This window comes from Ktedonobacterales bacterium, from assembly GCA_036557285.1.
GTDB lineage: Bacteria > Chloroflexota > Ktedonobacteria > Ktedonobacterales > DATBGS01 > DATBHW01.
The window spans coordinates 1-43,445 of record DATBHW010000024.1 but is presented as its reverse complement, the minus strand read 5'-3'; the positions used below and the strand labels follow the sequence as shown (position 1 = coordinate 43,445).

Annotated in this window: 41 protein-coding genes, 2 tRNA genes and 2 rRNA genes; 15 read left to right on the top strand and 30 right to left on the bottom strand. The window is 60.6% G+C overall.

Features of this window, described 5'->3' with window-relative positions:
- From VH599_08210 to rrf, 4 genes are all read left to right on the top strand, one after another.
- Nucleotides 1-133, top strand: a 16S ribosomal RNA gene (locus tag VH599_08210); the annotation flags it as partial.
- Nucleotides 134-282: 149 nt separating this feature from the next.
- Nucleotides 283-356: transfer RNA gene (locus VH599_08205), tRNA-Ile, on the top strand.
- A 34-nt stretch (nucleotides 357-390) separates the two neighbouring features.
- Nucleotides 391-463, top strand: a tRNA-Ala gene (locus tag VH599_08200).
- Between the two features lie 98 nt (nucleotides 464-561).
- Nucleotides 562-678 (top strand): 5S ribosomal RNA (gene rrf / locus VH599_08195).
- A gap of 178 nt (nucleotides 679-856) precedes the next feature.
- Here the strand turns inward: rrf and VH599_08190 are convergent.
- From VH599_08190 to VH599_08180, 3 genes are all read right to left on the bottom strand, one after another.
- On the bottom strand, nucleotides 857-1,636 hold the full coding sequence (locus VH599_08190) for a type III pantothenate kinase (protein ID HEY7348289.1): 780 nt from the start codon (nucleotides 1,634-1,636) through the stop codon (nucleotides 857-859).
- Nucleotides 1,620-3,212 (bottom strand): nucleoside triphosphate pyrophosphohydrolase, encoded by a 1,593-nt coding sequence (gene mazG / locus VH599_08185; GenBank protein ID HEY7348288.1) that lies wholly within the window; start codon nucleotides 3,210-3,212, stop codon nucleotides 1,620-1,622. The genes VH599_08190 and mazG overlap by 17 nt, the downstream gene beginning before the upstream one ends.
- A 78-nt stretch (nucleotides 3,213-3,290) precedes the next feature.
- The gene (locus VH599_08180; protein HEY7348287.1) at nucleotides 3,291-4,289 is read right to left on the bottom strand and encodes a peptidylprolyl isomerase; all 999 of its coding nucleotides are present in this window, start codon (nucleotides 4,287-4,289) and stop codon (nucleotides 3,291-3,293) included.
- A gap of 95 nt (nucleotides 4,290-4,384) precedes the next feature.
- Between VH599_08180 and VH599_08175 the strand changes: the two genes are divergently transcribed.
- Nucleotides 4,385-5,680 (top strand): ISAs1 family transposase, encoded by a 1,296-nt coding sequence (locus tag VH599_08175; protein ID HEY7348286.1) that lies wholly within the window; start codon nucleotides 4,385-4,387, stop codon nucleotides 5,678-5,680.
- Between the two features lie 8 nt (nucleotides 5,681-5,688).
- Here the strand turns inward: VH599_08175 and VH599_08170 are convergent, their stop codons facing one another.
- The 9 genes from VH599_08170 to VH599_08130 form a co-directional block, all read right to left on the bottom strand.
- Nucleotides 5,689-6,171 carry a metal-sulfur cluster assembly factor gene (locus tag VH599_08170; protein ID HEY7348285.1) on the bottom strand — a complete coding sequence of 161 codons (483 nt, stop codon included), beginning with the start codon at nucleotides 6,169-6,171 and terminating at the stop codon, nucleotides 5,689-5,691.
- Between the two features lie 146 nt (nucleotides 6,172-6,317).
- Entirely contained in the window at nucleotides 6,318-6,851 is a 534-nt protein-coding gene (locus VH599_08165) for an RNHCP domain-containing protein (protein HEY7348284.1), read from the bottom strand.
- A gap of 280 nt (nucleotides 6,852-7,131) precedes the next feature.
- On the bottom strand, nucleotides 7,132-8,070 hold the full coding sequence (gene cysK, locus VH599_08160) for a cysteine synthase A (protein ID HEY7348283.1): 939 nt from the start codon (nucleotides 8,068-8,070) through the stop codon (nucleotides 7,132-7,134).
- Between the two features lie 42 nt (nucleotides 8,071-8,112).
- A complete protein-coding gene (gene epsC, locus VH599_08155) occupies nucleotides 8,113-8,838 on the bottom strand; it encodes a serine O-acetyltransferase EpsC (protein ID HEY7348282.1) in 726 nt (241 codons plus the stop codon).
- A 21-nt stretch (nucleotides 8,839-8,859) separates the two neighbouring features.
- Nucleotides 8,860-10,143 carry a histidine--tRNA ligase gene (hisS, locus tag VH599_08150; protein HEY7348281.1) on the bottom strand — a complete coding sequence of 428 codons (1,284 nt, stop codon included), beginning with the start codon at nucleotides 10,141-10,143 and terminating at the stop codon, nucleotides 8,860-8,862.
- A 283-nt stretch (nucleotides 10,144-10,426) separates the two neighbouring features.
- Nucleotides 10,427-11,245, bottom strand: coding sequence for a hypothetical protein (locus VH599_08145; GenBank protein ID HEY7348280.1), 819 nt, complete (start codon nucleotides 11,243-11,245; stop codon nucleotides 10,427-10,429).
- A complete protein-coding gene (locus VH599_08140) occupies nucleotides 11,242-12,348 on the bottom strand; it encodes a tRNA guanosine(34) transglycosylase Tgt (GenBank protein ID HEY7348279.1) in 1,107 nt (368 codons plus the stop codon). Before VH599_08140 ends, VH599_08145 begins: the two co-directional genes overlap by 4 nt.
- Before the next feature lie 5 nt (nucleotides 12,349-12,353).
- On the bottom strand, nucleotides 12,354-13,121 hold the full coding sequence (locus tag VH599_08135) for an HAD family hydrolase (GenBank protein ID HEY7348278.1): 768 nt from the start codon (nucleotides 13,119-13,121) through the stop codon (nucleotides 12,354-12,356).
- A gap of 104 nt (nucleotides 13,122-13,225) precedes the next feature.
- The gene (locus VH599_08130) at nucleotides 13,226-13,855 is read right to left on the bottom strand and encodes an SMI1/KNR4 family protein (GenBank protein HEY7348277.1); all 630 of its coding nucleotides are present in this window, start codon (nucleotides 13,853-13,855) and stop codon (nucleotides 13,226-13,228) included.
- Between the two features lie 164 nt (nucleotides 13,856-14,019).
- Here VH599_08130 and VH599_08125 point away from each other — a divergent pair, with 164 nt between their 5' ends.
- Entirely contained in the window at nucleotides 14,020-14,442 is a 423-nt protein-coding gene (locus VH599_08125) for a hypothetical protein (GenBank protein ID HEY7348276.1), read from the top strand.
- Nucleotides 14,443-14,469: 27 nt separating this feature from the next.
- Here VH599_08125 and VH599_08120 read toward each other — a convergent pair whose 3' ends face one another.
- The 6 genes from VH599_08120 to VH599_08095 all read right to left on the bottom strand — a co-directional run bounded on the left by VH599_08120 (nucleotide 14,470) and on the right by VH599_08095 (nucleotide 21,460).
- Nucleotides 14,470-16,047 (bottom strand): class I SAM-dependent methyltransferase, encoded by a 1,578-nt coding sequence (locus VH599_08120; protein ID HEY7348275.1) that lies wholly within the window; start codon nucleotides 16,045-16,047, stop codon nucleotides 14,470-14,472.
- Nucleotides 16,048-16,068: 21 nt separating this feature from the next.
- Nucleotides 16,069-18,111, bottom strand: a complete 2,043-nt coding sequence (locus VH599_08115; GenBank protein HEY7348274.1) for a S9 family peptidase — start codon at nucleotides 18,109-18,111, stop codon at nucleotides 16,069-16,071.
- Nucleotides 18,112-18,181: 70 nt separating this feature from the next.
- The gene (locus VH599_08110; protein HEY7348273.1) at nucleotides 18,182-19,060 is read right to left on the bottom strand and encodes an LLM class F420-dependent oxidoreductase; all 879 of its coding nucleotides are present in this window, start codon (nucleotides 19,058-19,060) and stop codon (nucleotides 18,182-18,184) included.
- Nucleotides 19,061-19,129: 69 nt separating this feature from the next.
- The gene (locus VH599_08105; GenBank protein HEY7348272.1) at nucleotides 19,130-19,546 is read right to left on the bottom strand and encodes a hypothetical protein; all 417 of its coding nucleotides are present in this window, start codon (nucleotides 19,544-19,546) and stop codon (nucleotides 19,130-19,132) included.
- 129 nt (nucleotides 19,547-19,675) lie between these two features.
- Nucleotides 19,676-20,227, bottom strand: a complete 552-nt coding sequence (locus VH599_08100) for a hypothetical protein (protein ID HEY7348271.1) — start codon at nucleotides 20,225-20,227, stop codon at nucleotides 19,676-19,678.
- A 387-nt stretch (nucleotides 20,228-20,614) separates the two neighbouring features.
- Complete coding sequence (locus VH599_08095) at nucleotides 20,615-21,460, bottom strand: hypothetical protein (GenBank protein HEY7348270.1); 846 nt, start codon at nucleotides 21,458-21,460, stop codon at nucleotides 20,615-20,617.
- 192 nt (nucleotides 21,461-21,652) lie between these two features.
- On the opposite strand from VH599_08095, the gene VH599_08090 reads away from it, so the two are divergent.
- The 4 genes from VH599_08090 (at nucleotide 21,653) to VH599_08075 (ending at nucleotide 27,111) form a co-directional block, all read left to right on the top strand.
- Entirely contained in the window at nucleotides 21,653-22,108 is a 456-nt protein-coding gene (locus VH599_08090) for a DUF4190 domain-containing protein (GenBank protein HEY7348269.1), read from the top strand.
- A 331-nt stretch (nucleotides 22,109-22,439) separates the two neighbouring features.
- The gene (locus VH599_08085) at nucleotides 22,440-24,458 is read left to right on the top strand and encodes a hypothetical protein (protein HEY7348268.1); all 2,019 of its coding nucleotides are present in this window, start codon (nucleotides 22,440-22,442) and stop codon (nucleotides 24,456-24,458) included.
- A 127-nt stretch (nucleotides 24,459-24,585) separates the two neighbouring features.
- Complete coding sequence (locus VH599_08080) at nucleotides 24,586-25,623, top strand: FHA domain-containing protein (GenBank protein HEY7348267.1); 1,038 nt, start codon at nucleotides 24,586-24,588, stop codon at nucleotides 25,621-25,623.
- A gap of 18 nt (nucleotides 25,624-25,641) precedes the next feature.
- Nucleotides 25,642-27,111 carry a methyltransferase domain-containing protein gene (locus VH599_08075; GenBank protein HEY7348266.1) on the top strand — a complete coding sequence of 490 codons (1,470 nt, stop codon included), beginning with the start codon at nucleotides 25,642-25,644 and terminating at the stop codon, nucleotides 27,109-27,111.
- Nucleotides 27,112-27,122: 11 nt separating this feature from the next.
- On the opposite strand, the gene VH599_08070 is transcribed toward VH599_08075, so the two are convergent.
- Both VH599_08070 and VH599_08065 read right to left on the bottom strand, forming a co-directional pair.
- Nucleotides 27,123-28,106, bottom strand: a complete 984-nt coding sequence (locus VH599_08070) for a response regulator (GenBank protein ID HEY7348265.1) — start codon at nucleotides 28,104-28,106, stop codon at nucleotides 27,123-27,125.
- Between the two features lie 87 nt (nucleotides 28,107-28,193).
- Nucleotides 28,194-28,670, bottom strand: coding sequence for an NUDIX domain-containing protein (locus tag VH599_08065; protein ID HEY7348264.1), 477 nt, complete (start codon nucleotides 28,668-28,670; stop codon nucleotides 28,194-28,196).
- A 128-nt stretch (nucleotides 28,671-28,798) separates the two neighbouring features.
- On the opposite strand from VH599_08065, the gene VH599_08060 reads away from it, so the two are divergent.
- Nucleotides 28,799-30,691, top strand: coding sequence for a cytochrome c biogenesis protein ResB (locus VH599_08060; protein ID HEY7348263.1), 1,893 nt, complete (start codon nucleotides 28,799-28,801; stop codon nucleotides 30,689-30,691).
- A gap of 74 nt (nucleotides 30,692-30,765) precedes the next feature.
- On the top strand, nucleotides 30,766-31,374 hold the full coding sequence (locus tag VH599_08055) for a GNAT family N-acetyltransferase (protein HEY7348262.1): 609 nt from the start codon (nucleotides 30,766-30,768) through the stop codon (nucleotides 31,372-31,374).
- A gap of 19 nt (nucleotides 31,375-31,393) precedes the next feature.
- Here the strand turns inward: VH599_08055 and VH599_08050 are convergent, their stop codons facing one another.
- The 8 genes from VH599_08050 to VH599_08015 form a co-directional block, all read right to left on the bottom strand.
- On the bottom strand, nucleotides 31,394-31,987 hold the full coding sequence (locus tag VH599_08050; GenBank protein ID HEY7348261.1) for a hypothetical protein: 594 nt from the start codon (nucleotides 31,985-31,987) through the stop codon (nucleotides 31,394-31,396).
- 103 nt (nucleotides 31,988-32,090) lie between these two features.
- On the bottom strand, nucleotides 32,091-33,737 hold the full coding sequence (locus tag VH599_08045; protein HEY7348260.1) for an acetolactate synthase: 1,647 nt from the start codon (nucleotides 33,735-33,737) through the stop codon (nucleotides 32,091-32,093).
- Between the two features lie 19 nt (nucleotides 33,738-33,756).
- Nucleotides 33,757-34,203, bottom strand: coding sequence for a GreA/GreB family elongation factor (locus VH599_08040; protein HEY7348259.1), 447 nt, complete (start codon nucleotides 34,201-34,203; stop codon nucleotides 33,757-33,759).
- Nucleotides 34,204-34,375: 172 nt separating this feature from the next.
- A complete protein-coding gene (locus VH599_08035; protein HEY7348258.1) occupies nucleotides 34,376-34,654 on the bottom strand; it encodes an Lrp/AsnC ligand binding domain-containing protein in 279 nt (92 codons plus the stop codon).
- A gap of 21 nt (nucleotides 34,655-34,675) precedes the next feature.
- A complete protein-coding gene (locus tag VH599_08030) occupies nucleotides 34,676-35,611 on the bottom strand; it encodes a ribonucleotide-diphosphate reductase subunit beta (protein HEY7348257.1) in 936 nt (311 codons plus the stop codon).
- A 1-nt stretch (nucleotide 35,612) separates the two neighbouring features.
- Nucleotides 35,613-37,157, bottom strand: coding sequence for a long-chain fatty acid--CoA ligase (locus VH599_08025; protein ID HEY7348256.1), 1,545 nt, complete (start codon nucleotides 37,155-37,157; stop codon nucleotides 35,613-35,615).
- Between the two features lie 13 nt (nucleotides 37,158-37,170).
- On the bottom strand, nucleotides 37,171-37,938 hold the full coding sequence (gene fabG, locus VH599_08020) for a 3-oxoacyl-ACP reductase FabG (GenBank protein ID HEY7348255.1): 768 nt from the start codon (nucleotides 37,936-37,938) through the stop codon (nucleotides 37,171-37,173).
- A gap of 147 nt (nucleotides 37,939-38,085) precedes the next feature.
- Nucleotides 38,086-38,685, bottom strand: coding sequence for a DUF4291 domain-containing protein (locus tag VH599_08015; protein ID HEY7348254.1), 600 nt, complete (start codon nucleotides 38,683-38,685; stop codon nucleotides 38,086-38,088).
- A gap of 124 nt (nucleotides 38,686-38,809) precedes the next feature.
- Between VH599_08015 and VH599_08010 the strand changes: the two genes are divergently transcribed.
- Nucleotides 38,810-39,190, top strand: a complete 381-nt coding sequence (locus tag VH599_08010) for a VOC family protein (protein HEY7348253.1) — start codon at nucleotides 38,810-38,812, stop codon at nucleotides 39,188-39,190.
- Nucleotides 39,191-39,204: 14 nt separating this feature from the next.
- On the opposite strand, the gene VH599_08005 is transcribed toward VH599_08010, so the two are convergent.
- Complete coding sequence (locus VH599_08005; protein HEY7348252.1) at nucleotides 39,205-39,528, bottom strand: cupin domain-containing protein; 324 nt, start codon at nucleotides 39,526-39,528, stop codon at nucleotides 39,205-39,207.
- 188 nt (nucleotides 39,529-39,716) lie between these two features.
- Here VH599_08005 and VH599_08000 point away from each other — a divergent pair, with 188 nt between their 5' ends.
- Both VH599_08000 and VH599_07995 read left to right on the top strand, forming a co-directional pair.
- A complete protein-coding gene (locus VH599_08000) occupies nucleotides 39,717-41,285 on the top strand; it encodes a DHA2 family efflux MFS transporter permease subunit (protein ID HEY7348251.1) in 1,569 nt (522 codons plus the stop codon).
- A 551-nt stretch (nucleotides 41,286-41,836) separates the two neighbouring features.
- Nucleotides 41,837-42,370, top strand: a complete 534-nt coding sequence (locus VH599_07995) for a zinc ribbon domain-containing protein (GenBank protein HEY7348250.1) — start codon at nucleotides 41,837-41,839, stop codon at nucleotides 42,368-42,370.
- 147 nt (nucleotides 42,371-42,517) lie between these two features.
- On the opposite strand, the gene VH599_07990 is transcribed toward VH599_07995, so the two are convergent.
- Complete coding sequence (locus tag VH599_07990; protein ID HEY7348249.1) at nucleotides 42,518-43,096, bottom strand: DNA starvation/stationary phase protection protein; 579 nt, start codon at nucleotides 43,094-43,096, stop codon at nucleotides 42,518-42,520.
- Nucleotides 43,097-43,445 lie beyond the last annotated feature (349 nt).

The window sequence follows — 43,445 nt, the reverse complement described above, 5'->3', positions numbered from 1 at the left end:
AAGCCGGTGACACCTGAAGCCGCTCACGCCAACCGGGCTTGCTCGGAGGCAGGCGTCGAGGGTGGGATTGGTGACTGGGGTGAAGTCGTAACAAGGTAGCCGTACCGGAAGGTGCGGCTGGATCACCTCCTTTCTAGGGAGAGCATCCTCTTCTTCGGGAAGAGGGGAAGCTTCCAGGTCGATCAAGTTCCTTGTCTATCCTTTGGCAGTCCTGGCATTGACCCAAAGCCATCCTTACCACTCTTGAGTTGTCGCAGGTCTCGCACCTCGCCTCCCCTCTCTGGGCCTTTAGCTCAGGTGGTTAGAGCGCAGTCCTGATAAGACTGAGGCCCCTGGTTCGAGTCCAGGAAGGCCCACCGCGCTACATACCTCGGTATGTACATGCGAGCCGGGGGCGTAGCTCAGTTGGGAGAGCACCTGCTTTGCAAGCAGGGGGTCAGGGGTTCGAATCCCCTCGTCTCCACTGAGCGCGAAAGCCTCTTGACAACTGGGAAACAATCGAATAGACTATAAAAGCTTCGCATCGCGTATCATTCTCAATCCGAGTGCGCATGCGGAGGGGTCGGTGACTATAGCGAAGGGGGAACACCCGTTCCCATCCCGAACACGGTCGTTAAGCCCTTCAGCCCCCACGATACTGCAGGGGCAACCTTGTGGGACAATAGGACGCCGCCGATCCCTCCGCCTGCACAGTCGGATTTTTTCTGCCCATCATCGTTTACTAAAACGCTGAGCGGCTGGTACTGCCATGTACCAGCCGCTCAGCGTTTATGCTTCCCTTACTGGGGACCGTATCTCTTCTTCTACCAACCACTATCTCAGGGAACCATGAAATGGAAGGTCAGGGTAAAGCGACTCAGGTGCGCTGGCTCAGATGCTCGTAGGCCAGGCGCAGCCCTTCGAGGATCAGGAATTGATTCACCACCTCAATTACCGGCGTGGCCTGGGCGATAATCTCCGCCAGCCCGCCATGCGCGATGACCCTGGCGCGTTCGCCGCCAGGCAGCTCGACTCGCAGCCGCGCCACCATCCCTTCGACCAGCCCCACATGCCCAAAGACAATGCCCGATTGCATCGAATGAATCGTATTGCGCCCAATCGCGTGCGGCGGGGGCTTCAGTTCCACCTGATAAAGCTGCGAGGCCACGCGCGCCAGCGCCTCTGCCGAAATGCCCATGCCGGGCGCAATCGCCCCGCCTAGAAAATCACCTTCAGCCGAGACGACATCAAAGCTCGTCGCCGTCCCGCACTGAATGACGATGGCCGGGCCACCATAGAGCCGGTGGGCCGCCAGCGTACTCATAATGCGATCAGTGCCTGTCTCCCAGGGGTTATCGGTCAGCAGGCGCACACCCACATCCATCGTGTGGTCAATCACAATCGCCTCTTGTGCGCAATACTGGAGCGCCAGTTCCTGAAAGATCGGTGTCAGCGGCGGCACCACACAGGAGACCATCACGACATCAATATCCCCATAGCTATAGCCCGCGTGCCGCAGCAGTTCCCCCAGCAGCATCGCGTATTCGTCGGCAGTTTTCTCGCGCACCGTTGCAATGCGCCAGCGCGCCCGCATGTCCTTCCCCTGATACAACCCAAACTTGATGCCGGTATTGCTAATATCAATCGCCAGCAGCATCGCTCGCCCCTTTCACCTCGCGCCAGAGCGCGATCAATTCTGCCCGCGCGAGCGACTCAAACGCCCGGCCCTGCGCGCGAACGCGCGCTTCCATCGCCGCAAAGCGCCGCTCGAACTTCTTGTTCGCCGCGCGCAGCGTCTCTTCCGCATCAACATGCAGCCGCCGCGCCAATCCCACCAGCGAAAAGAACAGATCGCCCAGTTCCTCGGCCTGGTGATCGCTCTCGCCGCTTTCAATCGCCTCGCCAACTTCGCGGGCTTCTTCCGTCACCTTCGCCAGAATATCCTCCACCTGGGGCCATTCGAAGCCGGTTTTGACCGCCTTCTTCTGGAGTTCCTGGGCGTAGGCCAGCGCCGGGGTATGAATCGGGATTCCATGCAGCAGGCTTTCGGCCTGTGTATCCTCGCCGTTTTCGCGGCGCTCGCGGCGCTTAATCTCTTCCCAGTTGCGCAGCACATGCTCGGCTGTGGGCGCAGCGACATCGCCAAAGACATGCGGATGCCGCCGAATCAGCTTGGCGTTCACCTCTTCCAGCACATCCCCCAGCGTGAAAAGTCCCTCCTGGCGGCCCACCTCGGCGTGCAGATAGACCTGCAAGAGCAGATCGCCGAGTTCGTTCGCCAGCTTCAGCCCCAGTTCAGGCGCGACGGTCTCCGGCGTGAACTCATCGGGCAGCGGCGTCGGGCCGATCTCATCCAGCACATCGGCTACCTCATACGCCTCCTCCAGCACGTAACGCTTGAGCGAATGGTGCGTCTGCTTCTTATCCCAGGGGCAGCCATCCGGCCCACGCAGGCGTTGGGTGATGTAGCGCAGCGTCTCTGGCGCGCGCAGCGGGGTCAGCGGGTCGAGCGGAGGCAGATAGAGGCAGGTGAGATGATCGGCATGGTCCCCGCGATCCAGTTCATACAGCTTCAGCGACACAACCGCTTCGTCTCCTGGCATGCCAGCGGCGCGCACCAACTGCGCCTCCCAATCATCGGGATACAATTCGCCCAGCGCCAGCTTCACGCCGCTTGCCAGCCGTCGGTTATAGACCTGCGCCACCAGCGCGGGCCGCGTCGGAATGACCGCCGCCGTTACGCGCTCTGGCCCCATGCCCGCCAACTCTGTCGCGTCTAGCACTTGCAGGCCATCCATCGGGTCCACGCCCAGCGCCGCGCAGACCGGCTCCAGAAACGAGAGGCCCGCTACCAGCCGCGTCGCAATGCCCTGCTCTGCCGCCAGCCGTCGCACAATGGACGCCGAACGCTCCCCTACCAGCGGGTGCCCCGGAACCGCGTAGATCACCTGCCCATGATGCTGCTCGGCGGCTGTGGCAGCGGTGCAGACCTGCCGCGCCATCTCTGTATAGAGGCTGTCCCAGGTCTCACTCTGCTCGTAGAGCGCGTCAAATGATCGCGCTGCCAGCTTCGGATAGCGCGCCTGAATCGCCTCAACGGTGGGATGCCGCAGCGTCCGAAAATAGATGATCTGCCCAGCAGACGCCGCTGTTTCCAGCGCCGCTTGCGCCTCCAGGGTCAAATCTTCCCAGCGCCCTGGCCCCAACCCCAGAATCACGATCTCAGCCGCCATGAATATCGCTCCTATGCAAAATCAATTGACCTGTTCGGCGTTCGCTGATTTGAAGATATTGAAAAGAGGATATTGAAATTAAAAATCAATCAGCACCTGAATGTTCGCGCCCTGCCGCACCCAGCGCCTAAAGGCCGCATCCTGCGCCAGATTTGGCTGATTGGATACATTGAAGATGGGTGTCGTGTCCCGCGAGAGGACTTTCACGACATAGAACATGTTTGGCGCTTGCGGGGCGCTGATGGGCGGCTCCACGCCAGGCGACGAGGCAAAACACAGCCGATCCCTGGGCGTCGCAACCGCAACTGGTCCGATCACTTTATTGAGCGGCGCCCCAAAAATAACGCTCTCTAGCGCAGGCGGATTCTGCCCTGGCACGAAAGCGCCAGCGTCGCCGCCAGTGGAGCGCGTCGCATCCTGGGAATATTTCTGCGCCAGCGCCTCAAAGCTCGCGCCTTGCTGCAACTGCGCCAGTACCTGCTCCGCTGTCGCCTGAGACTTCACCGCAATCCAGGCTACATGCGCTTCAGCCGTCGTGGCGGTTGGCGTCAGTCGCAGAATCGCCTGCTGCTGCAATGCCTGGCGCGCCAGCACCCGCAGATCATCCCTGCTGCTGTGCAAGCTGGACAGAAGATTGCTCGGCAGCAGCGTTCCCTGCTGCTGCAATTCATTAATTAACTGGTCTATTGCCTGGGGGGTGATAGCAATATGACGCGCCGTCGCCTGCGCGTCGGTCAGGTCAGCGGTAATCAATTCATCCAGCGATTGCCGCCGCACCGCCGCCAGATCGTCGCGCCGCGCCGGGTTGGTCCAATCAATCGGCGCGCTGATGGTCCGGTTAATCTGATTCTGCAACTGGCACAGGCTCTTGTTGATTTGCACAAAACGCAGATATTGATCGAGCGAGATCGCCTGCCCGTTCACCTGCGCCGCGCCGACCAGATCGGTAGTTGGGTTGGCGCAGCCGCCCAACGCCAGCAGCGCCAGCAGCCAGAGGGCCAGCGCAAGACCCCAGCGGGTGGATGTATGTCTATATGAAGAGGAAACGTGGTGAAGGTGGAGACCCCTGCTGTTCATACCACTGATTATCGCACCGCGCCAGAAAGGGTGTCAATCGAGGCAGCATCAGGACAGGGCTATTTAAAAGTCCAGAAGCAGAGAAGAAGGGAGCCATGCCTTGCTACAATGAGCGAACACTCATCCTCATTGAAAGCGAGACCTGGCCCTCTATGCACTCTAACACGTTCCACCGAGCCTTGGCCCCCGTCGACCACGAGCAGGAGATAGCTGCCTTGTCCCTCTATCACGTCTTTGAACAGATAACTGATAGGCGGCGACCACGCGGGAAGCGGTATAGCCTAGTGTTGGTTCTGAGCCTGCTGACTTTAGGCAAATTGGCAGGGATGACCACGCTGGCCGCCATTGCCGAGTGGGTGCGGCTCCGCGCGGACTGGCTGCATCAAGTGTTGCCTGCTGCCCGTCAGCAGTTTCCTTGTGTGGCGACCTACAGCAACGTGTTACGCATGGTGGATGACCAGGAGGTCACACACCTGCTCGCTAGTTGGCTGACGCGGCTGGAAGCTGAGCGCCGCTGCGCAGGGGAGCCAAGCCGATTGCTGACTCAAGCAGATGCACACGAGCAGCACGACCAGGTGGTCTTAGATGGGAAAACGCTGCGGGGTACACTCGGCCATGCTGCTCCTGATGAGCCGAGTTGCCATCTGGTCGCGCTCTATGAGGCCCAGACGGGCGTGGTTCTGGCCCAACAGGCGGTGCCTGACAAAGGCAATGAGATCACGCTGGAAGCTACCCTGCTCACGCCCGCCCACGTCACCGGACGCATCGTGACAGCGGACGCCCTGCACACCCAACGCGGGTGCTGTGCCCAGATTATCCGCTGTGGAGGCGATTACGTCCTGTTCGCCAAGGCCAATCAGCCCACGCTGGAGGAAGACTTGCGCCTCTTCTTCAGCGAGCCACCGCCCGATTGTCGGGATTGGCGGCAAGCAGCAACCTGCACCAAGGGACATGGACGGCTGGAACGGCGCGAACTCATTGCCAGCACCGAACTGAACGAGTTCCTGGCCTCCACCTGGTCGGGTGTCGAACAGGTCTTTTGCCTGCGGCGCAGCGTTGAACAGCGGGGACAGAAGCGCAGCCAGACAATCTACGGCATCAGCAGCCTGTCTCCAAAACAGGCGGACGCCTCGCGTCTATTGGCGTTGGTCCGGGCGCATTGGCACATCGAAAACCGCTTGCATTGGAGGCGCGATGTGACCCTCCGTGAAGATCACTGCCAGGTCCGCAAAGGGGCAGCACCTCAAGTGGTAGCGGCTCTCAACAATCTGGTTCTGGCTCTGTTCGACTTCTTGGGGGTGCGCAATGCTCCCCAGTTGATGCGCCGCCTGGATGCGCACCCTACTTTGGCTGTCCGCCTTCTCCTTCGTTCTTTACTGACTATTAAATAGCCCTGGCATCAGGAGGAGGGCGCGGCGTCTTCGCGCTCCCCTGACAGCGCCTCGCGCAGCGGCAGCAATTGGGCCATTGGCAGCGTCAGGCGATGCCGCGCCTCATCGGACATGCGCGCAGGTGTCCAGACCGGATGCCAGACCACCTCTACATGGGCCTGCTCCACGCCTGGCAGCCGCCGGACCTCCGCCTCGACGATCTGCTCCAGATGCGCCGAAAACGGATACCAGCCGCTCGTCAGCAGCATCGTCACCGAGACCTGCCCACCCTCTACCTGCACCGCTTGAATCAGCCCCAGATCAACCACACTCACTCCGCGCTCCCGACAGCAAGGGTCATAACACGCGCGCAGCGCCTCAATCACTACTTCACGATCCAGACGGCCATCACTGGCCCCCCGCGTGTCTGGATGGGCCATGCCCTCCGCGAAATCAAGCGGGTGATCGGGAAGCGCAGAGGCATCGCCAGGAAAACTATCGGAAGGGAGCATTGGAACCCCTTTCAGCAGAGCCAGAGGTGGAAGCAGCATATCAATCCAGAGCAGAATAGATACTTGTTGCTTGCACGAAACGGGCCATGAACAACGGGCAGCGGAGAGTAATGACCTCTCCGCTGCCCGTTGTTCATGCTGAAAGGTTACGCCGTGTGTTCGCTATCCTCTGTCAGCCAGGCGCGTGTCAGATCGGGCAGCGCCAGGACCAGATCGAAATCATCATCGGCAGCGATGCGGTTATGGCGCCTGACGCCACACGAGAGACAGTGATGCACGAGTCCGTATTCGCCAGTGGGCCGGGCAAAATGACCGATAGGAGCCATCGTCCCGCCGCAAGGACTGAGGCGGTCTCCCGGCATCTTCTCATCCACATGGCGTGAATGCAAGCAGATCGGGCAGTGATTGCGATGCCGCCCACCGCTTGGGACCGGCCCGATCATCGTCCGGCAGTGACGGCACCTGAACTCTTCAGGCTGGTTGGGGCGCTGGCGGCGCTGCGCCGGGCGCGCCCGCGCAGCGTCGGAGCCATCACCACGCTCGCGCGAGGCACGCTGGCTGGCATACTGCTGCTGGCTGCGCAGACGGTTTTGCTTGCGCAGCGTATAGGCGGAGCCGCCAGCCTCAGCGTCGGCCTCCTCCCATGCGTCGTCCGGGGCCTGTGTAGTGTTGTGAGACAAGGGTTCTCCTCTTGATTGCCTTTCGGCGCCAGGTCGGCGAAGCCATACAGGCTTCACACCGACTAGCCGGTATTTCGGGGGTCGCGACCTTGCTTACAAGCGCACGCATCAAAGGCCCCTTCACTTCTAGCCCCCGGATGGGGGAGACTCATCGTATTAACAAGATGCCTCTCAAACAGGGTGAATTATCCCAAGCTTACTGCCGCTTGTCAAGGGCGTCGAACTGCATGCAGTGTTCTTCCTTGTGTTCCACGAAGAAGCCCTGCTGCGGCGATACACCCTATTCACGCACGTGGTCGAAGAGCGGCGTGCTGAGATAACGCTCGCCGAGGTCCGGCAGCACAACGACAATCACCTTATTGGCGCTCTCCGGGCGCTTAGCTATCTGCGCCGCCGCATATACCGCCGCGCCGGAACTGATGCCAACCAGCAAACCCTCCTCGCGGGCCATCCGCCGCGTCATGTTGATTGCGTCATCGTTATCTACGGTGACGATCTCATCCAGCAGCTCTGTGCGCAGGACATCGGGCGCAAAGCCAGCGCCAAGACCTTGAATCCGATTGGGTGGATTCGGCTGCCCGCCAGAGAGGAACGGCGAAGCCGTTGGCTCAACGGCAATCGCGCGGAACGACGGCTTGCGGGGCTTGATGACCTCCGATACGCCGGTAATCGTCCCGCCGGTGCCGATTCCGGCGACCAGCATATCAACCTGCCCTTCGGTATCGTTCCAGATTTCTTCGGCTGTTGTTTCCCGATGAATCTTGGGGTTTGCCGGATTCTGAAACTGCTGGGGCATCCAGGCATCGGGCGTCGTTGCTACAATCTCCTCGGCGCGCGCGATGGCGGCTTTCATACCCTGCGCGCCGGGGGTCAGTTCAAGCTGCGCGCCATAATGGGCCAGCACCATCCGCCGCTCCACGCTCATCGTATCGGGCATAATCAGAATGCAGCGATAGCCGCGCGCTGCCGCCACCCAGGCCAGCCCAATCCCGGTATTCCCGCTGGTCGGCTCGACGATCACACTCTTGCCTGGCGTCAGTATCCCTTCTTTCTCGGCCTCGCGGATCATGCTGACCGCAATGCGGTCCTTCACACTATAGCCGGGTTGAAACGCCTCGATTTTCGCCAGCACCGTCGCCTGCGCCCCATCGGTCACATGGTTCAGGCGCACCAGCGGCGTGCGCCCCATCAACTCGGTTGCATCGTTGGCCCATGCCATGTAGGTGTTGCTCCTTGTTCTCCGAGCTATCCAGCCCGGGTATTAAATCTGATAGTCTGGCTCCCAACCCTGCGTCAGTTCCCGGTGCTGCGGCAATGGCTTGCCACGCAGCACCAGGAGTTCAGCGGGCTTGGCGACCACGACTGAATCTGGCGGCACATCCTCCAGTACCAGCGCCATCGCGCCGATCTTACTGTTGCGCCCGATGGTCACTGGCCCCAGGATAAAGGCCCCGCTGCCAATCGTGACGTTATCCTCAATTGTCGGGTGGCGTTTCACCCGACGATTCGGCCCCATACTTTTCCACCAGCCTGTGGCTCCCAACGTCACCTGATGATAGAGCATGACGTTCTGCCCAATCTCCGCCGTCTCACCGATCACCACACCGGAGCCATGATCGATGAAGAACCGTTTGCCGATCTTCGCGCCCGGATGAATCTCTATGCCCCCTGTCAGCAAGCGGCCAATCTGCGAGATCAAGCGGGGCAGGATGGGAATATGCGCCCGGTAGAGCGTGTGGGCCACGCGATGCAGGGCTATCGCGTGCAGCCCCTGATACATCAGCGCCTCGAAGATGTTGAGCGCCGCCGGGTCTTTCTCAAAAATAACATCAATCGCATCCGGCCAGCGGAAGCGACGACGACGCTCACGCGGCTTCGGCGGGCTTCCGCTCTCCAGGCTGCGCATCAATCGAGGGGGCGCCTCAGATTCGCCGGGCCGCTCCGGGGCTGCTTGCGTCTCTTGCTCTCGGCTCTCGATAAGCGCCATAGTTATCGTTCCTTTCCTATGCTAGCCTCGCATGAACGCCAGCGCCTCATCGCGCCTGATACTGAAATCCTTCCTGTCTCTCTCCTCTTTTGGCGCAGCCAGATCACGCACCTTCACCATGCCGCTCTTGATTTCCTCTTCGCCAAGGATCAAGGCATACCGCGCGCCACTCGCATCCGCCTGCTTCATTTGGGCTGCTAAGCGGCGATCCCCAAAAGCGAGCGCAGCAGCCACACCTACCCGGCGCAATTCAGCCGTCAGCCGCATGGCCTCTGCCTTTGCCTCGGCGCCGACATAGGCCACATAGGCCAGCGGCTCCGGCTCGGCAGGCGGTTGAATCTGCTGCTCCTGCATAAACTCAATGATACGTTCCATCCCCGCGCCAAAGCCAATCCCTGGCGTCGAGCGTCCGCCCAACAGTTCGGCCAGCCCATCATAACGTCCGCCGCCGCCCACCACACCCTGCCTGCGGCTCGCGCCCGTCTGCGGCACCGCCTCAAACGCCGTGCGTGTATAGTAATCAAGTCCGCGCACCAGCAGCGGATCAATGACATAGGCGATGTCCTCGGCCTCCAACAGCCGCCGCACCTCAGCAAAATGCGTCGCGCACTCCTCGCACAGATATTCCAGCATCTTGGGCGCGCCCGCGATCTTCGGCTGGTCCTGCGGCTGCTTGCAATCCAACAGCCGCAGCGGGTTCTTGTCAAAACGCACCTTGCAATCCTGGCAAAGATCAGCGTAGAGAGGCCGGTAGTAATCCAGCAGCGCCTGCACATAGCGCGGGCGGCACACCCGATCCCCCACGCTGTTCAGGTGCAGATCGATCCCGCGCAGCCCCAGCGCGCTATACACCTGCATCAAGACGCCGATAATTTCGGCGTCAACGGCAGGGTCGGTCTCTCCCAGAGCCTCGCAGCCAAACTGATGATGCTCTCGATAGCGCCCGCGCTGCTGGCGTTCGTAACGAAACATCGGCAGGCGCAGATAATAGAGCTTTACCGGCTGCGGCTTCATAAACAGGCCATGCTCCAGATAGGCCCGCACGACGCCCGCCGTACCCTCCGGGCGCAGCGTCAGGTGATCGCCGCCGCGATCCTCGAACGAGTACATCTCCTTCTCGACAATATCCGTGCCTTCGCCGACGCTGCGCTGAAAGACCGGCGTCGCCTCGAAGGTCGGCGTCTCGATGCGCTGGTAGCCATACAGGCGCATCACCTCCGCCACGGTCTGCTCCACAAAGCGCCAGTATGGCTGCTCATCCGGCAAGATGTCTTGTGTTCCGGCCACCGCCTTATAGCTTGCCATGATCCCACTCCCTTATGTATACGGTCTCAAGTTATCGCAAAAAGTTACACCACATCCGCTTGAGGAGGGGTGTTTTCCTGGCGGCGCTGCGCATAGCCAGGTAATAGAGTATAGCAAGGAAAAGAGAGGAAAAGAAAGAAGCGGGTGAGCGCACAGCGCCATCAGCGCGCCGTACAGCGCCCTGTGGTGGCCTGAGCTTCACCCCAGGCGTGGAACATATGATAGTGATAGCGGAGAGATGGTGGAAATCGCATGTAATAATTATACCCGCTCCGTCAAGCAGCTACTTGCTGATAAGAAACGCTACTTCGGTTGCGAACTCCAGACGCTTGATGGACCAGGGCTTGCCCGCGACCAGTTGGCGAAAGTGCGCCTCGTAGTGCTGAACCATCCCCTTCTTCTTCCCGCCCAGGCTCTGCGCGGGAAACGAAACCAGCAGGTGATCGGCGTTGACCCCTTCCAGCAGCCGGATACCTGCCTGCGCGTCCAACTGCTCAAGGCAGGGCAGTGCTTTCAAGAGCAAGGCCAGATCAGCGTGTTGAGTGGGACAGCGGCTCAGCACATCGCGGGCTTCTGCGTGTCCCTGAACACGCGCCAGCGCCAGGAAGCCGTTTAGAAAATCAGCCATATCCTGATACAGATCATAGGCATGGTATTCAACGTCCGCCGCCAGCGGCATCCAGGCGACGGCAAGCGGATTCAGCCCACAGGCCAGATCAAGCACTACCCGCGCTGGAGGCAGATCGGCCAAGGCGCTGACATAGAACCGCTCAAGGATGGGCAGGCGCTCCCGCGTAGACGAGTGATAAGCCATCACCTGCCTGCACGCATCTTTGAGCGATGGCTCTCCTCCCGTCTGATACGCCTGCGTAAGCGCGTCAAGCCACTGCGCATACTGCCTGCCGGTAAGATAGGCTCCCCCAATTTGATGCAGTTTCGCTTTGGTGGCTTTGATCGCTTCGGGCAGATTCCGTCGTTTCGTCAGTTCGCACGCCCCAATGTCGCGGACCACCTCCGGGCAGATGCTGCGATACCTGGGGCTGGTAAGCACTGCCTGGGTAAGCGTGTCCAGATGGCTTAGAGAGTCGGGGAGTTTGTTCATGCGTTTGGAGCCGTTAGGGTTTGCAGCCGCCTCATGAGTTGAGCCATGAAGCTCAGGTTGTGGATGGTGGCAAGCCGGATAAAAAGGCTGTCGCCAACCTTAAACAGATGGCGCAGATAGCCCTGCGAATAGCGCCTACAGCAGAGGCCATCACACACCGACGAGATGGGCTGATCGCTTTTCATGTGCTGGTCGTCATTGATATAGATATAGGAAAACCACTTACCCGCCAACGGCTGAGCAGCAGAAAGCGCCTCGCCCTCAAAGCGATACAGCCGCCCATGCCGGGCGTCGCGCGTGGGCATCGCGCTGTCGAAGAGATCATAGCCCAGCCGGAAGCATTCGACTACATTGGCCGGATGCCCCACACCCAGCGCGTGCATGGGCAGTGCTGGCGGCACAAGCGATCTGGTATAGGCGATAATTTCAGTGAGCAGATTGCCTTTGTCGTCCAGCGGCCAGCCGCCAAAGCCAAAGCCATCGAAGCCAATCTCCAGCAGTTCGCTGGCGCAGCGTTTGCGCAGATCGAACGAGCCGCCGCCCTGAATCACGCCAAACAGCAGCGGGCGCTGCGCTGGCGGCATCTCTTTTTGCGCGACGCGGCGCTCAAACTCGCGCTTGCAGCGTCTGGCCCAGGCAATCGTTCGCTGCACCGAGACCTCTTGTTCCGCCAGGGTGTCATCTACATGCGTGCAGTCATCGAGGCAGATCACCACGTCAGCCCCATAGCTGAGTTGCAGTTGGATGGTCTTTTCCGGCGAAAAATGGAACTTGCGCGCCGCCCCATCGGGCTGAAAGGTGATGCCCCTGTCGTTCAGCGAACCATATTTGGGATTTTGCCGAATCAAGGAATACGCCTGGAAGCCGCCCGAATCGGTCACAATCGGGCGCTGCCACCCAGCCATCTGGTGCAGGCCGCCCAGCGCCTGCACCGTCGAGGAGCCGGGACGCTGCATCAGGTGAAAGCTGTTCATCACCAGCGCCTCGATGCCGCAGTTCTCCAGGTCCATGCTGTCAACGCCGCGCACCACGCCGAGCGTGGCGTCCGGCAAAAAAGCCGGAAGTCGCACGTCACCATGCGGCAATCGTAGACAGGTGTTCACACAATTCATGAGGCGTCCGAAGAGGATATATTCAAGGGATGATCTTCGATGTCCTGAATGATCGCTGGTAATTCAGCCAGGCTAGCGATGTGGTGGGCCACACCATCCTGCCCGGCAGATGCCTGCCCAACCAGAATGGCGTGCGCGCCAGCCCGCCTGGCCCACGCAGCAGCCTGCGGGCTATCATCAAGCACCAGCGTTTCGCCAGGATCAACGCCAGCATCCGCAAAGAGGCGCTCATAATAGTCTGGACCATTCTTGAAGGTGTTAATAAGGTCCGGCCCATAGAGGCGCTGGAAGCAATCGCGCACGCCCATCGCTTCCAGGTAGCCCGCTAAATCGGTAGAGGGTTCGCCAGAAGCGGTATGTAACGGATAGCCACGCTGGTGCAGCGCGCGAATCGCTTCTATCACCCCTGGGAACGCCGAACGAACCTGCCGGGTGATGAGGGCTGCCGCCTGGAGAGCCAATTCATAGCACTCATCATCAGTCGGAGCCTCTACGCCGACCAGCGCGCACATGCCCTTCAACCAATCAAGCTGATACGCCCTATCAAAATGTTGATAGTCACGAGCCGACTGGAGACGCTCGCGCCAGGCATTCGGCTCAAGTAGAGCATCCATAAATGCGCTGTTGGCCTCTGCCCAGGCTTCGGGCGCCCCACCAAGCCGGGGCGCAAAGAACTCAGCCACCAGCCGACGCCACTGCGGGCCACGTAAACGACTATCGTTCATCACCCCACCATCATCCAGAAACACCGCCCAATGCGCCATAGTTTTTCCTCTTTCCTACCAGAGACAGAGCGCGTCATGGCGCGCTCTAACAAAGCGCCAGTAACTGGCAAGACAAGATGATACCACATTCACGGCTGAGACGGTTAGTAGCGGTCTACCCAGGTCCAGCGAGCCTGTTGGGTGAGATCATCCGTCGTCGCCAGGTCGTCCCACTCGTCTATGAAGTACTTTCCAGCCTCTAAATCATCGGCAAACGCTGACAAGTACGCCTGCCAGCTTGGGGCAACCAGATCGTTCATGCTGGCATCTTCATGCCAGAACGAAACGAGTTGTCCGCTGCGTCCTTTTGGGCCAGGGGCTAAGTCCACATAGAGTCCGTCCCCATTCCCAAACTCCAGCAGAGGAATCCACTTTGGACACCACCATACGGCCTTGACTGGGAGAGGTTCCAAGTCGCTTTGCTCTTCATCAACGCCAAAGATGTATTCATCCGTTGGATCCTGGTCATCTAGGATGCGTTTCATCCCCTGCCAAAGCTGAACCATCTCTTCTAACGAATTGAGGCTCAACCGTTCAATCAGCGGAAGATGGGCGCTTCCGTTGTGGAGGCGATATGACGCTTTGACGTCCTCTGGAAGCTCAACCCCCATGACGACTTCCGCCTGGCGAATCTCCTCATCAGTAGCCCCTGGTTGGAGATAGCCTAAGATGTGCGAGGCATGAGTGGCAAGCCAGACTTCGATGCGTTTCCAGACTTCTTCCATCGTTTGCATGCTCTTCCTCCTCGGTATAAAAATTTCAGGCAGGGGATCATGGTAATGACATCTTCTCCACAGAGGCCAGAAAAATGGCAAGAAGAAGCAAACCTTTGCACGTTTGCGCCGCCATGCGGTATCATCGAGAATGAGGACATGCAAAAACACAGGGGAAACGACCTATGACCGAAATACCAAAGCCCACACCAGCGGCCAGCTTCGATGACCAGCACCGCGCCCTGGTAAAAGACACCTTTCGGGAGTTAGTACAGAAATCCATCGAGGGGGGAGCCGACCCGGCAGACCTGGCGCAAGTCTACAGCGAGAAGGGCAAACCGGAGTTTGTGCTGGCCTATCTGCTCGTCATTGATCTGCCTGACCAGGAGAAGCGCGACCTCCTTGCCAGCGCCTACGAGGCGCGCGCCGCGCAATCCGAGCAGTGGGCCAGAGACAGCGAGGCGCGTTACAGCCGCCCCTTCCCGCTCGTTCACCTGGAAGCGCAGAAAGACCGCGCCAACGCTCGCAACCTGCGCGCCGGAAAAGCCGTTCGCCGCGAATCGAAAGCCGCCCGGCAGCTAAGCGTCAATATCAACAGCACCAACTGATGAGCGAGTGGCAGCTAAAAACGCCCGTTATACGCTGCTGCCCACCACTGCCAACCACTGCGGGCGATTCGTCGGCCTCCCCTCATCCAGCGTGCGCACCGTATAGCTTGCGCCGCTGGACGCCACCAGGCGCTGCATCTCGTCGGCGCTGAGCGCCCGCGCACAGGAAACCCGCGCATCATACGCGCCGCTGGCATGCAGCAAGCTGCGCTCGCTGCCCCTGCCGCGCGTGCGTCTGGCCCAGGCAGCAGATTGCGCCAGCGCCGCTGGCTCCTGCTCGCCAGCGCGCACCAGGCGCCGACAAAACGCCTCCATACGCTCTTCTTCCCCGTACAGCGGCTCCAACACCATCACCAGGCGGCCCACGCGCTGCGCCTCCGCCAGACAGCGCGCCTGGTCCGTCATACGCAGATGATGCAAGCCGCCTACCATCACGACCAGATCAAACGTCCCTGGCTCCCAGCCCGAAAGGTCGGCGGGCCGTGTCTCGGAAACCTCGAAAGACGATTCGGCAGCCAATTCACCGCGCGCCTGCGCCTGGCGAAACGCTACCCGCGCCCCTGCCAGAGAGCGCAGCGCCGTCAGCGAATCGGCGTCAGTCGCCTGGATATGCAGACGCCAATCCTTGCCGAGCCGACGGGCCAGTTCAAGCTCCATGCGGCCCCCGCCTGATGCGCCCGACAACAGCCCCAGGATACGAAGCTCTTTATTGCGCCCGCCAAACGCCTCGCGGACTAGTTCAACAATGGCGCGCACGCCACCCAGCAGTTCGATCAACTGCGCCTGATCCGGCTGCACCTCTGTCTCCAGCACTGCCCGTTGCAGCGTAAACCAGGGAACGGCATGCTCAAGCTCATCGGTAGCGTAGCGCGTCAGCGCCACCACATCTACCACCACCTCTTCGCTCTCCATCACCGGCTGCAACCACCTGGAAAAAGAGCGTTCACTCTTCAGCAAGAAGCGCCGGAACCAGCGCGGCGGGCCGTGTACATCCTCGGCCAGATTGATGATTTCATCAACATAGGGATGATCTGGCAGCCAACGCTCAAGCTGCTCAAACAGCCCTTCAAGCTGCTGCTCGGTGCGCTCCCAGGCGCGGCTGACCGGCGCTGACCAATCTTCCAGCCCGCCAAACGCGCGCCAGTGCGCCATGCGCACCTCATGCCGCCAGATAGCCAGCAGCGCCGGTGGCTGGGCCTGCGTCACTCGTTCGCCCAGCAGCCGCAGCACGGTATCGCGCGAGACCACCTGCGACAGTTCATCTTGCGCGCGATCTGGTGTTCCCAGGCGATTTCCTAAGACCTGGCGGAGCAGGCGAGCCTCTTCCTCCGCCTGCTCTCGCAGTTGGCGCATACGAGCATCCGGCAAGGTCTGGTCCAGATCGCCCTCTGCTGAGCGTTCCCCCACGGTTGGGAGGATTGGCTGAGTCGCCTGCCAGGTCACTTCATTCGCCTGATCTTCGGTCACTGCCTGAGTGGCGCTCAGGGCTTGTTCTGGCGCGCCGCGCTCTTCAGGCTCTGGCGCCACGCCCGCCGCAGCTTCAGGCGGCCCCTCGCGCTCATCAGCCCCATCCACCATGACGACCTCCAAGGACAAGATTTTCAAGCTGGCGGTTGCAACCGCCAGCTATTTCGCGGGCATATATCTCTCGAACCATTCAGCAATCAAATTCAAGCGTTCCACGCGCAGCTTCGGATGCCCGAAGCGCGACAACCCGTGACTCTGCCCCTCAAAACGCACAAACTCCACTTCGCGCTTGAGATACTTCAGCGCCGTCCAGAGTTGCTCTGCCTGCTCAATTGGGCAGCGCAGGTCTTGCTCGCTGTGCAGAATCAAGAGCGGCGTCTTGATATTTCCGACGTAGGTGAGCGGTGAATGGAACGCATAACGCTGCGGATCATCCCAGGGCGTCGTTTCGAAATGATCGTCGGCGAAGTCCCAGCCAATATCGGCGGAGCCAAAAAAAGACGCAAGATTGACGACGCTGCGCTGCGTCACCGCCGCCTTGAAGCGGTCTGTATGACCCACGATCCAGTTGGTCATGAAGCCGCCATAGCTGCCGCCCGTCACCCCCAGGCGTGTCTCGTCAATGTAGCCCTGTTGCAGCAGCGCCTCAACGCCGCTCATGACATCCTCATAATCTTCCTCGCCCCACCTGCCACGCACTGCCACGCTGAACTCGCGCCCATAGCCTGTGCTGCCGCGAGGATTCGTATACAGCACCACATAGCCCTTGCCACAGTGCATCTGAAACTCTTGGTGGAAGGTATAGCCATACGCCGTGTTTGGCCCGCCGTGAATCTCCAGAATCATCGGATATTTCTTCGACGGGTCAAAGCCCTGCGGCTTGAGTATCCAGCCTTCCACGCTCCACCCCGCTGCCCCCTTGAACTCCAGCCGCTCCGGCTTAGCAATGTAAATCTCGCTCAAGAAATCCGCGTTGACCTCGGTCAGCCGACGCGGCGCTGGCTCGGCAATCGTCAGCGTGAAAATATCGCCCGGATGATCGTATGCCGCAATCGCCAGGCCCAGCCGCTGGCGCGTCGGGTCCATCGTGAAATCGAGCAGGTGCTGCTCGCCCAGCGTGATCTGTATGGGCGCGCCGCCCGTTGCAGGCATCGAGAAGACATGGCTGCTGCCGCGTACCTCGGCCATAAAATAGAGCGTGCTGCCATCGGGCGACCACATGGGAGCCGGACGCCCGTGTCCCTCGCGCATATCGTCGCCAATCGAATCCTGGCAATTGCCGATAAAATCATCGCTCAGCGAGCGATACTGCGTCGGCGCGCCGTCGTCCCGATGGACCGGCACGCTGTAGACATCCATATGCCCGCCCGACTTCTTCTGAGGCTGCCCCAAAAACGCAATCGTTTTGCCATCCGGCGACCAGCCCGGCGCGCCAGCGACGATCTTGTCGTCATCGGTCAGGCTGCGCGGCTCCCCGCCTGTCACTGACATCACCCAGATGTCGCCCGCAGGCCACGCCCAGCGGTCCTCAGAGCGATCAGACGAAAAGGCGATCATCTGTCCATCGGGCGACCAGGCGACATCGCCATCATCCCAATCGCCGTCGGTCAACTGGCGCGGCTCGCCACCCTCCGGCGTGATCAGAAAGATATGCGTGCGCCGTTCATACGTCCAGCCGGTCCCATCCAGTTTATAGGCAAGGCGATCAATCTTGCGCGCCCTGGGCGTCTTCTTCCCATCTTTCTCCTCTGGCTCATCTTCGCCGCCCGTCTGTGCTGTGAAGGTCAGCGCGCGGCCATCCGGCGACCAGACAGGGCTATCCGCCCCGTGCTTCATAAACGTCACCTGGCGCGCCTCGCCACCATCCGCCGGAATCAGCCAGATTTGCGGCTTGCCTCTGCCCTTCTCTTTCTCTTCCTTGCTGTCTTTGCCGCTCGCGCCCTCGCGGTCCGAGACAAACGCCAGCCATTTGCCGTCTGGCGACCAGCCTGGAGAGCGGTCACTCTTGAGGCCAAACGTGAAGCGGCGCGCATCGCCAATCTTGCCATCTGTGGGTACCATCCAGATGGCGTGGCGATACTCCCCGGCTTCCTGGTCAACCGTCTTGAGCACATAGGCGATGCGCTTGCCATCCGGTGAGATTTGCGGATCGCTGACCCACTTCCAGCGATACAGGTCTTCTGCGGTGATTCCTCGGCTCATACTGCTCCTAATTCTGTGTTATCTTGATCCTACGAATCCAGCGATATTACCTCCGCCCACCCTGGCGGTTTTAAGCGTCAGCAAACTCCGCCTTCAGCGGCTCGGCCACTTCATGCGCCAGTCGGCTGGCAAAGCCTGCAAGGTATGGCGGGGTCAGATAGGGGATGATATGCGTCGCCCCTGCCTCGATATAGCTGCGCAGCGTACTGCGTACAGCGCCCAGATCAGCGTCAGGAGCTACCCGATACTGCACCGAACGCTCGATGCTGACCGGATCGCGCCCAACCGCCGCGCAATGTCCATCCAACACTTGACTTTTATGCACAAAATCCTCTACCGGCCCGCCGCCAAAGTTCCAGATGTCGGCGTACTGCGCCACCACGCGCAGCGTCTTTTGCTCGCCGCTGCCGCCGATCACAAACGGTGGATAGGGCTTCTGCACCGGCTTTGGCTCGCAGCGCGCCCCTTTGAGTTGATAATAGCGGCCCTCAAAATCGGGCGCTTCTTCGGTCCACATGAACCGGACGACCTCGCAGGCTTCCGCCAGCCGGGCAATCCGCTCGCCCGGCCTGTAAAGCGGGATGCCATAAGCGGTATGTTCTAGCTCGTTCCAGCCTGCCCCGATGCCAAAATCCATGCGTCCACCCGAAATAATATCAATGGTCGCGCCCATATTCGCCAGCACCGCCGGATGCCGGTAGGTATTGCCCGCAACCATCAGCCCCACGCGCAGCCGCTCCGTCTGCGCCGCATAGGCCGCCAGCAGCGTCCAGCCTTCCAGACAGGGGCCAGACGTATCACCCGCAATCGGGATGAAGTGATCGAACAGCCAGGCATGCTCAAAAATCGGCAGCGCATCCGCCTCGCGCCAGACAACCAGCATCTCCTCATAGGTGGAGTGCATAGGCGCGGTCTTGATGCCAAAACTCAACCGGCGCTTCGTCGCCATAAGTCTCCCTTTCCCTGGTATGAATTACGAGTCTGAATACGTGGCTGTGGATGAGCGAGTGGGTGGCGGTTAATCAGCAGATGGCTCTGCTACCGGCCTGGCGAAGTTTTTTGCCAGTTCCTCCTTGAGAACCTCCCGCTTCTGCCAATGCTCCCGCAGCAGCGTATGATATTCCCCGTCGCAGACGGGGACCGCCGCCTGGCATTTACGATGCGGCAGGAGCCGAAAACGAATGGCGTCCCCCTGGATGTCCACCCAGACATGCCGCCGGGTGGACCAGTTCCCCCACTTAAAAATAACGCCAGAATCATACTCATCGAAGAAGCCGCGCCCCTTCAACTGCTCTCGATTCAACGTGCGCAGCATAGCCGCGCAGCCGCTCTCTTGCAAGACACGCTTCGCGTTCTCGCGCCGCGCCTGCCGCTCGGCCTCGTCAATCTCCTGCCCGGCTTCCGACTCAAATACTTCTGGTTCGTGGTCTGTCATGGCTTCTGTAACCCTGGCTCAAAAGAGTATACACGCCTGGGAGACGACACAGACTCCCAGGCATCGGTTCATCTACGCGCAAGCCGCCTTCTCACGATAGCATTGCGCGCGCCAAAAGTCAACCGCCGCTCAGGCGGCCCGTTCCGTCTGCACAGCCTGCCGCCAGACCCGCGCCAGCGCCCCCTTGAATATCCCCTGCGCCGCCTCCACTCCCTCCCGCTGCTCCAGCGCGCCATACACCTGCCCGATGCGCACCAGGCTCACCGCCAGCGCCCAGTAGCGCACTTCCCACGCCAGCCAGCCGGGCCGCCGCATCGTCGCTTCTGGCGCTTCGGCCAGTTGCGCCAGCCGCCGCAGTTCCCCCACCAGCAGCCACCCCAGCCAGGCGTCGCTGCGCCACGCCTCCTGCCGCTCGAAGGGCCGCAGCCGCGTCTCTTCTGCGAACACCTCCGCCACTTCCTGCTCGTCCTCGGCGCTCAGCGCCGCCAGTCCGCGCCCCTGGCGCGCCGCCAGCAGCGCCGCCAGCCAGGGGCCAAGCGCCTGGGCCACCTGCCGCGCCAGCGGCAGCAGCGCCCACACCGGCCCCACCGTCCGCCGCACTTCCTCGGGCCGAATGCCCGACACGCCTGAACCGAGCCAGGCGACATACACATACCACCGCTCCCGAAAGGCTCCACGCATGGGTCGTTCTCCTTCTGCCTTTGCACTGTCACTACGAATCCACAGCGCCCCAGGCACAAGCGGCCACCCCCACACAGGCCCACGCCAGGCTAGCGCGCGCGGAGGGAAAGCGCCGCGTGGGAGCTTGCCCCCACACAGCGCCTGCTCTCGCACACCCGGCACCGTGGCGTCCCAACCCGCCAGAAGGTGGTCGCTCAGGAAGATTGACCCATCACGTCAGGATGGTACAATCCCACTCAGCCCCATCTCCTGGTCTTCCCAGGTCTGGGGTATGATGCGGCAGCGATATGACGCTGACCGCATCAGCCGTTCTCATGCTGGAAATGTGCTGCAACGCTCCCTGATGGGAGCGTCTGCTGCTATCCTACCGTACCGCGTTCGCGCCTGTCAAGCCTTTGGGACGTTTGGCTGTGGTTCATTCAGCGAAAAAGTGGGCGGATACGGCGGCGCGGGCAGAGGTGGCAGACGCCAATCGCGCAAATCATAGAGGGGCAAGCCGGTTCTCGCGGCAATCAGCGCCAGCAGGCTATCCATCTGCCGGGCATACTCTTGAATGGGGCTGGAGAGCCGGGTAAAGCGCGAGGATTCCAGTTTGCGCGACCAGCGCAAGATGGTTGTCGCGCTGGAGAGTTCGTAGCGGTCTGGTGTTTGGTCGGTTTTCACGGTGGCGTCAATGGCAAACAGGCGCGCCTCGTCCCAGTGGATGCTCCGACGCCGGAAGCGAGAGCGGATGGTCAGCCCCTCTTCGCGCGCCTCTATCCATTGATACTCAGCTAGATACCATATACTGCTCAACGGCAGAGTAATAATGAGGCTAAGCACGAGAGCATGAACTGGGGGGCCAGCGTACTGCCAAATCCAGACGAGCATCCAAAGAATGATTACAATCCAGATCACAATCAGCATGAGCGGATAGAATAGCCAGCCGGGTTTAGAGGAGATCATGCAAGGCAGCGGAAGCACTGCCGGGTCAGCAATTGGTTGGGGCTGGGCCAGCGGAACCCACTCGTAACGTTTCGCCGCCGCCTGCCTCCGTTGCTCGACACGCCACAATCCCCCGAAGTTACGCGCAGCCCGAATACCACCTCTCAGGAGCCAAGGCAAACAGGTTCCAGTGAACACCTGCCAGAGAGGAACGCCCTTGAACATCCACGTACCCAAAGCAAAAAAAAGAACAGGATAGACTATATCCTCCAGTGTTTCCTTCCAGAGCCGCGTATCAGCTTTGAGCATCTTCTCCCTCCCGGGTTATGGCGCTTCAGCGGTTGCTCAGGTCTATTATACCATAACCAATCGGGGAGTATCTTCAGCCTCCAGATCGCGTTGCGCGCTTGCTGCGATCCTGTTAGAATGAAGAGCAGAGCGAGCAAGGTATCCAGCTATTCTCGATGCAGCTTGCGCCTGCCAAGGCAGAGGAAGGTTCCTATGAGCAGCCAATATCCGGGCGACCCCTACCCCTCATATCAGGAGTTTCCGCAGCAGGAATCAGCATATCAACAGCCCTCGTATCAACCACCCCCCTATCAGCAGCCCTGGGCCGGTGGCTATATCATACAGCCCATCCTTGTTCAGCGCCCAACCAATGGAAAAGCCATCACCTCGATGGTCCTGGGGATATGCCTCGCTCTGACCGTGTGCAGCTTTTTCACCTTTTTCCCGCTCGCTGCCCTGCTTGGCCTTGGTACCGGCATTCCTGCCGTCATCCTTGGACACATGGCGCTGAAGGAGATCAACGCCAGCAGCGGCATGCAGGGCGGAAAAGAGATGGCAATAGCCGGTTTTGTCCTTGGCTACGTCTCTATTGCCGCTGGGCTTGCTATCTTCGCCTTTTCTATCCTACTGTTTAGCGTCTTCTTTCCTGGGTCCGTGTTCTATCCATAGAAGGCGCGCTGCTGATGTGGTCCCGATAAGCAACCGCCTGGCGACTTGTCCATCACCCTGAGAAACCTGACCAACTTTTCCTGTCAAGCGCCTTTGGGCTTGACAAAATAGAACTTTTGTTCTATACTAGAATTGTCCTTTTGCGCCTGCCTCCCTGGCGCGCCCCTTGCTGCCCTGCTGCCCCTATCGCGTGTACCGCCGCCGCCCCTGGCGGCGAGTTGCTGGCCTGCCGAGTCGTAGGACTTTAGAGGGCAACGTTCGTGCTGGCGCAGCGTTGCGCCGCCAGGGACGGCGGCGGTACACGCAATAACGATTCTAAAGGAGCTATGTCTTGCGCACCCTCACGCCCTCGATTCAGAACGCCCTGGCGGCTGCCACGCGCACCCCGGCTATCAGCGTCCAGTTGTACGACCCCATCCAGCATTACAGCGCCTATCAAACGCTGGCGATCAGCGAAGGCCGCAGCGCCGCATGTATCGCCGACGATGGCGCGATCATCCGCGCCTACACCGATAGCCCGCTGGGCGCTTTCGCCGCCACGCTCTCTGTCCAGCGCATCAGTGACCCCGACAATGCCTCCGAGTGGTCCACCTGGACAGTGCTTTCTAGCGCCAACCTGCTGCGCGACGCCGGATGCACGCTCAGCAATAATGGCGGCACGCTGCGCCTCTTCGCTCAATCCGGCGTCAGCCCCTTCGATCTGCTCGTCTGGGAAAGCCTCGATAACGGCGGCGCCTGGAGCGGTCCCACGACCATTGCCGCCGGAGCCATCGCCATTCGTGGCCTGGGCAGCAGCGGACAAAACGATCTCTTCTACGCCTTTGACAGCGAAGGCGGCGTGGCCCTGGCCGTCTCGCTCTGGAGCCTCGGCGCGTGGTCTGCGCCCGTCATCTGGGCATTCGGTGTCCTACCTGCCTGCGTCGGCATTGACGCCGCCTGGGATGACGCCAATAGCCGCGCTCTGCTGGCCGTCTCCGATGGCCGCGAGATTACCGGCTACCGCTATACCCCCTCAACCGACACCTGGGGGTTTGTCGGCTCCATTGCGCCGCTCGACAGCGCCACCAGCCTGGGGCTGGCGCGCCTCTACCCGCGCCTGGCATCCTTCGATGGCCTCTACAGCCTGAGCTATCTCGAAGTGGACAACGGCGCGTTTACCGGCCTGGCCTACAGCTACGCCCGGCTGCGCCAGTCGCCCGATTTCGTTCACTGGAGCGATGGCCTCCTGATCAGTCAGACCTTCGCCTTCGGTCCCACCTGGATCAAAGCTCCCACACCGCCCGCTGGCTCAGCCAGTCCGGCCTATTACATCCTGAACAACGCCTTCGCCTGGCGCGCCCCCGTCTATAATCCGGCCAATCCGGCCAGCCTGCTCGATGTCTCCGCGCAAACGGTGGAAGTTCAGCGCAGCGAAAAGACCGGGGCTGCCGGACAGATCAGCCTGCGCCTCAGCAACGCTGGCGGCCAGTACAACAACCTCTCCATGCTTGGCCTGAACACCAGCATCACCCTGGCTATAGGCTACCATGACCCCGGCAGTGGCGCGCCCAGCGTCATCCCCGTTGGCGTCTACTATGTTGATCGCTATCAATACCTGCGCGCCCCCGACACGAACGAACTGCTGATTATCGCCCGCGACACCACCAAACGGCTTGATCGCGCCGCGCGCCTGCAAACCACCTACAGCAGCCACACCCTTGCCTTTCTGCTCACCGAACTGGCCGCCCGCGCTGGCCTCTTTGCTCTCTCCATCCCGGCGACCAGCCAGTTCAGCCAGACCGTGCCGCTCTTTGTCGTACCCGCCGGGCATACGCTGCGCCAGGCGCTCAACGAACTCTGCTCCATCTACGCCGTGTATTACTTTCTCGACCAGACGGAAACGCTCCAGTTCCGCGAACTCAGCGCCTCGGACGCCCCGGTCTGGACCTATCAGCCCGAAATTGAAACGCTCACGCTGGGCGCTGATGACCAGCGCGCCAACCATATCATCGTCACTGGACGCGCCACCAGCGGCGCGCTGGTCTTTGGCGAAAGCTATGACTTCGCCCACCTGATGCAGACCGGCCAGGAGCGCACGCTCTATCGCACCGACCCGCGCCTGACCACCGGCGCGCAGGCCGCGCTCAAAGCGTCGTTCATGCTCGCCAACGAGCAGCGCGCGGGCGCGCATCATACTATCAGCGTCCCGGCCAACCCTGGCCTGCAACTGCTGGATGTCATCACCTTGACGGATAGCCCCGCGCCCACCGGCACAGGCCAATCGGCCAGCGCCCGCATCAGCGCCCTGAACGTCACGTACACGCCGCAGCAGGCGCTGTTTGATATGGCGCTCACCCTGGAACAGCCGTGAATATGCCCTATTTCACGCTCATCGAGTGCAATATGCTCTGGCCTGGGGCTTGTTCTCTTTGTTATACTGGAAGCTGAGAAACACAGCATCCGATCATGCTCTCCTATGCTCAGAGGAGGCGCTTCCTATGACTGACGAACGGCCCAGAGATGACGGGCGTGAACTGAACGAAGAAGACCTGGCCGTGCTGCGCCAACGCTACACGGCTCAGGATGTTGTCGGCTTCTTTCAGGCGCTGGACCTGCCGGCCTGCGATGATCCCATCCTCATCGCGCAGGTCGTCGCGCGTGACAAGCAGCAGCGCGCGCAAGACAGCCTCAGCCCAGACGCGAGCCTCCGGCAGCAGGCTGCGAAGTGGCTCACCGCCGCTCGTCTCCTCGAATACCAGCCCAGCCGACGCGAACTCTTGCTGCTGGCCCAGGAAGCGGTCAACGACATGCTCACCTTCCGCCTGGAACGCTATGGGCAGGCGGGCATGCCCTACATGCCCGACGTTCGCGCCGAATTGAAGGCTTCCGCCATTCGCGGATTCGCCCTGCATGACGATCTGGCCGAGCGTTTTCTGCGCGCCTTCGAGCATGGCTGCAACCTGCGCTTTGGCCTCAGAGTCCCCGTTGTGCTGCACAGCATCAATGTGCGCGGCGTGGCCGATGAAACCTTTGGCGCGACCCTGACCACCCTGATCCTGCCCACTCTTCCCGATGCGCCCACGCCAGCGGGCAAATCCGCCTCTCAATACACCGAACCGATGCGCGCCCTTCGTCCAAAACCATCCGTGACTAAAATCAGCGCGCCGCCTACCGCACCTGAGCGCAAGCCATCGGCCCCGCTCCTCATGCCTGGCGACGCGATTGCGAAGCTGCTCATCAAACAGGATGACTGGTCCGGCGAGTGTTTGCTGACCAAAGACGCCACTTCGATTGGCCGCCAGCCCGACAGCGACCTCTCTCTCAAAGAAGATCGGCGGGTTTCGCGCCAGCATGCCATCATTCATCGCGCGCCCACCGCCTATATTCTGACCGATCTAAGCAGCGCCAACGGCACGTTCCTGAATGGCGCGATGCTCACTGAGCCAGCCATACTGCGCTCAGGCGACCAGATTCGCATCGGCCATACCGAACTCACCTTCATCATGGAACCACTCGCCAATCGCCGCGATGAATAAACATGATGAACATATGGTATGCTTGCGAGAAGACCCATTTTTGCGCCACAGGCGCGCTTTCAGTACAGGCAGCGCATGGCCGAAGAGCAGCTTCCAGCAGAGAACCCGGCAGCAGAACCATCCCGGCAGCCAGAAGCGGCGGCGGGCGAGGCAGCGCCGCTTAGCGCGGAAGAACTGGCTGCTGAATCGGCACGCCTGCGGCAGCAGCTTGTCGATCAGCTCAAAGCGCGGGGTCTCCTGCACAGCGAGGCGCTGGAGCAGGCGCTGCTGCGCGTCCCACGCGAGTTGTTTCTCCCTGACATTGCGGCGCGCGAGGGGCTGGAACGCATCTACACCGATGAGGCCATCGTCACCAAGCGCGGCAGCCAGGGCGCGCCGATCAGTTCCTCATCAGCGCCTTCGATGATGGCGATCATGCTGGAACAGCTTGATCTGCGCCCCGGTCTGCGCATTCTGGAAATCGGCGCGGGGACCGGATACAACGCGGCCCTGCTGGCCGAACTCGTTGGCGACCCGGCCAGCATCGTCACTATAGACATAGAACCCGATGTTGTCGAGCAGGCGAAGCAGCGCCTTGCCAACGCGGGCTATGGCGCGATCACTGTTCTCTGCGCAGATGGCGCCGAGGGTGTCCCTCATCTGGCCCCTTTTGATCGCATCGAACTGACCGTCGCGGCAGACGACATCGCCCCCGCCTGGACGAGCCAGCTTACTCCAGGCGGACGCCTTGTCCTGCCCCTGGAACTGCACCGCCAGCAGCGCGGGCAGGTCTCGCTGGCGCTGGTCAAGCGCGAAGAGCATCTGGAAAGCGCCGCCGCAGCCTATGCGTTTTTTATTCCCATGCGCGGCGACCAGGCAATGAGCGCGGGGCGCGCCGCGCCGCTCTCAGTCGTTGCCACCCACGACACCAGCCATCGCTGGGAACTTCACCTCTATGGCGCGCCGCTCAACGGCTCCGCCGACATTCGCCGCGATGTGCTGCATCTGCTCAGCGGGCCATATCAGACCCGCGATCTGCGGCTGGATGGCGCGGCGCGCGATCTGCTGGCCTATCTTGAACTGCGCTATGGGGAAGAAGAAACAATCTATGCCTGGTCGGCAAATGCCCTCTGGGGATTTGACGGCTGGACCGCCGGGGTGCTGGTTCACCCGGCGCGCGAGCAGAGCAATATGCCCCCTTTCGCGCCGCTTTCGGGCCGCTTCAGCCATCAGCCAGGGCTGGCGCTGCTGCGCGCCGCCACCAGCAGCCCTGATGACGCCGGGCTGGATCAGGCGATCCTCTATGGCAGCAACAACGCCTTGCGTCGGCTCCAGAGCATCATCCGCGAATGGAAGCGCCTCAAGACACCTGATCTCTCGGCCCTCTCTGTGCGCGTCTACCCGCCGGGCTGCGCGCCGACTCCCGCCGCCGATGAGTGGCTGATTACCAAGCGATCCGCCCAACTGCTGCTCTCGTTTCAGCCGCCATCAGCGAGCGCCGCAGGCTAGCGCCGCGCCCGCTAGCCCAGGTCTATCGGCCCTGGGAAGTGGGCCAGATGCAATTCCGGGCGCGCCGGATACTGGGGGCCGCGCTGGTCAATGTAGTAGGCGCTGTGTTCGGACTCTTTGGCCTTTTTCTTGACTTCGGCGGCCACGCGGCTCACTTCCTCAATGCTGCGCACCGGGCGGTGCTGGTTCGTCACCACGCCAATTGCCATGCCCACCAGCGGATAGAAGCATGCCTTGCCTTGCCGATCAGAAGAGAGAATCGAGCCACGCTGCAAATCTTCTTCGTTGTAGAACAACGAGCGCGAGCGATCAAACGCCTCTGTCAGTGCCTGGCAGATGGACACCACGCGATCAGGCGTTGTCGCCACCACAAAATCATCGCCGCCCACATGGCCGACAAAATCGGTCTCGTCCCCCAGGCGCCGCACTACATCCAGGCTGATGCGCGCCACCACCCGGATCATTTCGTTGCCGCGCAAAAAGCCATAGGCGTCGTTATACGCCTTAAAGTTGTTGAGGTCCAGATAGAGCAGGCTCCAGTGAGACCCCTGCTCCAGCATCGCCATAATGGCTCGCTCCACCTGCACACCGCCCGGCAGCCCTGTCAGCGGGTGCAGCCAGTTCTCCTGTACATGCCGAAGCTGCGTGCGGATGCGCGCCAGCAGTTCATCGGTGTTATAGGGCTTGGTGAGGTAATCATCCACCTTCTGCTCAAAGGCGCGCACCTTATCTGCCGTATCATGCCGCGCGCTGAGTATAATCACCGGAATATGGGCGGTCTTCAGGTTGGCGCGCAGCGCCTTGACCACCTCAAAGCCATCCATACCGGGCAGCATAATATCCAGGATTACCAGATGTGGCGTCTCGCGCAAGGCAATATGCACCGCCTCCTCGCCGGTATGAGCGATGATCGGTGTATACCCCTCAAAGCTCAGTGTCTCGCGCAGCAGCCCGGCAATCAGAGGCTCATCCTCAACCACTAAAATCGTTGCCATGCCGGATTTCCTCAATCTTCTCTGGGATACCTGCGAATGCAGTTTACAGACAACAGCATACACCCAATGGCAAGCTCATCCTTGCCATCATTTGCCTGGCAATTTTTGATCTTCCCGCGTGCTGGAACGCTGGGCGCGCACCACCGCCTCTGGCTGGCCCGGCCAGGCATCGTGTATCCGCTCGACATGCTTGGGCAGGGTATTGGGGGGCAGGGCATCCGGCGCAAAATAGCGACACGCGCGCATTTCTTCGGTCTCCTTCAGTGCGCCGCCCTCCACATGGCACAGAAACGTCAGCACCACTTCTTGCTTTTGCGGCTTGGAATAGACGCCCACCAATCGCCCGACCCTGACCGCTAAGCCCGTCTCCTCCAGCACTTCGCGGCGCAGCGCCTCATCCACCGTCTCGCCCAGTTCCATGCCGCCGCCCGGCAGATTCCACCAGTCAACATCGCGCCGCAGCCCCAACAACACATTCCCATCCTCGATAATCACGCCAAAAACGCCTATACGAAATTGCGCATACGATGACGCTGCATCCAATGTCTCTCTATCTCTGGACATGGCTTTCCTCCTGTATCGCCAGCGGGGTAGCGCGTGCATATAGCTGGGCTTCGACCTTGCGCACATCCTCACTCTCCAGTATAATATTGAGCGCAGAAGAATCGCCAGGACAGGAAAGCAACAGGCACATGTCTACAACACACGCTCCACGAGTCGTCAGCCGCAGGCGCGCCGCCAGCAAAGCCGCGCCCCCCAGGCACACAAACCGTTACAGACGCTATTGGAAGCATCCGGTCAACTCGCTCTGGGGTCTCTTTAGCTCCGTCAAAACGGCGATTGTCCTGATCGCCTTGATCGCGGTTGTCTGCATCATCGGCATCATCGTCATTCAAGCGCCAGTTGAGATTACTTCTTCCCCCAACGATTTCGCCCTCTGGGTAAGCCAGGAAATGGGCGGGAAATATGGTCCAACCTGGACGAGCATCTTCAGCAGCCTGGGTTTCTTCACCATCTTCTCCATGTGGTATTTCAAGGCGCTCATGGTGCTGCTGGCAATCAACGTCGCCATCTGCACACTGAACCGCGCGCCGGGCATCTGGTACAACTTCCGCAACCCGGCAGTGCGCACCAATGAGCGTTTTTATCAAAACGCCCTGGCGCGCCAGGACTTTGATACCAATCAAGATGTCGAGGGCATCCGGCGCTTCTTCCGCAAGAAGCATTACCGCGTGCTGGTTAAAGAAGGCAGCGGCAGCGGCGCCACCTATCTGTATGCCTATAAGAACGCCTGGGCCACGCTCTCCACCTTCGTCTTCCATGCCTGCCTGGTCTCGCTCATGCTTGCCACCGTCCTGACCGGCTGGCATGGCTTCGGCACGAACAGCATGGCCCAGCATATCTTGCCTGAACCCATCTACAACTACCTGCAAAACCTGGCCGGATTCAGCTACACTCAGCCGCTGCCCGATGGCGAAAACGGCGTCGTCTACCCCATCGGTACCGCGCACAACATCGAGTATCGCGCCGATCAGTTCGTCGCCAGGTTCAACCCGACCAACGGACAGCCAACCGACTTCTATACCGACCTGACGCTCTTCCAGGATGGCAAGCAGGTCGCCCAGCAGCGCATCCGCGTCAACGACCCGCTCACCTATCAGGGCGTCACCTTCCACCAGGCGTCGTTCATCCTGTACGCCTGGATCACCATCACCGACGCCAAAGGCAACGTGATCTTCAATCAGAAGCCGGTCCTCAACGAAAGCTTGAACGATATTAACCCCAACACCGGCAACAGCGTCCCGGTCAGCATCGCGGAGAACATCCCCATTCCCAACGTCCAGCAGGATATGAATGTGGCCGCGACGCTGACGCCCGACGGCTGGGCCGTGATCGTCAACGGCAGCGATCTCAAAGGGAATCCTTCTTTTTGCAGCCTGGCAAGCGCGGGCAACAGCGCGCCGGTCATTGATCTCTCGCAAAGCAATCTCTCGTGCAGCAAAGCGTTTGCCGCCCTGCAACTTGGTCAGCAGGGTTTGCAGCTCAAAGGCTGGACGCTCGATGTCAAGCTGGTCAAACAGGGTACCGTCCTGCTCATCACCAAAGACTCCGGCTCGCCGCTGATCTGGCCGATCTCGGCCCTGCTGATCCTGAGCCTGTGCGTCACCTTCTACTTCCCCCAGCGCCGCGTCTGGATGCGCTTCCGCGACGGCCATCTCCAGTTCGCCGGGCTGAAAGAACACTTCATCAACGTCCAGCGCGACTTCAACAGCCTGGCCCTGGAACTGGCCGCACTGGACGCCAAAGCCGGGCGCACGACGCCCCGCGAGCGGCTCAAAGACCCGCCAGGGGCGAGCGCGGCTGAAATGCTCAAGCCGAAATCTGCCAAATCAAGCAAATCCTCGGCGGGCGCGCGAGCCAGAGCAGCGGAGGCAGAGGAGGCCGAAGCGACAGCGCCCAGCGAGGTCGAGACCGAAGCCAGCGACGCTGATGCATCTGAGATGACGGATGAAGCAGAGGAAACGAGCCAGGCCCACGCATCCGCAGCTTCACACGCGAAAAAAGAGGTGGCGGCTGGCGATTAACTCGTCAGGCGTTCCCGGCTGCGCCCCTCGAAGCGTATCCAGTCACAGGCGCTCTAGCAGATGCGGAGAACTACATGAGCCAATACCGTACCCTTATCCCACTCTTTGAGGAACTGCGTGGAGAGCGGATTACCGTTCGCCCCTACCGCGTTGAAGACGCTGAATCGCTCTATGAAGCGGTGCGGGAATCACGCGATCATCTGCGCCCCTGGCTTCCGTTCGCCGATGCCCATCAGAGCGTTGACGAGTCCCGCGATTTCATCATCCATTGCATGGCACGCTGGCTGCGGCGCGAGGATTTCCCGCTCAGCATCTGGCAGAGCGCAACCGGGGCGTTTCTTGGCGGCACCGGCTTTCATGTGCGCAGTTGGGAACCGCCCTGCTTTGAGATCGGCTACTGGCTGCGCCCATCAGCGGAAGGACATGGCTATATGGCTGAGGCGGTGCGGCTCGTTAGCGATTTTCTCTTCGAGGGGCTGGGCGCGCAGCGAGTGGAGATTCGCTGCGATGCGCTGAACAGGCGCAGCGCGTCTGTAGCAGAGCGCCTGGGGTTCATTCAGGAGGCCAGGCTGCGCAATATGCGCCGGGCTGCCGATGGAACCACCAGGGATACCCTGGTCTTCAGCCTGATACCTACCGATCCACGCTGGCCGACCAGCAGAAACCCGGAGAGGCGGCAATGACCCGCCGCGCGCGTCCCTATCACGCCTGCTCGTCGCGGTTGGAGGTAAGCGCCTCAAGGTAGCGTTGGGCGCGCTGGCGCACCAGCGGCGCGTGGTGGTCCTGGGTAAAGTGGGGTGTCAGGTCTGCGGCGGCGGGCGAGCGCATCTGAGTCAGCGCCCACAAGAACGAAGAGGCGCGAAAGCGCGCCGAGGGGTGGCTGGTGGACTGGTGATGCCGGGAAAGCTCCTTCACCAGAATGTGATCAAAGTCGGGAACGCCCATCCGACTTAAGGCTGGCAAAAACGGCTCGTGGAAAAACGGCTCGCTGAGCGCCGCCAGCATTGGCTTCACGGCGCGCTGATCGCCAAAGGCCGCCAGCGTCCAGGCGGCCCGATACTGCACCGCCCTCTGCTCGTGCAGCAGCAGCAGGCCCACCTGATCGCACACCTCCGGCCCAAAAGCCCACAGCGCCTGCGCCACCGAATAGCCGCACTCATCCTGCGCCAGCAAACGCAGCAACTCCGGCAGCGCGGCCCATTCGCGCTGCTCACATAGCTGCTGCGCCGCCGCCACCTGCTGATCGGTATTTGCCGAATGGAGATGCACTTGAACCTGTTCCAGCAGCTTTGTCATACTCATTCAGCCCCTCGCGCTTTCTCCATACTACCGGAAACCTTCTGCTATACGTGCGAAAGAGAAGGGCGAGACACCAGGCGCCATCTCGCCCCCTTGCTGATCAGTAGGCCGCGTTCGTGCTTCGGCCATAGCGCGCCGTCGGGTCGGTAATCACATTGACACACGCCGGTTTGCCAGAGGCAAAGGCTCGCTCCAGCGCGGGGCGAATATCTTCTGGCCGCTCCACCATCTCGCCAGAGCCACCCAGCGCCTCTACCATACGATCATAGCGAATCTTCGGCGCCAGATCAGCCGCCGTACTGTGGCCCAGCGCGTCTTTCTGAGGGTGCTTGATCTGCGCCCACTGCCCATCGTTGCCAATCACCGAAACAATCGGCAGATGATGGCGGGCCATCGTCTCAAACTCCATCCCATTCAGCCCGAAAGCTCCATCGCCGTGCAGGATCAGCACCTGCTTCTCAGGATGCGCCAGTTTGGCCGCCAGGGCATAGCCGGTGCCGACGCCCAGGCAGCCCATCGGGCCGGGGTCCAGCCAGTGGCCCGGCTCAAACATCTGAATGACGCGCCCACCGAAGCTGACAATATCGCCGCCGTCGCCGACCACAATCGCATCGCGGTCAAGAAAATCCCGAATCTCCGCGCAGAGCCGCATCGGATGAATCGGCGTCTGATCGGAGCGCAAAAGCGGTTCATCCGCCTGGCGCTTCTTCTCCTCATCCTGGCGCACCGTCGCCAGCCACTCGTCATGGCAGAGCGGCTTTTCCAGCGCCTCCACTAGCTGGCTCATTACCGCGCCCACATCTCCGGCAATGCCCACCGTCGCCCCGCGATTCACGCCAATATCTTCTGCCGCCATATCCAGCCAGATCACCTTAGCGGTTGCTGGGATCAGCGGGGCTTCGCCAAAGTTCAGGCGGAAATCCAGCTTCGTCCCCACCAGCACAATTGTATCCGCCCCGCCCAGGGCTGTGCGGCGTGCCAGCGAGAAGAAAAGCGGATGATCGGGCGGCAGGCTGCCGCGCCCGCCGCCGTTGAGGAAAACCGGCGCCTGTGCGCGCTCGGCGAACGCCCGCAGCGAGGCAGCGGCATCGCACCACCAGACCGCCGTACCCGCCATAATCACCGGGCGCTCGGCCTTGCGCAGCAGATCGGCGGCGCGCTCCACCAGCGCGGGATCGCCCGGCTGTTTTCCTTCGGCGCGATACCCCTCGCCCAGATGCGTTACCTGGCTATCGGGGATAATATTGCTCAGGACATCCATCGGGCATTCAAGAAAGACCGGGCCAGGCTTGCCGCTGGTCGCCTGGCGATAGGCAAAGCCAACGTATTCCTCCAGCCGCCCGGTCTCCACAATCGTGCGCGCCCACTTGGTAATGGGGCGCACCAGTTCAATCGCGCCCATTTCCTGCAACGCGCCCCGGTCCCACTGATGCACAGGCGCCGCGCCGCCAAAGACAATCATCGGGCTACCGGCAAGATAGGCATTTGCCAGCCCGGTTACGCCATCGGTCACGCCAGGCCCAGCCGTAATCAGCGCCACACCAGGTCGGCGCGTCACCTTGGCCCAGCCCTCGGCGGCATGCACAGCCGCCTGCTCGTGGCGGGTATCCATCACCCGGATACCCTCGCGCACACAGCCATCATAGATGGGGGCAATATGCCCGCCGCTGAGCGTAAAAACGACCTCTACGCCTTCGCGCTTGAGTGCGCGGGCGATGAGCCAACCGCCGAGAACATGTTCGGACATCAAAAATCTCCCTGGGCGCTCACTGCACCGCGACAATCTTAATGGTGCGCATGCCGCCCGGCGTCTCAACCGTCACTGTTTCGCCGGGCGTGCGCCCCAGCAGCGCCGCGCCAATGGGCGATTGGGTCGAAAGGGTCTTGGCCTCGCCCACTGCGCGCCCGCCAAAGTCCTTCACCAGCACATAATCGCTGGGGCGGTTCTCCCCAATTTGCAGGGTAACGACATGGCCCACTTCAATGGCATCCTTTGCGGCAGGGTGTTGCAGCGTCTTCACTTGCCCGATCTCACGCTCCAGCCAGGTGAGTTGCTGGCGTAGCTGCGCCAGTTCCGCATTCACCCGTTCGCGGTGATCGTCAAACTGAGCCACTGCTACATGCCCGGCGCTATCGCGCGCCTCTTCGGCATCCTGAATCTGCCGGACCAGACGCGCACGTTGGTCTTCGAGATGGTCCAGGTTCAACTCCATTTTGTGTTCCCCTTACCTACAAGCGATGTGCAATCGCAAATAACCGCCAGCACCTCCCAGCTACGTAGCGGTCTCTCGCCTTACAGAAGAGATAAAGCATCTCCCGCAGGATGGGCTATCAACAGCAGGCCCGCCCTGTGGGTCACTTCCCAGGAAGCAGCCCTGGGGAACACTATTCTACACCAATATCCCAGGCTTGCTCCAGATCCTCTTTCGAGTAGACCTTAAAGGCCATCAGGGTATGGGTTCTGGTAATCCCGGCCAGGCCGATCATCCGTTCTGTCACCACGTCTGCCAGGTCTTCATACGCCTTCAGACGCAGCACAGCCACCAGATCATACTCGCCTGTCACCGAGTATACCTCAGCAACGCCCGGAATCTCCAACAGTTCCTGCGCGGTGCGATTGATCTCGCCGCGCTGCACATTCACCAACACCAGAGCCGTAATCATAGAACCCTGGCCTTTCCAATACTACGCAACGTCGGGCAAATCGGTGGAGAGGCCCATCACGCGCAGCTTCTTGCGCAGCGAATGAAAGGCGAACTCCTGGGTCTCATGTGGATTGCCGCCCTCTGCCAGGATCAGCGGAATCACTTCGGGGGGCGGCCCCAGCGCCTCCCAGACCATAGGCGCGTGGCGGTGGACGACCTCTTCGACCAGACGCCCATAGCGCGCATCCTCTTGAGCCATGCGACGCAGGAAGGCCACGCCAAAGAGGACATGCCGCGACTCATCCCGCGCTACCGCCGTGAACCCGCCGCGAAAGCCCGGCAGCACATTCATTTGCCGATATGTATTCAGCATACCACGCTGACCGGCCAACGCCATAGCGCCCTCGATCAGAATATGATAGACGGTAATCGCCTCGATCAGCGCCTCCATATTGCCCGGCTCGCGCTGCACCTGATTGGTGGCCGCTGGCAGCACGTCCAGCAACATCGTCGCCGTCGCCTTGCGCACAAACGGGCGCGCCTCCGCCAGCAAATCCTCCAGGCGCTCCCCAGGCAAAAGTACCACCTCGCGGAAAAAACGCTCGAAGAAGACGACGTGCCGCGCTTCATCAACAAGCTGCGTCGTCAGAAAGATGCGCTCGGCCTCGCCGGGGATCGCCAGGCAGATGGGCGCCAGCGTATCGGTCACGCTGGCCTCGCCAACGAAAAAGGCCGAGACACCCGCCATGCGCATCGGACGCACATCCGGTGTGACCATTTCCGCCCACTGCCCCTTATCCGCCGAGAAATCAATGTCCTGCGCGCGCCACTGCTGGCGCTCCCAGCGATAATACAAATCCTGCGGGGTTGGCAGGCGCGTCTCCCCTTCATCAATCAAGGCCAGCACATCTTCTACGGGCGTCTCGGCTAGCTGCCCCAATGTAAAATTGCCAATCTGGTTCGCGGATGCGCTCATATTACCCCTTCTTGCGCGCCGCGGCCAGCCGCGCAGCTTCCTCGCGCAGTTCGCGGCGCAGCACCTTGCCGGTCATATTCTTGGGCAGTTCGCTGCGGAACTCGACGCGGCGCGGACTCTTGAAGACGGCGATCCCGTTGCGGCAGTATTCAATAATCTCTTCCTCGGTAGCTGTCTCGCCTTGCTTGAGAACCACAAAGGCCAGCACCGACTCGCCCTGATATTCATCTGGCGCCTGCACCACCGCCGCATCGGCAATCTTGGGATGGCGATACAGGAACTCTTCCACCTCGCGCGGATAGACATTGAAGCCCGATACCAGAATCATATCCTTTTTGCGGTCCTCAATGTAGTAGTAGCCGTCTTCATCCACCCGCGCCATATCGCCGGTATGGAACCAGCCGTTGCGGAAGGCTTCTTCGTTGGCCTCCGGCTTATTGAAGTAGCCCTTCATCACATTGGGGCCGCGACAGACCAGCTCGCCAATCTGCCCAACTGGAACCTCGTTATCGTTGTCGTCAACGATCTTGATCTCCATCTGCGGCAGCGCCGGACCAATCGAGCCGGGCTTTGTCACCGGGCCTGCCGCGTTCGTCGTCGCTACCGGCGCGGTTTCCGTCAGGCCGTAGCCCTCCATAATGTCCACGCCCGTCAGGTGCTTGAACTTTTCCAGCACCGCCACCGGCAAAGCCGCCGCGCCAGAACTGGCAACGCGAATCGAGGAGAGATCATAGGCACTGGCCGCCGGATTGAGAACCCAGGCCACATACATCGGCGGCGCGGCCAGCAGGATGCTGACCTTATCCTTCTGGAACATCTCCAGGGACGCCGCCGGGTCAAAGCGTTCCATAATATCCAGCGTCCCTCCGTGATAGATGCAGGCGTTCATGCCAACACTGAGCGCGTAGCTGTGGAACAGCGGCAGGCCAATCCAGACAATATCGTGCTCATCAAACTGGAGGCGGGGCAGTTGGCTCGTTTGCTCGATATTCACAATCAGGTTCTTATGCGTCAGCATCGCGCCCTTGGGTCGGCCCGTCGTACCCGACGTATAGAGGATGACGGCCACATCTTCCTCTTCGCCTGCGGCTGGCGTCGCCTGGTCGGATTGCCCGGCAAACGCCTGATGCCAGAGCATAGCCCCCGGCAGCGGCTCCGCGCCCAGCACAATCGCGTGCTCCAGCGCAGGCACCTGCTCGCGGATGGCCTGGACATTGGGATAGAACGGCGCGAGCGTGAGAATAGCCTTGACTCCCGCGTCGTTCATGATGTACTCAATCTCACCGGCCTTGTACATCACATTCATCGGGATGACCGTCGCTCCACAGACCTGCACGCCATAAAACGCCTCCACAAACTGCGGCAGGTTATGGATATAGATGGCAACTCGATCACCCCGCTGCACGCCCAGCTTCGCCAGCCCATTCGCCACGCGATTCACCCGCGCGTTCAACTCGCTGTAGCTGATCCGCTGATCTTTAAAGAGGATGGCCGCCTTGTCAGGAAAGCGGGCCGCGGCCCGCGCCACCAGTTCGCCAAGCTGCATAGTTGCTGTACTCCTATTCGTTGCGCGCCGGACCGCCAGCGACATAGATGACCTGGCCGCTCACAAAGCCCGCCTCTTCTGAGGCCAGGAAGCAGATCACATTGGCAATATCGCGCGGCTGGCCCACGCGCCGCACCGGAATGCGCTTGCTCGCCTCTTCGATCATTTGCTCAGGCGTAATGCCCAGGCGCCGCGCGGTGGCTCGCGTCATCTCCGTATCAATAAAGCCCGGCGCGATGGCGTTGGCCGTCACCCCAAATGGCCCAAGCTCAATCGCCAGCGTCCGCGTCATGCCCTGCAAGCCCGCCTTGGCAGTGGAGTAGTTCGTCTGGCCGCGATTGCCCAACGCCGAGGTGGACGACATACTGATAATGCGCCCATAGTGCTGCTCAACCATATACTTCTGCGCCGCCCGCGAGCAGAGAAACGCGCCCTTGAGATGGACGTTGATGACGGCATCCCAGTCCCCATCGCTCATCTTGAAAAGCAAATTATCGCGCGTAATTCCGGCGTTATTGACCAGAATATCCAGCCGCCCAAACTTGCTGGCCGCCTGATCAACAGCCTGCTGAACCGCATCGGCATTCGAGACATCGCACGCGACGACCAGCGCCTCGGAACCCAGCGTCTCTATTTCGCGGGCCACCTGTGCGCAGTTCTCCGTATCAACATCTGCCAGCGTCACCCGCGCGCCCTCTTCCGCCAGGCGCAGCGCCGTCGCAGCGCCAATGCCGCGCCCCGCGCCGGTCACAAACGCGACTCGTCCATCGAGTCTGCCCATCAGCAATCCTCTTTCTGTTGGTGGAACAATCAGCCTGTCAAGGATACACAACGACATCAGGAGAAAAAGTGGGCTTCTGTCCTAAGCATAGTAGCTTGCCCGGCCCCTGTCAAGCGCGAAATTATGTACTACCCCTCCGTCTCCTCCCTACTCTGGCAATTTTATGCCTAACCGCCTGGCAATGGCCGGGCTGACTGGATACACCCGTTCTTTGGGCAGCAAATCCTGTGCTTTGCTGGTTTCCCCGGCCTTCAGCAAGGCGGAGATTTTGCGCACCAGCGGCGTCGCATTGCGTATCTCCAGCGTCCACTCACTGACGTATTTTTCGATGATATGGCGGCTCAGGCCCACTTGAATGCTGCGATAGGGCAGGCTGGCTCCGTGAATCGTGCGCTCTGGATCCCATTGGATGTTGACCAGCGCCTGCTTTTGTTGGCTGCGCCACTCGTCGGCGTCACGATAGATGCCGCTGTCTGGCGTTGTCAGCACCGCCTGCGACAACGCCTCTTCCCAGCCCTGGCGCGTAATGCGAATCGCCAGGATATATTCCTGCCCCGGCTTTCTTCCCCAGTTGCTCCGCTCCATCATCCAGAGAAATGACGGCTTAATCCACGTCATCCGATTCAAGGAAAACGGCGGCACAAAGTGGTTCTGCGCAATGGCAGGCAGCGCGATCTCTTTACGATACGCTTGATAGACAATGATCGAGCGTTCATCATAATCCGCCCGAATCTCTCGCTCAGCCATCGAACCTCCAGAAAAAAAACCGCCACTCTTGACACCATTGAACTTATGTTCTATACTTGCAGCAGGTCCGAAGCCTATCATCCTTTCGATGAACACGCTTGTATACAAGAAGGAGACCCGTTTCATGTCCAACCACCCCATTGTCCATATCGAAATTCCCGGCACCGATACCAAAGCCGCTGCCAAGTTCTACGAGGATGCCTTCGGCTGGAACATCCAGACTGACCCGAGCTTTGAAGGCTACCCCATGTTCCAGGCTGAGGGCGGCCCCGGCGGCGGATTCGTCAAGCCAGGAGAAGCTATGGGTGTCAGCTATAAGGTCGGCGAAGTCCTGATCTACATTGACACCGACGACATCGAAGCCTCTCTGGCAAAGGTACAGTCTCTTGGCGGCAAAGTCGTGCTGCCCAAGACCGACATCCCGCAAGTGGGCTGGTTTGCCGTCTTCGCCGACCCAACCGGCAACAAGATTGGCCTCTTTACCACCTTGCCGCACAAGCACTAAACCGCCACTGCGCCTCAACGCTCGTAGCGCGGCGCTTCGATGCACGTCACGCCCGCCGGACCGACCACCGCGCCATGTTGCGTTCCGGCGGGCACTATCATTCGGTCTCCTGGCCCCAGATCAATACCTTCCTGCTGATCGGGCAGCGTGAAGCGAATGCCGCCGCGCACGCAGTACAGCACCTTGGTATAGCTGTGGCTATGGACAGCATACTCGTCGCCTGGCCCATTCGACCAGCTATGCGGCGATAAGCCTTCCGCCACCATGCGCCCCCGTAATTCCTCTTCGCGCGGCAGCTTTTCATCCTGCCAGCGGGTAATCTCCATTGCCTGGTTCATCCTTTCAAGCTCCTTCAAGCTTCAGCGTCTCACGCCACAGACGCATTGTCCTACGACCATTATAAACCTCACCTGGCGTAAACCCTTGACAATACCAGAAGCTCTTCCCTATAATTGAGGTTAGGCTCAAAATAAGTTTATTAGAGAACGTTTTTCAAGTTTTTGTGTTGCTCAAAAGGAGCGGACTCATGGGTCTCAGTTACAGGTGGCAGGCCACGCTGGTGATTGCGCTGGGCATGCTGATGGCGATCCTCGATAATACCATTGTGACCGTAGTGCTGCCCCAGATCGCCACCGCATTCCATACTGATTTCCAGACGATTACCTGGGTCGGTACTGGCTACTTTCTGGCGCAGGCAGCCGTCATCCCCATCACCGGCTATCTCAGTGATCGCGTGGGTACCAAAACCATTTTTCTTATCGCCCTGGGACTTTTTACCCTCGGCTCCGCGCTCTGTGTGATCGCCCCCACAGAGCAATGGCTGATCGGCTTCCGTATCCTTCAGGGCCTTGGCGGCGGCGCTCTGGTGCCGGTGGCGATGGCGATTATCTTCCGTCTTTTTGGGCCTACCGAGCGCGCGAGCGCGATTGTGCTGCTGATGATTCCGCTGCTGCTTGGGCCAGCCTTTGGCCCGACGTTGGGAGGCTACCTGGCGACAAACTTTAGCTGGAACGCGATCTTCACCATCAATCTGCCGATTGGCGTTTTGGCCTTTGCCCTGGCGTTCCTGGTCCTGCATGGAAGAGCCTCCGAACGCGCGGACGAGGCCAACGGCAGCGGCGAGCCAGGCGCGCGCCGCTTTGATCTGCCCGGCCTGGTACTCTCTATGGCAGGCTTCAGTGCCTTCGTGTACGGCATCAACGAGGCCGGGATACACGGCTGGAGCGATACAACGGTCCTCGCCTTCCTGGCCGCCGGTGGCGCGCTGCTGATCGCGTTTATTCTGGTCGAGCTGCGGGCCAAAGACCCGGTGATTGATATTCGGCTCTTCCGCAGCTACACGTTTACCATCGCCAATATCCTCCAGTGGGCTACGGTGGCCGTCCTTTTCGGCAGCCTCTTTCTCGTACCCTTCTTCTTCGAGCAAGTGGAAGACTTGTCCGCGCTGACTACCGGCGAGATTTTGATCCTTCAGGGTCTGGCTACGGCTGTAGGGCTGGCGATTGGCGGAAAGCTCTATAACAACGTGGGACCGCGTATCCTGGCCGTCACCGGCGTCGCCCTTGTCGCCATTTCGATGATCGGCTTTACGCACCTGGACGTGACGACCAGCGGGGCCGATCTACAACTCTGGCTGATCCTGCGCGGCATCGGCCTCGGTCTGGTCGGTCAGCCCCTGCAAACGCTGGCCGTCTCAGTCGTCAGCAATCAACAAATGGCAAAAGCAACATCACTGATAAGCGCGACCAAGATAGTCTTCGGAGCGGTGGGGGTGGCAGTCCTCACCACCTACCTGACGCAGCGAACGACCGTCCACGCCAGCGATATAGCTGCTGGTTTCTCGACACACCCGCTCAGCGGCGTGGCGGGCGCCTGTGTCCAGCAGGTCGGCCAGCAGGCGCTCCAGACCTGTGTAACCCACCACGCTGTGACGATGGGCCTGAATGATACGTTCCTGTTCTCGCTCATTGGCTGCGGCATCTGTACAGCACTGGCGCTCTTCGTTGGCCGCGATCCCGCGCTAGAAGCAGCGAGGCAAGCGAAAAAGCAGGGGAGAACGATTGAGCAGGCCCCTGCCCCCATGCCGGGCGATTAGCCAAATCACTCGCAATCCGCGTGTGTAGACCGGGCGTTGATAATGCCCGGTCGTTTTTTGCGCTGCGCTCCCCGCGCCCTCACCCCCATTCTGGCTAGAGTTCGGCTGGCGCTTGCCACCTTGCACTCTCCTGGCTTATAATGGGGCGAATGACTCTGCTGGCGCCGCAGACAGCTATGCATAATTTGGCATTTCTCCTGCTATATATAAGCAAAGCTGGCCGTCTTAAATCATGGGCTGCGAGAATAAATGGGGCGCTTTCTTCAGCAGGCGGAAAGAGTGTCAATGTGGCATTGACCTTGCTACGCTGCGTCGGGTGATCATCTCGTGGCAGCCATGCGATATATTGCAGCATCTATTACAGCAGTGAGAGGAGCGGGAAGCGGCACAGGCAAGTAAAGGGAAAAGCCAGAAAGTAATACATGAGCTTGGATTCTGTTATCTTGATGATCAGCGCCTCGTTATACTGAAAGAAATTATGTATAAAGACATGCTATTGTGCGCGCTGCTGATCGCTGTCCCAGGGAACCACGAAAGGGGAGTAGATTCTCGTGTTTGAAGGTATACTGGTAACGCTGGCAATTGGGCCTGTCATGGCAGACACACCCACCAACATAACGCAATGGCTGGTCATTGGCGGCTCGTTTCTCTTCGCATTCCTCGCGGTCTTCTGGGCCAGCTTGATTATCTGGACCTGGCGCGATATTCGCTCGCGCAGCCAGGACATGGTGCTGCAAGTCGCCGCAACGCTGCTCGTCACCGTCTTCTCCGTTGGTGGCCTCTTCATTTACCTGATTCTTCGTCCGCGCCATACGCTGGCCGAGTTGTACGAGCGCCAACTGGAGGAAGAGTCCCTGCTGGCCGAAATGACTGAGCGGCCCACCTGCCCAACCTGCCACTATCGCGTCGAGGGCGATTTCCAGGTGTGTCCATCCTGTGGCACAAAGCTGCGCCGCCCCTGCCCACGCTGCGAGCATTTGCTGGAACTTAAGTGGAACGTCTGCCCCTACTGCGCCTATGGCGCTGGCAGCGATGGCCGCTCATCCGCTCGCGCCAGCGGCGTGCGCGCTGGCGAACGCGGCTAGCCAGTGCGCGGGCCTGGATACGTTTCAGGCAGCAGCATGAATCAGGCAGCCAGCCGGTAGTGCGCATCTGATGCGCGCTACCGGCTGGCTGCCTCTGTACTATCTTTCTTCCTTAAGATGGGATTGCGCCCTTTCACGAGGCGCGCCTCAGTCTGTGTTATTCGCACCCTGAAGAACCTCGTAGAGGAACCATTTCCGCCGCTCGGTCCCATTCAGAATCTCTTGCAGCAGATTGGCCGTCACCGAATCGCGGCGCTTCTCGCACACGTCAATGGCTGCCCGCTGCATTTCGGCGATATGCAGGTTATCTTGCATCAAGCGGCGTATCATCTCGCCCGCTGGCACAAAGTCCTCGTTATCGTCCTCGATGGTTTGCAGTTGACCGATGTGCGAGATGCTGCGAATGGTCGTCCCACCAACGCGGCGCACGCGCTCGGCCAGGATGTCAATGGCGGCAAAGATCTGATCGGCCTGCTCGTCAAAAAGCTCGTGAAAATCGTGGAAATGCGACCCGGACAGGTGCCAGTGAAAGTTTTTGGTCTTGGCATAGAGCGCAAAAGCATCCGCGATCAACGGATTGAGCGCCTCGGTAACAGCCTGCGCCTCCTGCGAGGTCAGATCGGTGATCGTCGCCAGCGGCTTCGGAGCCGGATACGAGCGCACACGATTATCCCCTCTCGCTCGCTGCTCAGGCTGGCCGGGCCTGGTCGGAATAGTGGTAGACATCCGCATCTATCCTTTCTTGGTGTTTTCCAGTGATGCTCCAGGTTGGGTTTCGCTGCTGCTTCCCCTCGCCCATCCCTCTAGCGCCCATTCCAGCATGACCTATACCAGCCCTATCAGGGCAAAGAGAACAGCGCCGCCCGATGTGGTATCATCAGCGACGCTGCTGCCGAGGTTCTCGGCCACAGATTCAAGCAGCCGCAGGCGCGTCTCTAGAGCCTGTTATGAACTTCAGAGACAATGAACGACCAGAGTGATAAAGCGATGCAGCAGCAGAATAGCGAAGGCCAGGAAGTGCAACCCCGCCAGGGTCTGAGGCAGGCGCTCATAGTCTCTTACCAAGCGTCGAAAG

Excerpts from the sequence above, each read along its gene's own strand:
- VH599_08015 (HEY7348254.1), bottom strand. The coding sequence starts at position 38,685 with ATGGCTGAGCGAGAGATTCGGGCGGATTATGATGAACGCTCGATCATT.
- VH599_08145 (HEY7348280.1), bottom strand. The coding sequence starts at position 11,245 with ATGAACAAACTCCCCGACTCTCTAAGCCATCTGGACACGCTTACCCAG.
- VH599_08050 (HEY7348261.1), bottom strand. The coding sequence starts at position 31,987 with ATGACAAAGCTGCTGGAACAGGTTCAAGTGCATCTCCATTCGGCAAAT.
- VH599_08055 (HEY7348262.1), top strand. The coding sequence starts at position 30,766 with ATGAGCCAATACCGTACCCTTATCCCACTCTTTGAGGAACTGCGTGGA.
- VH599_08115 (HEY7348274.1), bottom strand. The coding sequence starts at position 18,111 with ATGAGCCGAGGAATCACCGCAGAAGACCTGTATCGCTGGAAGTGGGTC.
- VH599_08080 (HEY7348267.1), top strand. The coding sequence starts at position 24,586 with ATGACTGACGAACGGCCCAGAGATGACGGGCGTGAACTGAACGAAGAA.
- VH599_08190 (HEY7348289.1), bottom strand. The coding sequence starts at position 1,636 with ATGCTGCTGGCGATTGATATTAGCAATACCGGCATCAAGTTTGGGTTG.
- VH599_08095 (HEY7348270.1), bottom strand. The coding sequence starts at position 21,460 with ATGCTCAAAGCTGATACGCGGCTCTGGAAGGAAACACTGGAGGATATA.
- VH599_08025 (HEY7348256.1), bottom strand. The coding sequence starts at position 37,157 with ATGCAGCTTGGCGAACTGGTGGCGCGGGCCGCGGCCCGCTTTCCTGAC.
- VH599_07990 (HEY7348249.1), bottom strand. The coding sequence starts at position 43,096 with ATGTCTACCACTATTCCGACCAGGCCCGGCCAGCCTGAGCAGCGAGCG.
- VH599_08125 (HEY7348276.1), top strand. The coding sequence starts at position 14,020 with ATGACCGAAATACCAAAGCCCACACCAGCGGCCAGCTTCGATGACCAG.
- VH599_08065 (HEY7348264.1), bottom strand. The coding sequence starts at position 28,670 with ATGTCCAGAGATAGAGAGACATTGGATGCAGCGTCATCGTATGCGCAA.
- VH599_08035 (HEY7348258.1), bottom strand. The coding sequence starts at position 34,654 with ATGATTACGGCTCTGGTGTTGGTGAATGTGCAGCGCGGCGAGATCAAT.
- hisS (HEY7348281.1), bottom strand. The coding sequence starts at position 10,143 with ATGGCAAGCTATAAGGCGGTGGCCGGAACACAAGACATCTTGCCGGAT.
- VH599_08170 (HEY7348285.1), bottom strand. The coding sequence starts at position 6,171 with ATGCTCCCTTCCGATAGTTTTCCTGGCGATGCCTCTGCGCTTCCCGAT.
- VH599_08060 (HEY7348263.1), top strand. The coding sequence starts at position 28,799 with ATGTCTACAACACACGCTCCACGAGTCGTCAGCCGCAGGCGCGCCGCC.
- cysK (HEY7348283.1), bottom strand. The coding sequence starts at position 8,070 with ATGGCATGGGCCAACGATGCAACCGAGTTGATGGGGCGCACGCCGCTG.
- VH599_08135 (HEY7348278.1), bottom strand. The coding sequence starts at position 13,121 with ATGGCGCATTGGGCGGTGTTTCTGGATGATGGTGGGGTGATGAACGAT.
- VH599_08175 (HEY7348286.1), top strand. The coding sequence starts at position 4,385 with ATGCCTTGCTACAATGAGCGAACACTCATCCTCATTGAAAGCGAGACC.
- VH599_08100 (HEY7348271.1), bottom strand. The coding sequence starts at position 20,227 with ATGCGTGGAGCCTTTCGGGAGCGGTGGTATGTGTATGTCGCCTGGCTC.
- fabG (HEY7348255.1), bottom strand. The coding sequence starts at position 37,938 with ATGGGCAGACTCGATGGACGAGTCGCGTTTGTGACCGGCGCGGGGCGC.
- VH599_08130 (HEY7348277.1), bottom strand. The coding sequence starts at position 13,855 with ATGCAAACGATGGAAGAAGTCTGGAAACGCATCGAAGTCTGGCTTGCC.
- VH599_08075 (HEY7348266.1), top strand. The coding sequence starts at position 25,642 with ATGCTTGCGAGAAGACCCATTTTTGCGCCACAGGCGCGCTTTCAGTAC.
- VH599_08110 (HEY7348273.1), bottom strand. The coding sequence starts at position 19,060 with ATGGCGACGAAGCGCCGGTTGAGTTTTGGCATCAAGACCGCGCCTATG.
- VH599_08010 (HEY7348253.1), top strand. The coding sequence starts at position 38,810 with ATGTCCAACCACCCCATTGTCCATATCGAAATTCCCGGCACCGATACC.
- VH599_08045 (HEY7348260.1), bottom strand. The coding sequence starts at position 33,737 with ATGTCCGAACATGTTCTCGGCGGTTGGCTCATCGCCCGCGCACTCAAG.
- VH599_08000 (HEY7348251.1), top strand. The coding sequence starts at position 39,717 with ATGGGTCTCAGTTACAGGTGGCAGGCCACGCTGGTGATTGCGCTGGGC.
- VH599_08005 (HEY7348252.1), bottom strand. The coding sequence starts at position 39,528 with ATGAACCAGGCAATGGAGATTACCCGCTGGCAGGATGAAAAGCTGCCG.
- mazG (HEY7348288.1), bottom strand. The coding sequence starts at position 3,212 with ATGGCGGCTGAGATCGTGATTCTGGGGTTGGGGCCAGGGCGCTGGGAA.
- VH599_08090 (HEY7348269.1), top strand. The coding sequence starts at position 21,653 with ATGAGCAGCCAATATCCGGGCGACCCCTACCCCTCATATCAGGAGTTT.
- VH599_08040 (HEY7348259.1), bottom strand. The coding sequence starts at position 34,203 with ATGGAGTTGAACCTGGACCATCTCGAAGACCAACGTGCGCGTCTGGTC.
- VH599_08070 (HEY7348265.1), bottom strand. The coding sequence starts at position 28,106 with ATGGCAACGATTTTAGTGGTTGAGGATGAGCCTCTGATTGCCGGGCTG.
- VH599_08030 (HEY7348257.1), bottom strand. The coding sequence starts at position 35,611 with ATGAGCGCATCCGCGAACCAGATTGGCAATTTTACATTGGGGCAGCTA.
- epsC (HEY7348282.1), bottom strand. The coding sequence starts at position 8,838 with ATGGCGCTTATCGAGAGCCGAGAGCAAGAGACGCAAGCAGCCCCGGAG.
- VH599_08105 (HEY7348272.1), bottom strand. The coding sequence starts at position 19,546 with ATGACAGACCACGAACCAGAAGTATTTGAGTCGGAAGCCGGGCAGGAG.
- VH599_08180 (HEY7348287.1), bottom strand. The coding sequence starts at position 4,289 with ATGAACAGCAGGGGTCTCCACCTTCACCACGTTTCCTCTTCATATAGA.